46 protein-coding genes (1 of these 46 running past the window's edge) are annotated in these 57,671 nt (G+C 68.9%); 20 read left to right on the forward strand and 26 right to left on the reverse strand.

Annotation, left to right across the window (positions count from 1 at the left end):
- Nucleotides 1-168: 168 nt before the first annotated feature.
- The 4 genes from BSE24067_RS11185 (at nt 169) to BSE24067_RS11200 (ending at nt 2,198) form a co-directional block, all read left to right on the forward strand.
- Nucleotides 169-534: a DUF3022 domain-containing protein gene (locus BSE24067_RS11185; protein WP_151068723.1), complete on the forward strand. Its 366-nt coding sequence runs from the start codon at nt 169-171 to the stop codon at nt 532-534.
- Between the two features lie 277 nt (nt 535-811).
- Nucleotides 812-1,360: a type 1 glutamine amidotransferase domain-containing protein gene (locus BSE24067_RS11190; protein WP_151068724.1), complete on the forward strand. Its 549-nt coding sequence runs from the start codon at nt 812-814 to the stop codon at nt 1,358-1,360.
- 3 nt (nt 1,361-1,363) lie between these two features.
- Nucleotides 1,364-1,705, forward strand: coding sequence for a DUF1488 family protein (locus tag BSE24067_RS11195; RefSeq protein WP_151068725.1), 342 nt, complete (start codon nt 1,364-1,366; stop codon nt 1,703-1,705).
- A 268-nt stretch (nt 1,706-1,973) separates the two neighbouring features.
- Nucleotides 1,974-2,198 carry a hypothetical protein gene (locus tag BSE24067_RS11200; RefSeq protein WP_151068726.1) on the forward strand — a complete coding sequence of 75 codons (225 nt, stop codon included), beginning with the start codon at nt 1,974-1,976 and terminating at the stop codon, nt 2,196-2,198.
- Nucleotides 2,199-2,214: 16 nt separating this feature from the next.
- On the opposite strand, the gene BSE24067_RS11205 is transcribed toward BSE24067_RS11200, so the two are convergent.
- Nucleotides 2,215-3,465 (reverse strand): phosphatidylserine decarboxylase family protein, encoded by a 1,251-nt coding sequence (locus BSE24067_RS11205; protein ID WP_151068727.1) that lies wholly within the window; start codon nt 3,463-3,465, stop codon nt 2,215-2,217.
- A gap of 118 nt (nt 3,466-3,583) precedes the next feature.
- On the opposite strand from BSE24067_RS11205, the gene BSE24067_RS11210 reads away from it, so the two are divergent.
- The gene (locus BSE24067_RS11210) at nt 3,584-3,829 is read left to right on the forward strand and encodes a hypothetical protein (RefSeq protein WP_174904750.1); all 246 of its coding nucleotides are present in this window, start codon (nt 3,584-3,586) and stop codon (nt 3,827-3,829) included.
- Between the two features lie 218 nt (nt 3,830-4,047).
- Here BSE24067_RS11210 and BSE24067_RS11215 read toward each other — a convergent pair whose 3' ends face one another.
- Nucleotides 4,048-5,169, reverse strand: a complete 1,122-nt coding sequence (locus BSE24067_RS11215; protein ID WP_151068661.1) for a sensor histidine kinase — start codon at nt 5,167-5,169, stop codon at nt 4,048-4,050.
- A 162-nt stretch (nt 5,170-5,331) separates the two neighbouring features.
- On the opposite strand from BSE24067_RS11215, the gene BSE24067_RS11220 reads away from it, so the two are divergent.
- The 3 genes from BSE24067_RS11220 (at nt 5,332) to arsB (ending at nt 7,321) form a co-directional block, all read left to right on the forward strand.
- A complete protein-coding gene (locus BSE24067_RS11220) occupies nt 5,332-5,667 on the forward strand; it encodes an ArsR/SmtB family transcription factor (protein ID WP_151068660.1) in 336 nt (111 codons plus the stop codon).
- A 20-nt stretch (nt 5,668-5,687) separates the two neighbouring features.
- Nucleotides 5,688-6,182 carry an arsenate reductase ArsC gene (locus BSE24067_RS11225; protein ID WP_151068659.1) on the forward strand — a complete coding sequence of 165 codons (495 nt, stop codon included), beginning with the start codon at nt 5,688-5,690 and terminating at the stop codon, nt 6,180-6,182.
- 68 nt (nt 6,183-6,250) lie between these two features.
- Nucleotides 6,251-7,321, forward strand: a complete 1,071-nt coding sequence (gene arsB / locus BSE24067_RS11230; RefSeq protein WP_151068658.1) for an ACR3 family arsenite efflux transporter — start codon at nt 6,251-6,253, stop codon at nt 7,319-7,321.
- 163 nt (nt 7,322-7,484) lie between these two features.
- Here arsB and treY read toward each other — a convergent pair whose 3' ends face one another.
- From treY to BSE24067_RS11290, 12 genes are all read right to left on the reverse strand, one after another.
- Nucleotides 7,485-10,253 (reverse strand): malto-oligosyltrehalose synthase, encoded by a 2,769-nt coding sequence (gene treY / locus BSE24067_RS11235; RefSeq protein ID WP_174904751.1) that lies wholly within the window; start codon nt 10,251-10,253, stop codon nt 7,485-7,487.
- Nucleotides 10,250-12,538, reverse strand: coding sequence for a 4-alpha-glucanotransferase (gene malQ, locus BSE24067_RS11240; RefSeq protein WP_174904752.1), 2,289 nt, complete (start codon nt 12,536-12,538; stop codon nt 10,250-10,252). The genes treY and malQ overlap by 4 nt, the downstream gene beginning before the upstream one ends.
- Nucleotides 12,535-14,412, reverse strand: coding sequence for a malto-oligosyltrehalose trehalohydrolase (gene treZ / locus BSE24067_RS11245; protein ID WP_151065772.1), 1,878 nt, complete (start codon nt 14,410-14,412; stop codon nt 12,535-12,537). The genes malQ and treZ overlap by 4 nt, the downstream gene beginning before the upstream one ends.
- A 9-nt stretch (nt 14,413-14,421) precedes the next feature.
- A complete protein-coding gene (glgX, locus tag BSE24067_RS11250) occupies nt 14,422-16,536 on the reverse strand; it encodes a glycogen debranching protein GlgX (protein WP_151065773.1) in 2,115 nt (704 codons plus the stop codon).
- A gap of 32 nt (nt 16,537-16,568) precedes the next feature.
- A complete protein-coding gene (gene glgB, locus BSE24067_RS11255; protein ID WP_151065774.1) occupies nt 16,569-18,770 on the reverse strand; it encodes a 1,4-alpha-glucan branching protein GlgB in 2,202 nt (733 codons plus the stop codon).
- A complete protein-coding gene (gene treS, locus BSE24067_RS11260) occupies nt 18,767-22,186 on the reverse strand; it encodes a maltose alpha-D-glucosyltransferase (RefSeq protein ID WP_151065803.1) in 3,420 nt (1,139 codons plus the stop codon). The genes glgB and treS overlap by 4 nt, the downstream gene beginning before the upstream one ends.
- A complete protein-coding gene (locus tag BSE24067_RS11265) occupies nt 22,186-25,578 on the reverse strand; it encodes a maltotransferase domain-containing protein (RefSeq protein ID WP_151065775.1) in 3,393 nt (1,130 codons plus the stop codon). Before BSE24067_RS11265 ends, treS begins: the two co-directional genes overlap by 1 nt.
- A gap of 303 nt (nt 25,579-25,881) precedes the next feature.
- Nucleotides 25,882-26,370 (reverse strand): phage protein NinX family protein, encoded by a 489-nt coding sequence (locus tag BSE24067_RS11270; protein ID WP_151065776.1) that lies wholly within the window; start codon nt 26,368-26,370, stop codon nt 25,882-25,884.
- A 14-nt stretch (nt 26,371-26,384) separates the two neighbouring features.
- On the reverse strand, nt 26,385-27,200 hold the full coding sequence (locus BSE24067_RS11275) for an endonuclease/exonuclease/phosphatase family protein (RefSeq protein WP_151065777.1): 816 nt from the start codon (nt 27,198-27,200) through the stop codon (nt 26,385-26,387).
- The gene (locus BSE24067_RS11280) at nt 27,191-29,395 is read right to left on the reverse strand and encodes a VTT domain-containing protein (RefSeq protein WP_151065778.1); all 2,205 of its coding nucleotides are present in this window, start codon (nt 29,393-29,395) and stop codon (nt 27,191-27,193) included. Before BSE24067_RS11280 ends, BSE24067_RS11275 begins: the two co-directional genes overlap by 10 nt.
- Nucleotides 29,392-29,730, reverse strand: a complete 339-nt coding sequence (locus BSE24067_RS11285; RefSeq protein ID WP_151065779.1) for a hypothetical protein — start codon at nt 29,728-29,730, stop codon at nt 29,392-29,394. Before BSE24067_RS11285 ends, BSE24067_RS11280 begins: the two co-directional genes overlap by 4 nt.
- Entirely contained in the window at nt 29,727-30,422 is a 696-nt protein-coding gene (locus BSE24067_RS11290; protein WP_151065780.1) for an MgtC/SapB family protein, read from the reverse strand. The genes BSE24067_RS11285 and BSE24067_RS11290 overlap by 4 nt, the downstream gene beginning before the upstream one ends.
- 177 nt (nt 30,423-30,599) lie before the next feature.
- Between BSE24067_RS11290 and BSE24067_RS11295 the strand changes: the two genes are divergently transcribed.
- Both BSE24067_RS11295 and BSE24067_RS11300 read left to right on the forward strand, forming a co-directional pair.
- A complete protein-coding gene (locus BSE24067_RS11295) occupies nt 30,600-30,842 on the forward strand; it encodes a DUF6566 family protein (protein ID WP_151065781.1) in 243 nt (80 codons plus the stop codon).
- An 80-nt stretch (nt 30,843-30,922) separates the two neighbouring features.
- Nucleotides 30,923-31,630: a succinate dehydrogenase/fumarate reductase iron-sulfur subunit gene (locus tag BSE24067_RS11300; RefSeq protein ID WP_151065782.1), complete on the forward strand. Its 708-nt coding sequence runs from the start codon at nt 30,923-30,925 to the stop codon at nt 31,628-31,630.
- Between the two features lie 3 nt (nt 31,631-31,633).
- Here the strand turns inward: BSE24067_RS11300 and BSE24067_RS11305 are convergent, their stop codons facing one another.
- Complete coding sequence (locus BSE24067_RS11305; protein ID WP_151065783.1) at nt 31,634-32,308, reverse strand: HAD family hydrolase; 675 nt, start codon at nt 32,306-32,308, stop codon at nt 31,634-31,636.
- 211 nt (nt 32,309-32,519) lie between these two features.
- Here BSE24067_RS11305 and BSE24067_RS11310 point away from each other — a divergent pair, with 211 nt between their 5' ends.
- Entirely contained in the window at nt 32,520-33,704 is a 1,185-nt protein-coding gene (locus BSE24067_RS11310; protein WP_151065784.1) for a sugar transporter, read from the forward strand.
- An 18-nt stretch (nt 33,705-33,722) separates the two neighbouring features.
- Here the strand turns inward: BSE24067_RS11310 and BSE24067_RS11315 are convergent, their stop codons facing one another.
- The 5 genes from BSE24067_RS11315 to BSE24067_RS11335 all read right to left on the reverse strand — a co-directional run bounded on the left by BSE24067_RS11315 (nt 33,723) and on the right by BSE24067_RS11335 (nt 40,480).
- On the reverse strand, nt 33,723-34,913 hold the full coding sequence (locus tag BSE24067_RS11315) for a helix-turn-helix domain-containing protein (RefSeq protein ID WP_244130565.1): 1,191 nt from the start codon (nt 34,911-34,913) through the stop codon (nt 33,723-33,725).
- A gap of 174 nt (nt 34,914-35,087) precedes the next feature.
- Nucleotides 35,088-36,215 (reverse strand): NAD(P)-dependent alcohol dehydrogenase, encoded by a 1,128-nt coding sequence (locus BSE24067_RS11320; protein WP_151065786.1) that lies wholly within the window; start codon nt 36,213-36,215, stop codon nt 35,088-35,090.
- 19 nt (nt 36,216-36,234) lie between these two features.
- Nucleotides 36,235-37,713: a benzaldehyde dehydrogenase gene (locus BSE24067_RS11325; protein WP_151065787.1), complete on the reverse strand. Its 1,479-nt coding sequence runs from the start codon at nt 37,711-37,713 to the stop codon at nt 36,235-36,237.
- 694 nt (nt 37,714-38,407) lie between these two features.
- Nucleotides 38,408-39,268 (reverse strand): hypothetical protein, encoded by an 861-nt coding sequence (locus BSE24067_RS11330; RefSeq protein WP_151065788.1) that lies wholly within the window; start codon nt 39,266-39,268, stop codon nt 38,408-38,410.
- A gap of 426 nt (nt 39,269-39,694) precedes the next feature.
- Nucleotides 39,695-40,480 carry a hypothetical protein gene (locus BSE24067_RS11335; protein WP_151065789.1) on the reverse strand — a complete coding sequence of 262 codons (786 nt, stop codon included), beginning with the start codon at nt 40,478-40,480 and terminating at the stop codon, nt 39,695-39,697.
- A 932-nt stretch (nt 40,481-41,412) separates the two neighbouring features.
- Here BSE24067_RS11335 and BSE24067_RS11340 point away from each other — a divergent pair.
- The 8 genes from BSE24067_RS11340 to BSE24067_RS11375 all read left to right on the forward strand — a co-directional run bounded on the left by BSE24067_RS11340 (nt 41,413) and on the right by BSE24067_RS11375 (nt 48,212).
- Entirely contained in the window at nt 41,413-42,549 is a 1,137-nt protein-coding gene (locus BSE24067_RS11340) for a muconate/chloromuconate family cycloisomerase (RefSeq protein WP_151065790.1), read from the forward strand.
- Nucleotides 42,550-42,590: 41 nt separating this feature from the next.
- Nucleotides 42,591-42,881: a muconolactone Delta-isomerase gene (catC, locus tag BSE24067_RS11345; protein ID WP_151065791.1), complete on the forward strand. Its 291-nt coding sequence runs from the start codon at nt 42,591-42,593 to the stop codon at nt 42,879-42,881.
- Between the two features lie 75 nt (nt 42,882-42,956).
- The gene (gene catA, locus BSE24067_RS11350) at nt 42,957-43,916 is read left to right on the forward strand and encodes a catechol 1,2-dioxygenase (RefSeq protein WP_151065792.1); all 960 of its coding nucleotides are present in this window, start codon (nt 42,957-42,959) and stop codon (nt 43,914-43,916) included.
- Between the two features lie 116 nt (nt 43,917-44,032).
- Nucleotides 44,033-45,391, forward strand: a complete 1,359-nt coding sequence (locus BSE24067_RS11355; RefSeq protein ID WP_151065793.1) for a Rieske 2Fe-2S domain-containing protein — start codon at nt 44,033-44,035, stop codon at nt 45,389-45,391.
- A complete protein-coding gene (gene benB, locus BSE24067_RS11360) occupies nt 45,388-45,876 on the forward strand; it encodes a benzoate 1,2-dioxygenase small subunit (RefSeq protein ID WP_151065794.1) in 489 nt (162 codons plus the stop codon). The genes BSE24067_RS11355 and benB overlap by 4 nt, the downstream gene beginning before the upstream one ends.
- Nucleotides 45,877-45,915: 39 nt before the next feature.
- Entirely contained in the window at nt 45,916-46,938 is a 1,023-nt protein-coding gene (gene benC / locus BSE24067_RS11365; protein WP_151065795.1) for a benzoate 1,2-dioxygenase electron transfer component BenC, read from the forward strand.
- Nucleotides 46,935-47,711: a benzoate diol dehydrogenase BenD gene (benD, locus tag BSE24067_RS11370; RefSeq protein WP_151065796.1), complete on the forward strand. Its 777-nt coding sequence runs from the start codon at nt 46,935-46,937 to the stop codon at nt 47,709-47,711. Before benC ends, benD begins: the two co-directional genes overlap by 4 nt.
- A 108-nt stretch (nt 47,712-47,819) precedes the next feature.
- On the forward strand, nt 47,820-48,212 hold the full coding sequence (locus BSE24067_RS11375) for a RidA family protein (RefSeq protein ID WP_151065797.1): 393 nt from the start codon (nt 47,820-47,822) through the stop codon (nt 48,210-48,212).
- 82 nt (nt 48,213-48,294) lie between these two features.
- Here the strand turns inward: BSE24067_RS11375 and BSE24067_RS11380 are convergent, their stop codons facing one another.
- The 3 genes from BSE24067_RS11380 to BSE24067_RS11390 all read right to left on the reverse strand — a co-directional run bounded on the left by BSE24067_RS11380 (nt 48,295) and on the right by BSE24067_RS11390 (nt 53,262).
- Entirely contained in the window at nt 48,295-51,435 is a 3,141-nt protein-coding gene (locus BSE24067_RS11380; protein WP_151065798.1) for an efflux RND transporter permease subunit, read from the reverse strand.
- Nucleotides 51,432-52,562, reverse strand: a complete 1,131-nt coding sequence (locus BSE24067_RS11385) for an efflux RND transporter periplasmic adaptor subunit (RefSeq protein WP_151065799.1) — start codon at nt 52,560-52,562, stop codon at nt 51,432-51,434. Before BSE24067_RS11385 ends, BSE24067_RS11380 begins: the two co-directional genes overlap by 4 nt.
- A gap of 82 nt (nt 52,563-52,644) precedes the next feature.
- The gene (locus tag BSE24067_RS11390; protein WP_151065800.1) at nt 52,645-53,262 is read right to left on the reverse strand and encodes a TetR/AcrR family transcriptional regulator; all 618 of its coding nucleotides are present in this window, start codon (nt 53,260-53,262) and stop codon (nt 52,645-52,647) included.
- A gap of 78 nt (nt 53,263-53,340) precedes the next feature.
- Between BSE24067_RS11390 and BSE24067_RS11395 the strand changes: the two genes are divergently transcribed.
- The gene (locus BSE24067_RS11395; protein ID WP_151065801.1) at nt 53,341-54,801 is read left to right on the forward strand and encodes an efflux transporter outer membrane subunit; all 1,461 of its coding nucleotides are present in this window, start codon (nt 53,341-53,343) and stop codon (nt 54,799-54,801) included.
- 315 nt (nt 54,802-55,116) lie between these two features.
- On the opposite strand, the gene BSE24067_RS11400 is transcribed toward BSE24067_RS11395, so the two are convergent.
- The 3 genes in view from BSE24067_RS11400 to ctaD are tightly spaced (each overlapping or abutting the next) and all read right to left on the reverse strand, a layout consistent with a single transcriptional unit that may run on beyond the window.
- Entirely contained in the window at nt 55,117-56,679 is a 1,563-nt protein-coding gene (locus tag BSE24067_RS11400; RefSeq protein ID WP_174904753.1) for a c-type cytochrome, read from the reverse strand.
- Nucleotides 56,670-57,071 carry a cytochrome C oxidase subunit I gene (locus BSE24067_RS11405; protein ID WP_151068782.1) on the reverse strand — a complete coding sequence of 134 codons (402 nt, stop codon included), beginning with the start codon at nt 57,069-57,071 and terminating at the stop codon, nt 56,670-56,672. The genes BSE24067_RS11400 and BSE24067_RS11405 overlap by 10 nt, the downstream gene beginning before the upstream one ends.
- On the reverse strand, nt 57,068-57,671 hold the 3' portion of the coding sequence (gene ctaD / locus BSE24067_RS11410) for a cytochrome c oxidase subunit I (RefSeq protein ID WP_174904754.1). It continues 2,036 nt past the right edge of the window; only the last 604 of its 2,640 coding nucleotides appear in the window; its start codon lies off the right edge, out of view; the stop codon is at nt 57,068-57,070. The genes BSE24067_RS11405 and ctaD overlap by 4 nt, the downstream gene beginning before the upstream one ends.

The raw sequence follows: 57,671 nt of genomic DNA on the forward strand, positions 1-57,671 counted from the left end.
ACGGGCGTTCGTCGGGCGCGACGGGCTCCGGCGGCGGCGGTGCCGGCGGCACGGGCAGCGCAGGTTCCAGCGGGTACTGACGACCACGGTGTCGCGCCGGCCCGGCCGGCGCGGCGCGATGACGGACGCCGGCCGCGGCCGGCATCCGTCACCACGCAGGAGAACATCATGCAATCGAATTACCGCACCTTGCTCGACGACAGCGACTTCGACACCGATCCGGTCGATACCGACGAACTCGACACGACCGTCCATCTCGACATCGAGACCGGCCGGATCACGTTTCATGCGGCGTGGGCGGTCGCGCACGATGCGCCGCCGGGGGCGCCGCGCCACTCGGTCGTGCTCGCGCTCGACTGCGACACGATGGAGCGCTACGCGGCGCTCGACGACGCCGCGCGGCTGCGGGTGCACGCGATGCTGCACGACAGCGTGCAGGCGACGCTCGAAAGGCTGCCCGACATTACCGAGGACCTCACGCTGACGGTCGAGCTGACCGACGCGATGCTCGACGTCGCGCGCCATTTGCAGTGACCGCGTGACGCACGGAATCGTCTCGCGGCCCGTCGGCCCACGTGGCGGACGCGCCGTACGCGGTTGCATTACATACTCCGTTGAAATCTTTGCAGCGACCGTCCGGTGCGGCGGTGGCACAGGGGCAAGCCGGCTCGCCGCGAATTGCGGGTCGCGCCCCGGCGTCGCGCCGACTCCCGCGCACCCGGCCACGACCGGCACCCTGCACGGGCGGCACGGCGTTTGCTGCGCGACGGGCACGGCACGACCGGTGCCGCAACGAACCAGGGAGCGTTCCATGACCGGGAAGCTGGACAATTGCAAGGTAGCGATACTCGCGGTCGACGGCTTCGAGGAAGCCGAGCTCGTCGAGCCGCAGCGCGCGCTGAAGGCCGAGGGCGCGCAGGTCGACGTGATTTCGCAGAAGGGCGGCGAAATCCAGGGTCTGAGGCACGTCGACAAGGGTGAGCGCGTGAAAGTCGACCGCACGTTCGACGATGTGCGCGAAGGCGATTACGACGCGGTCGTGCTGCCCGGCGGCGTCGTCAATGGCGACGCGATCCGGATGGTGCCCGCCGCGCGCGAATTCGTGACGGCGGCCGTCGGTGCCGGCAAGCCCGTCGCCGCGATCTGTCACGGCGGCTGGCTGCTGGTGTCGTCCGGCCTCGTCGAAGGACGCACGATGACGAGCTGGCCGAGCCTGCAGGACGATATCCGCAACGCAGGCGGCAAGTGGGTCGATCAGGAAGTCGTGCGCGACGGCAATCTGATCACGAGCCGCAAGCCGGACGACCTGCCGGCGTTCAACGGCGCGATCGTGCAGTCCCTTGCGTCGCGGGGGGCCTGAACGATGCCGGCCGACCCCGTCCGCCGCGTGACGCTGACCGATCAGCCGCCGGAATTCGACGGCGCGGCGCTGCAGATGCGTTTCGTCGTCGATGTCGACGGGAAGCCGCTTACCTGCGCGATCACCGTCGAAGCGCTCGAGGACCATTTCGGTGCGCGTTCCGCGCTCGAAGCCGACCTGCGCGACGCATTCGAGCGCGGCCGCGACCGGATCGAGGCCGCGTGCGCGGAAGTGCTCGCGGACGGGAAGGGCGGTGTCGAACTGCACAGCGGCTATTTCCGCGTGCGCGACAAGGCGGCCGGCGACGCCGCACGCGCCGGGCTGTTCCGTTCGCGGAAGGCCTGACCAGGCGGCGCGGCGCCAGCCGGCCGCGTTCGTCGGCCGCGGCGCGGCGGTCCCGCGCCGCCCCGTTACACGTCATTGAAAACTTTGCAGCGGTGCCCGCCCGGCTCAAAGCGCCAGACCCCACCGCGCGCCGGCCGCATATGGACCGGCTTCGTCCCACATACTGGCACGCTCCCTGCATGTCTCCGTGATCGGCGCGCACGATTCGCGCCTGCGCCGACGCGATGCCAACGCCGCACCGCGTCGAGACGTCAATGGGGGAGACAACATGCTGACCGCACATGAATTTGCCACGCTGTTCCTGGTTTATCGCGCGCCGGAACAGATCCAGGCCGACCGAGAAGACATCGTGTCGCTGATGGAACAACACCTGATCGAGATGCGTTCGGACGAATCGGGCGCGAGCCGGCCCGCGCTGACGCCGAACGGCCTGTCGTTCGTGCAGTGCATGCAGCGGCACGCCGGACGCGGGTTCGGCAGCGCCGATGCGTGATGCGCGGGCGCTCGCGTCAACGCGCGATGGCCACCGACGCGTTGACCTGCACGACCGGCGCTTCGCCGTCGAACGGCGGCGCATGCAGGAAACGATCGATCACGCCGGGCTCGAACAGCAGGCAGTACGTCGAGCCGCCGTACTGGAAGTAGCCGATCTCGTCGCCCTTGTCGACGCGCTGCCCCGGCAGGACCTCGATCACGCACGACGACACGTCGCCCATCCCGACGAACACGGCCGCGACCGTGCCGATCCCCGGATCGTCGCTGTCGATCGCGATCACCGCGCGGGCCGCCACGGCCGTCATGTAGCCTTGCGAGTCGTTGAGTCCGGCCGGGTCCGGCCCTTCGGCCTCGGCAACCGAGTAGTAGGTGCCGTCGACGCGGTACGCATGCGTGACGGTGCCCCGCACCGGCGCGTGCCAGCGGTGATAGTTGTAGGCGCTCAGATACGCCTGGTAGAGATCGCCGCCGACGAAACGTTCGGCGAGCGGCAGCCGTGCGGGCGTGAAGATGTCGCGCAGCGAATACGGCTGGCCCTTGATCCAGAACGTGTCGCGGATCTTCAGGTTCGATTCCGTGTGATACGGCGCGGCCTCGCACGCGCTGATGATCACGTGCGGATCGTTCGGTGCCGCGACGGGCCGTGCGCCGGCGCGAAAGCGCCGCGTGAAGAAATCGTTCCACGAATCGAAACCCCAGTGCGGCTGATCTTCCCGGTACTGGAACTGCGACAGGCCGAGCCGCTTGCGCGCCTCGTCGCAGAACCAGCCATCGGGCGGCGACGTGTCGAGGTGCGTGCGCGAATGCGGGCCGCCGAGGAAGTCGCACCACACGTTCAGCACCTGTTTCAGATGCGCGTTGACCGCCGCGTCGCGAAACACCGCGTGGCCGGACGGCATGCACATCGGCCAGTCGAGGAACGCGTTCAGCGGGCACACGATCATGCTCGTTTCGCTGAACGGCGGCGTGTACGTCATCAGATGGTCGATCACCGTCATCAGCTCGCCGATCGACGTGTAGCCGAGCTGGCGGCCCGACTCGCGCGCCTCGTCGATCGCGCGCGTGAGGCCCATGCGCAGCACCGCGTTGTCGTCGAACAGCCGCGCAAGTTCCTGCACGGCCGGCGTGCGCAGCCGCTCGCCGGCCTGCGCTTGCGCTTCCTTCGCGATTTTCTGGCGATATGCGGCCATGTGCGCTTCGTTGCCGGTCATCCAGTCGCCGATGCGATGGCGCGTGTCGGGCGGCGTGCTGCGGTCTGTCGACATGGTCACCTCCGGGAAGGGTTGCGATACGAACGCATGTAGCAAGGCGCTTGCCCGGCATCCGGCACCGAAATTGCTGCGCTCGGGCGAGCGGTTTCTTCAACGATTCGGGAGAGCAGACATGAACGCAGCTTCGAATGCGCAACAGACGAACGATCCGGCGCCGGCCGACGAGCGCCGCGGCGGCGGACAACGCACCGTGGCGCCGACGCGCGCGCGGCCGCGCGTGCGTGCGGCGACGTCACGGGACGGCGCGCGGCGTGCCGAACGGGGCGGCGCGCACGGGCCGATCACGACGAGCGGCGGCCATGAGAGCGGCGAGCCGCTGTGGGAGGATGACAGCGGCGCGATGGCGCCGGAAGAGTGATCGTGACCGGATGCCGGCGGCGGCGGCGAAGACCGGTCGGCGCAACGCGCGGTAGTGCGCGGCCGGCAACTTGCCCGTTACGGCGCGGCGCGGGCCTGTCGTGACCGCGAACGTCGTCCACGTGCGTCGCGATCGCCGGCAAGCCCGCGCTGGGGGTGCGAACTCGCCGCGGCCGGGTGCCGGTCACATCGGCATCCCGCCCCGGCCCACCGCCTGCTTCACCCGCGTTTCGGCAGCCGCACCGCGAATACCGTTTCCGCCTGATCCGAGCGCGCGTCGATGCGCCCGTGGTGGCCTTTCGCGATTTCGCTGGCGATGTACAGGCCGAGGCCCAATCCGGCATCGGCCCCCGTTCTTTGCCGCTGGTCCGCGCCGCGTTGAAGCGGATCGAAGATGCGCTCGAGCGTGAGCGGATCCAGCGCGGGCCCACGGTTGCCGACCTCGATGAGCACTTCCGTCGCGCTCGACGTCGCGCTCACGCGTACCGGCGCATCCGGCGTTCCGTACTTGAGCGCGTTGCCCAGCAGGTTGCTCAGCAGTTGCTGCATGCGCCGGTCATCCCAGTTGCCGCGCAGGTCGCCGCTGATGTCGACGTTGATTTCGCGACCAGGATGCGCCGCCTGCAGTTCGTCGACCACATTCGCGACGACATCCTCGAGATCGATCTCGCGAGGATCGACCGGGATGCCGAGCCCGAGCTGGGTTCGGTTGAAGTCGCAGAGATCGTCGAGCAGCGCCTGCATGCGGCCGCCGCTCCTGATCAGCCGGCCGGCGGCCTCCGTTATTTCCTCGCCCGCATTGAGCGCCGCCAGATAGGAGGCGGTCAGCTGGATCGTTTGCAGCGGCGTGCGCATGTCGTGGCCGAGCATGCCGAGCAACAGGTTGCGAGCCTGTTCGACCTGTTCGGTAAAGAACGAGACGGACTCCGCGAGCGCCTGGTCGATCGCCTCGTTGAAGCGAATCATGTCGTCGAGATGCGGCGGGCTCGGCCGGCACGCGTCGAGCCACAACGACAGCACGCTCGCACGCAACGCGCGATATTCGGCCGCCAGCTGATTGATGTTGAAGCCGCGGCGCGCGCGCAGCACCGCATGCGTCTGCGCGGCGGTCTCGGTTGCATTCACCGGTTCGGGCGCGCGTCCCAGCGATTTCTCGCGTTGCGCTTCGCGGGTTTGCGGGCTCGCGATGTCCTTCGCGATGGCCTCCAGGATCTGGCGCGCGTGGTCGCGCAGCGCGAGCGAATCCATGCTCCTGGCGGCCGGCAGCAGCGTGGCCGCAAACGCTTCCCACTGCACGAGGATCGGCTCCATGTCCCGAACGATGAAATCAGCTAGACGCATGTCGCCCCTCAAGACGGAATTGAACGGTGAATGCTGCGGTGTCGGGCACGATATCACGTCATTGCCGGCGACCGGCGGCGTGACGCCACCGATCCATTGCCGATCGGCCACAGGAACAAGACGGCCATTCCATCTCTTCGATATTTCGAGTATTATCGAAATATGGAAACCACGCAGACCGTCTCCGCGCTCGCGGCCCTCGCGCACGAATCGCGCCTTGCCGTGTTCCGCACGCTCGTGCAGGCCGGCCCCGGCGGCTTGCCGGCCGGCCAGATCGCGACACGCCTCGACGTGCCGCCGTCGTCGCTATCGTTTCATCTGAAGGAACTCGCGCGAGCGCAACTCGTGACGAGCCGGCAGGAAGGCCGCTTCGTGATCTATTGCGCGAACTTCACGACGATGAACGCGCTCATCGGCTACCTCACCGAGAACTGCTGCGGCGGCAATCCGTGCTCGCCGGTGGCCGCCTGTCCGACCGCCTGCTCCGAGCCGGCTTGACCCCGCATTCGTTCCCGCCGATGACCACCAACGTCCTGATCCTTTGCACGCACAATTCCGCGCGCAGCGTGCTCGCCGAGGGAATGCTGAACCACTGGGCGCGCAAACTCGGCCGCGACGTGCGCGCGTTCAGCGCGGGGAGCGCGCCGAGCGGCAGGTTGAATCCGTTCGCGCTGGACGTGCTGACCGGCGCCGGCGTCGATATCGCCGGATACCGCAGCAAAAGCTGGGACGAATTCATCGGCGACGGTGCGCCGGAAATGCGCATCGTGATCACGGTGTGCGACAGCGCGGCCGCGCAGACGTGCCCATACTGGCCCGGCAGCCCGGTAACGGTGCATTGGGGTTACGCGGATCCGTCGAACGCATTGGGCGGCGATGCAGGCAAGCGGCTCGCGTTCGAGCTGACGCGCGAGGCGCTCGGCTACCGGATGCTGCAACTGCTGGCGCTGCCGCTCGCGCGTATGAGCAACGCCGAACTCGACGCGGCGCTGAACGACATCTCGAGAAACTGAGTGCGCCGCATCGCAGCGCGGCCGAACCGGCGCGCCGTGGGCGTTTGCCCCGTACCGGATCCTGTCCGATGAACACGTCCAACGTCATTCCGCCTCGCGATGCTGTCGCGAAGCCGGCGATCAATTTCTTCGAACGTTACCTGACGGTATGGGTCGCGCTGTGCATCGTCGCCGGCATCGCGCTGGGCCAAATGCTGCCCGGCGTATTCCAGCGGATCGGCCGCATCGAATACGCGCGGGTGAACCTGCCGGTCGGGCTGCTGATCTGGGTGATGATCGTCCCGATGCTCGTGAAGGTCGACTTCGGCGCGCTGCATGAGGTGCGGCGTCACGTGAAGGGAATCGGCGTCACGCTGGTCGTGAACTGGCTCGTCAAACCGTTCTCGATGGCGTTCCTCGGCTGGCTGTTCGTGCGGCACCTGTTCGCGCCGATGCTGCCCGCGGCGCAGCTCGACAGCTACATCGCCGGCCTGATCCTGCTGGCCGCCGCGCCGTGCACCGCGATGGTGTTCGTATGGAGCCGGCTGACGGGCGGCGATCCGCTGTTTACGCTGTCGCAGGTCGCGCTGAACGACAGCATCATGGTGATCGCGTTCGCGCCGCTCGTCGGGCTGCTGCTCGGGATGTCCGCGATTACCGTGCCGTGGGCGACGCTGCTCACGTCGGTGGTGCTCTACATCGTGATCCCGGTGCTGCTCGCGCAGCTGTGGCGCAGACGGCTGCTGGCGCACGGGCACGCAGCGTTCGACGCCGCGATCGCGCGGGTCGGCCCGTGGTCGATCGCCGCGCTGCTCGCGACGCTGGTGCTGCTGTTCGCGTTCCAGGGCGAAGCGATCCTGGCGCAACCGCTCGTCATCGCGTTGCTCGCGGTGCCGGTCCTGGTCCAGGTGTTCCTCAATGCGGCGCTTGCTTACGGGCTCAATCGCGCGATCGGCGAGCGGCACGACGTCGCGTGCCCGTCCGCGCTGATCGGCGCGTCCAACTTCTTCGAGCTTGCCGTCGCGGCCGCGATCAGCCTGTTCGGTTTTCATTCCGGCGCGGCGCTGGCGACCGTCGTCGGCGTGCTGATCGAGGTGCCGGCGATGCTGCTCGTGGTGCGCGTCGTGAACCGGTCGAAGGCCTGGTACGAGCGCGCTTGACGCGCCCGCGGAAGGTTTGGCGCGGCCCTCGCGACGTCCGTCGTGTGCCGGGCCTGCAGGTTGTGCCGCGCGCGACGCCGGCGCAGCAACGTGTGCCGCCGCGCGCGCCGCGATCGCAAGCGGCGGCGCGAGCGGGCGCGATCGTCGCGTATCGCGGACCGGTTCATTCCCTGTCGCCTGCCGCCACCAGCACCGCCACCGGCAACGCCGCCAGACACCGATCGAGCCGCAGCGTGCCGTCGTCCGACGCATCGATTTCGCCGCCGTCGCTCAACCAGTCGCGCCAGCGCTTCGCGGCACCGCGCGGCAACACGACCGCGGTTTCCCCCCATTTGCCCGGCTCGACGCGCGGCAATCCCGGCGTGTCGCCGAGCAGCCGGCACGCGAGCCGCGTCACGACCACGACGACCGTCACGCCTTCACCGCACCGCGCGAACGCCACCGCATGCCGGCCGAGCGTGCCGCGCACGCGCAGCGGCACGTACGCGCCGTCCGCGAACACTGCCGGCCAGCGCGCGCGCAGCGCAAGCATCCGCTCGACGAGCGCCCGCTTCACGCGCGCATCGGGCCACGTCGGCAGATACGCGGCGACCGGCTCGTCGACGCGCTCGGCCGCGAGTGCCGCGAACGGCACGTCGCGCCGGTTGTCCGGATCGACGAGCGAGTGATCCCATCGCTCGGTACCTTGGTACAGGTCGGGCACGCCCGGCGACGCCATCCGCAGCGCCGCCTGCGCGAGACTGTTGACGACGCCGGCCGGCGCGATCCGCGCGACGAACGCATGGAGCCGGTGCACGAAATCGCCTGCGCCGTGCGGCGTCAGGATCGCGCGGACGAACTGCTCGCACGCGCGCTCGTAGTCCGCGTCGGGCGCGAGCCAGTCCGTCTGCCGTTTCGCTTCGCGCAGCGCTTTCGTCTGCCAGCGCACCACGCGCTCCGCGAGCGCCGCAAGTCCGGCTGCATCGTCGGGCGCGAGCGCCGGCGGCCAGCAGCCGGCGAGCGTCTGGTACAGCATCGCTTCCGCGGCCGGCCCCGGCGTCCACGCGAGATCGCGATGTGCGCCGCCGCGTTGCCGCTGGTTCAGCGTCGACCAGTCGAGCGACACCGCGCGCCACAGGTCCGGCACTTCGCTCAGCACCGCGAGCCGCGCGCGCGCATCCTCGCCGCGCTTGTGATCGTGCGTCGCGGTCGCGACGAGCGTGTGCGGCACGGTGCGCGCGCGACGCCGGTTGCGCGCATGGAACGCGCCGCGCGACACGCTGAAGTCGCCAGCGTCGGCGCCAACTTCGTTGCGCGACAGCAGACGCCCATACCGATAGTTGGCCGTGTCCTCGACGCCTTTCGCGGCGAGCGGCGCGGTGAGCTGCGCGAACGCGACGCGCGCGGCGGCGAGCGCGGCGGCATCGGCGCGCGGTACGCGCGTGCCGCGGAGCCCGAGCCAGCCGGCGACGCGCTCCAGCGCATAGCGGTCCGACGGATCGATCGCGGCGCATGCGGCGTCGTACGCGCGTTCGAGCACGCGACGATCGGCAGCGCCCGGCTCGTCGCCGTGCGCCGGATACATCCGGTAGACGGGCAGATGCACGGCGAGCTCGCCCAGCATGCGATGAATCGCGATGCGGCTGACGTCGCGCGTCGCGGGCGCCGCGCGCGCAATGCGGTGCAATGCCCGCGCGACACGCTCGTGCTCGCCGGCGAGCTGCCGCTTCAGCACGCGCCGCTTGCCGGCGACCGCTTCGTCGGCGAACGAGCGCGCGGACCCCGACACGGCCGCCCAGTGCGCGCCGAGTGGCTCCGCGCCGGCCGGATCGTGCAGCAGCGCGGCGACGTCGTTCATGAAGTCGTAGCCCGTCGTGCCGTTGACGTGCCAGTCGTCGCGCAGCGTCTCGCCCGGCGCGAGAATCTTCTCGACGACGATGTACGGCCTCGCGTCGCGCTGTTCGGCGAGTCGCGCATGCAGGCGCCGGCAATACGCGCGCGGGTCGGCGAGGCCATCGACGTGATCGACGCGCAGGCCGTCGACGTCGCCGGCCGCGTGCAGCGCGAGCGGCAGCGCGTGCACCGCGTCGAACACCGCGTCGTCGTCGACGCGCACGGCCGCGAGCGTCGCGATGTCGAAGAAGCGCCGCCAGTTCAGTTCGTCGGCGGCCGTGCGCCACCACGCGAGCCGGTAGTGCTGGCGTTCGAGCAGGTGGTGCAGGCATGCGCGCGAGCGCGCGCGGCGCGGGTCGGCGCCGCGCAATACCGCGTCGAACGCATGCGGCCCGTGCGCGGCCGCGTAGTCGCGCAGCGCCGCGTGCGCGGCCGCGAGGCGCGCGCTGCCGCGCACCGGCGCCGCGGCGAAGCGTTCGGCGAGCGCGTTCAGGTCCGCGCGGTTCGCGATGCGCAGGATCTCCGCGTACGTCGACGCGGCCACCGGCAGCGTCCGGCCCGGACACGCGATGAAGAAGCGCCCGGCCGCCGCATCGGCGCCGAGCGTGATGTCGCCGGCGGCGAGCGCGTCGCCGTACGGCGCGCCGAGGCACGGCAGCAGCACCTTGCCGTCGAGCGCGGGATCGGGCGGATGCCAGTCGATGTCGAAGTAGTGCGCGTACGGGCTCGCGGGCCCCCATTCGAGCACGTCGTTCCACCAGCCGTTCGACGTGCCGCCGACGCCCATGTGGTTCGGCACGATGTCGATGATCACGCCGAGGCCGCGCGCGCGCAGCGCATCGACGAGACGCCGGAAGCCGGCTTCGCCGCCGAGTTCCGCGCTGATCGCGCGATGGTCGACGGTGTCGTAGCCGTGCAGCGAGCCGGGTTCGGCCGTCGTGATCGGCGACAGGTACAGGTGGCTCACGCCGAGCCGCGCGAAATAGTCCGCATGCGCGGCCGCGTCGTCGAACGTGAAGCCCGCATGCAGCTGCAGCCGCAACGTCGCGCGCGGCGTCATGCGTCGTCCTCCGGCGCCCGGCGCGCGTGCTCGATCGCGGCGATGCGCGTGCGCACGTCGGCGTCGAACAGCGCGCCAACGGCGCGCGGCAGCCGGCGCAGCCAGTTCGGATGGCCGCACGGCGGGCCGGGGAGGTTCGGCTGCGCGTCGAGCGCGAGCAAGTCCTCGAGCGGCACGATCGCGAGCGGCGCCGGGCTGCGCGCGACGTAGGAGAGCATCGCGTCGACGGGCGGCGCATCGGCTGCCGGGACCGGCGCGCCGGATGCCGCGCATCCGGCTTGTTGCAGCGCGCGCCATAGCGCGGCGCGATCGGTCGCGCGCTCGGCTTCGGCGGACGACGCAGATGCGCCCAATTCGGCGGCTGCCGCGAGGTCGGGGTCGGGCGGCGACGGGTCGTACGTGCCGGCGTCGGCGCGTTCGTCGCCGGCATCGTCACGCAGCAGCGGCGCGTTTCGCTCGTCGCCGTCCGAGTCGTGCGCGGCGGCAGCGAGCCCGACGTCGTCGCACGCACGTTGCGGGGTTTCGTCGTTCGTCGCCGCGCGCCGCCGCCATTCGAGATCGACGCCACGCCACCAGCCGGACACGGTCGGCAGATCGTGCGTCGACGTCATCGCGATCGTGTCGCGATCCCAAGCGGCGGGCCGCCGGAACGCACCGTCCGCTTCGCGCTCGAACCACAGCACGCGCATCCCCGCGATGCCCTGCGCGGCGAGCCGCTCGCGGAAACCCGCCGGCACCGTGCCGAGATCCTCGCCGATCGCGACCGCGCGATGCCGGGCCGCCTCCAGCGCGACGAGCCGCACGAGATCGTCGATCGGGTAACGCAGGTACGCGCCGTCGCGCGCCGACGCGCCGTCCGGCACGATCCACATCCGCGCGAAACCGAGCACGTGATCGATGCGGATCCCGCCCGCGTGCGCGAACGCGGAGCGCAGCAGCTCGACGAACGGAACGAATCCGTGCGTGCGCAGCGCCGCGGGCGTCCACGTCGTCACGCCCCACGCCTGGCCGTCCGCATTGAATAGGTCGGGCGGCGCGCCGACCGACACGCCGCGCAGCAGCGTCGTGCCGTGCGCCCACGCGTCGCTGCCCGAGCGATCGGAACCGACCGCGAGATCGGCGATCAGCCCGATCGCCATCCCGGCATCGCGCGCGGCATGCTGCGCGCGGCCGAGCGCGTCGGACGCACACCATTGCAGGAACGTGTGGAACGCGATCGTATCGGCGTGCGCGTGCGCGAACGCGTCGACTTCGGGCGACGCGGGCACGCGCCATTGCGCGGGCCATTGCCGCCAGTCCGCGCCGATCCCGTGTTCGATGCAGAACGCCTGCAGCGCGTCGAAGCGTGCATGCGCGTCGAGCGCCGCGCCGCCCGCCGCGCGGAACCGTTCGAACGCGTCGCGCGACGGCTCGCCGCTCGCGCGCCACGCGTCGAAGCACGCGCGCAGCTGGTGCAGCTTCCGCGGCAGCACGTGCGGCCAGTCGATCAGCGGTGTGTCGGGGGCCGCCGCGGCGCCGTCGGCAGCGCCGTTCATCCGCCGCACGATATCGGCGCCCGGCACCGCGTCGCTGTCGAGATACGCGACGTTGTGCCAGCGCCGCGACGACGGCGAATACGGGCTGTCGTGCTCGGGCAGCGCCGGATAGCCGGCGTGCGTGGGGCTGAGCGCGATCGCATGCGCGCCATGCCGCGCCGCGTGCGCGGCGAGATCGGCGAGTGCGGTGTAGTCGCCCGCGCCGTCGTCGTTCGCGCGGCGCAGGCTGTAGAGCTGCGCCGCGATGCCCCAGCGGCGCGGCGCGTGCGGGTCTGGGTTCGACGCAGGGTTCGCATGGTCCGCATCGAACGCCCGGTCGAACGGCCGCGCATGCGCCGGCGCGATCGCGAGCCCGATCCGTTGCTCGCCGATGTCGAGCGCGTGATAGCCGGGCAGCGTGAGCGCCGGCAGCATGCCATGCTCGCCCGCGCCGCCCACGCGCCCATCGACGTGCCCGCCCGATTCGAGCGCGATCCGGAAGCGCGCGCCGGGCGGCGCGACGCTGCGCGGCAACGGCAGCGGCACGCCGGCGTCGCCGGTGACGAGCCGCGGCGTCGCGCCGTTCGCGTCGGCGAGCGCGGCCGCGCTGTCGACACGTTCGATCGGCGTGCCGCATGGCCAGCCGAGCGCATCGACGAGCGCGACGAGCGCGTCGTCGTCCACGCGTCGCGCGACGCCGGCCGCGTCGATCCAGTCAGGCTCGAGCCCGGCCAGACGCGCGAGTTCGTCGATCGATACGTCGGTCGTCATGGGCGTCGGTGTCCGTTCGTGCGGTGATTCAGCGCATCGTGGTTCACCGCGCCGTCGCGCCATGCGATGCACGCGCGCGCGGCCAGCCGCTGGTCGGGAAGGCGGTCGCGTGCACGCGGCGGCGTCTCGAACACGATCTTGCCGACCGGCAGCACCGACAGCACCGCTTCGTACGACGCGGGATTGAACGCGATCGTCAGCGTGCTGCCGTCGCCGAGCCGCCAGCGCGCGACGAGCGCCGCCGCGTCGCCGTTGCTCGCGCCGTTGCCGGCCAGCAGCTCGACGCCGAGCGCGTGCGCGCCGGGCAGATGCGGCGTCACGAGCGCCGCTCGCACGGTCAGCGCGCTGCGGTAGAAGTGGCGCCACGCATCGCCGTCGGGCCACGCGTCGACGTCGGCGTGGCCGGGCGATGAGCGCACGAACGTGCCGATGTCGTTCGGATCGGGAATCGCGTCTCGATGTGCGGGATCCGCGAACGCGGAAAACGCCGCGAACTCGCGGCGGCGGCCTTCGCGCACCGCGTCCGCGAGCGCGCCGCGATAGTCGGTGAAGAACTGGAACGGCTGCGTGCTGCCGTCTTCCTCGCCCATGAACAGCAGCGGAATCTGCGGCGCGAGCAGCATCAGCGCGGTCGCCGCGCGCACCGCGTCGTCGTTCGCGAGCGCGCGCAGCCGCTCGCCGAACGCGCGGTTGCCGATCTGATCGTGGTTCTGCAGGAACGTGACGAACGCGGTCGGCGGCAGATGCGTGCTCGGCTCGCCGCGTGGCGCGCCGTCGTGCAGCGGCGACGGCTCGCCCTGGTACGCGAATCCTTCGCCGAGCGTGCGTGCGAGATGGCGCAGCGGCGCGTCGGCGTACGCGCGGTAGTAGCCTTCGCGCTCGCCGGTCAGCAGCACGTGCACGCTGTTGTGGAAATCGTCGTTCCACTGCGCGTCGAAGCCGTCGGGTCCGAGCAGGCTCGCCGTATTGCGTTCGTTCTCGAGCACCAGATGCACGTGCCGCGCGTCGCCCGCATACGCACGCACGAGGTGTCCGAGCTCGCGCAGCCAAGCATCGTCGTCGATCGCATGCGCGGCGTCGATGCGCAGCCCGTCGAAGCGGAATTCGTCGAGCCAGTACAGCGCGTTGTCGATGAAGAACGTGCTCGTCTGCGCGCACGAGAAGTCGATCGCCGGCCCCCACGCGGTCTGCCGGTCCGTGCGGAAGAATGCCGGCGCATAGCGCGGGAGAAGATTGCCTTCGGGGCCGAAGTGGTTGTACACGACGTCGAGAAACACCTGCAGCCGGAGCCCGTGCGCGGTATCGATCAGCGATTTCAACTCCTCCGGGCGTCCGTACGACGCATCGGGTGCGAACGGCAGCACGCCGTCGTAGCCCCAGTTGCGCGCGCCGGGGAATGCGTTGACGGGCATCAGCTCGATCGCGGTCACGCCGAGCGCGGCGATCGCCGGCAGCCAGCGCTCGACGTTCCCATAGCCGCCGCATGCGCCGACGTGCAGCTCGTACAGCACCGTCTCGTGCCACGGCCGGCCGGTCCACGCGTCGTTGCGCCAGCGGTACGCGGACGGATCGACGACCTGGCTCGGCCCGTGCACGTCGTACGGCTGAAAGCGCGACGCCGGATCGGGCACCGCGAGATCGTCGTCGAGCAGATAACGATAAAGCGTGCCGGGGCCGCACGGCGCGATCACCTCGAACCAGCCGTCGCCGGCGCCGTGCATCGCGACGCGCTGTTCGCCGTGCAGCTCGACCGTCGCGGTGCGGCTCGCGGGCGCCCACAACCGGAAGCGCGTGTGCTCGGCATCGATGCAGGTCGCGCCGAACGACGACGCGAACACATGCGTGCCGGACGAATGGGCGGAACGTGATGTCATGGCGGCTCCTTACGAGGGCAAGTCGGGTGGCACGGCCGCGACCGCGATCACGGCCGCGTGCGCGGCGACGTCGACGCCGGCGTCGGGCCACGAGCGCGGGCCGGCGTCGGGTGTCGCGGTATCGAGCAGCACGCGATAGTCGAGCAGCGGCGCGGGCGGCTTGAACGTGATCGTGTCGGCCGACGCGTTCAGCATCACGAGCAGCGCCTCGGTGCGCCCCGTGCGGCCGGTGCCGACGCGCCGCATCGTCAGCGCGCGGCGCTCGCCGTCCTCCCACGCGGGCACGCTCAGTTCCTCGCCGTGCTCGTCGAACCAGCCGATCTCGCGCATGCCGGGCGCGCCGTCGCGGTCGCCGTTCGGATAGCGCGGCACGGACATCACCGGGTACATGCGCCGCATCGCCGCGAGCCGCGACACGAAGCGCGTCATCTGCACGCCTTCGTCGCTGCGCGCGAGATCCCAGTCGAGCCACGACAGTTCGTTATCCTGGCAATACGCGTTGTTGTTGCCGTGCTGCGTGCGGCCGAACTCGTCGCCCGCGACGATCATCGGCGTGCCGAGCGCGGTAAACAGCGTCGCGAGCATCGAACGCGCGACGCGCGCGCGCAGATCGCGGATCTTCGGATCGTCGGTCGGCCCTTCGGCGCCCCAGTTCGCGCTGCAGTTGTCGTCGCGGCCGTCGCGGTTGTCCTCGCCGTTCGCTTCGTTGTGCTTGCCCGCGTACGACACGAGATCGGCGAGCGTGAACCCGTCGTGCGCGGTGATGAAATTGACCGACGCCCACGTGCGGCGCCGCTGGTGATTGAACAGGTCGGCCGAACCGGCCAGCCGTGCGGCGAGCTCCGGGCGCTGGCCCGCGTCGCCGCGCCAGAAGCGCCGCACCGTGTCGCGAAAACGGTCGTTCCATTCGGCGAAGCCGGGCGGATGGCGGCCGAGCTGATAGCCGCCGGGGCCGAGATCCCATGGTTCGGTGATGAGCTTGCGCTGCGCGAGCACCGGATCCTGCCGCAATGCGTCGAAAAATCCCGAGCCCGGCTCGAAACCGTGATCCTCGCGGCCGAGCGTCACGCCGAGATCGAAACGAAACCCGTCGATGTTGAACGCGGTCGCCCAGTAGCGCAGCGAATCCATCACCATCTGCACGACGCGCGGATGCGACATGTTCAGCGTGTTGCCGCAGCCGGTCTCGTCCACGTGATAGCGCGGGTCGTCGGGCCGCAGCCGGTAGTAGCTCGCGTTGTCGAGGCCGCGCCACGACAGCGTCGGCCCGAGCTCGTTGCCTTCGCACGTGTGGTTGTAGACGACGTCGAGCACGACTTCGATGCCCGCTGCGTGCAACTGGCGGATCGCGATGCGCATCTCGTCGAGCCGCCGCGTCGACAGATACGACGGCTCCGGCGCGAAGAACGCGGCCGTGTCGTAGCCCCAGTAATTGCGCAGCCCGCGGTGCACGAGTGCGCGTTGCTGCAGGAACGCATGCACCGGCAGCAGCTCGATCGTCGTCACGCCGATCGCCAGCAGGTGATCGATGAACGCCGGATGCGCGAGCGACGCGAACGTGCCGCGCTCCGGCGCGCGCAGCCCCGCGCGGCGCATCGACGCACCGCGCACGTGGGTCTCGTAGATCACGGTGCTGCGCCACGGCACGTCCGGGCGCCGGTCGTTGCTCCAGTCGAATGCCTCGTCGACGACCACGGCCTTCGGCATCGCGGGCGCGGAGTCGCGGCGGTCCATCGACAGATCCGCGCGGTTCGAGTGCACGCGATAGCCGAACAGCGCGTCGGACCAGCGGAAGTGGCCGACCAGCTTGCGCGCGTACGGGTCGAGCAGCAGCTTGGTCGGGTTGAAGCGATGGCCTTGCTGCGGCTGGTACGGGCCGTCCGCGCGGAAGCCGTACACGGTGCCCGGATGCGCGTTCGGCAGATAGCCGTGCCACACCTCGTCGGTGCATTCGGGCAGGTCGAGGCGCGCAAGCTCCTTGCGGCCGGTCGGGTCGAACACGCACAGCTGGATGCGGTGCGCGTGCGCGGAAAACACCGCGAAGTTGGTCCCGAGTCCGTCCCAGGTCGCGCCGAGCGGATAGCAGCGGCCGGGTTCGAGACGGTCGGGCAGGGCGGTCGGCATGGGGAGGGTCTCCGTGTCGAGGGCGCCGGGCATCATGCCGGGCTTAGCCATAGGGTCGCGAGCGGCGGCAGCCGCAATGCAGCCGACCACTGCTCGCCGTGCGCGGGCACGTTCTCCGCCCACACGGCGCCGTCGTTGCCGGCATTGGTGCCGCCGTATACGGCGGCATCGGTGTTCATCAGTTCGCGCCACTGTCCGGGCGCGGGCAATCCGACGCGATAGCCGGCGCGCGGCACCGGCGTGAAATTGCAGACCGCGACGACGAGGCGCCCGGTATCGTCGCGGCGCGCGAACGCGAACACGCTGTTGTCGCGATCGTCGCCGATCAGCCACGCGAAGCCGGCCGCGTCGCAATCGAGCGCGTGCAGCGCCGGCTCGGCCGCGTACGCGCGGTTCAGGTCGCGCACGAGCCGCTGCACGCCGCGATGCGCGGGCGCGTCGAGCAGGTCCCAGTGCGGCGTCCCGTCGTGCGCGAACTCGGCCCATTGCGCGAATTCGCTGCCCATGAACAGCAGCTTCTTGCCCGGATGCGCCCACATGAAGCCGAAGTACGCGCGCAGCGTCGCGAGCCGCTGCCACGCGTCGCCGGGCATCTTCACGGCGAGCGAGCCCTTGCCGTGCACGACCTCGTCGTGCGACAGCGGCAGCACGAAGCGCTCCGAGAACGCGTACACGAGCCCGAACGTCATCCGGTCGTGGTGATAGCGGCGGTGGATCGGATCCTCGCGCAGATACGACAGCGTGTCGTGCATCCAGCCCATGTTCCACTTGAAGTCGAAGCCGAGCCCGCCGCCGGCGGTCGATCCGGTGACGCCCGGCCACGCGGTCGATTCCTCGGCGAACGTGACGACACCGTTCGGCGCGAGCTCGCCGTGCAGCGTGTCGTTCAGCGCGCGCAGGAACGCGACCGATTCGAGGTTCTCGCGCCCGCCGTACACGTTCGGCACCCATTCGCCTTCCTTGCGCGAATAGTCGCGGTACAGCATCGACGCGACCGCGTCGACGCGGATGCCGTCGACGTGATAGCGGCGCGCCCACGCGAGCGCGGATGCGATCAGGAACGCGCCGACTTCGTTGCGCCCGAGATTGAACACGCAGGTGTTCCAGTCGGGATGCATGCCTTCGCGCGGATCCGCGTGCTCGTACAGCGCGCTGCCGTCGAACTGCGCGAGCCCGTGCGCATCGTTCGGAAAATGCGCGGGCACCCAGTCGACGATCACGCCGATGCCGGCCGCATGCGCGCGATCGACGAAGCGCGCGAAGCCGTCGACCGGCCCGAAGCGCGCGGACGGCGCGAACTGCGCGAGCGGCTGATAGCCCCACGAGCCGCCGAACGGGTATTCGGAGATCGGCATGAATTCGACGTGCGTGAAGCCCATTCCCTTCACGTACGGGATCAGCCGCTCGGCGAGTTCGTCCCACGTCGAGCTGCGGTCCATTTCCTCGGGCACGCGCTGCCACGACTCCGGATGCACTTCGTAGATCGACCACGGAATCCGGAACCGGCGATCCGCATGCGCTCGCGCGTGAATCCACGGTTCGTCGTGCCACGCGAAGCCGTCGAGCGCGGCCGTATCGGCGACGACCGACGCGGTGCGCGGCGGCGCCTCCGTCGCGCGCGCGCACGGATCGGCCTTGTGCGGCAGCACGCGGCCGTCGCTCGCGCACAGCTCGTACTTGTAGTGCTCGCCCGCGCCGATGTTCGGCACGAAGATCTCCCACACGCCCCACGGCCGCCGCAGCCGCATCGGATGGCGGCGGCCGTCCCACGCGTTGAAGTGGCCGACCACCGACACGCGCTGCGCGTTCGGCGCCCACACCGCGAAACGCACGCCGTCGACGCCGTCGACGCGCGTCGGCGTCGCGCCCAGGCACTCGAGCACCGCGGCCGGGTCGCCGGCCGCGAAACGCGAGAGCGCGGCATCGTCGAGCAGCGTGCCGAACGCGTACGCGTCGTCTGTCACCTGGCGCGCGTCGGGCCAGTCGATCGCCAGCCGGTAGCGGCCGCCCTCGGCGATCGTCCCGGCAAAACAGCCGGCGTCGTCGACGCATGCGAGCGTGCCGAGCTCGTCGCCGTCGGGCGTCACCGCGCGCACGCGCCGCGCGCCGGGCAGCAACGCGCGCACGACGATTCCGCCGGCGTGCCCGTGCGGGCCGAGGCACGCGAACGGGTCCGGGTGGCGGCCGGCGAGCAGCGCATCGATATCGCGGCGGTCGAACAGCGTGTCGGTCATCGGTTGCCTCCTTGGTCGGGTGAGCGTCCGGCGGCGAGCAGGCGCTCGACGAGCGCGGCGAGGCCGCTGACCGGCACGCCGAGCCAGTCGGGGCGGTTCGCGGCTTCGTAGCAGAGCTCGTATGACGCCTTGTCGATCAGGAACAGCGCAAGCAGGCGATCGGCGTAGTGCGGATCGACGAAGCGCTCGGGCGCGAGGTCGGCCGCCGCGCGATAGCACTCGACGAAACGGTCGGCCGCGGCCTGCCCGAAGCGGTCGAACAGCGCGCGCTTGCGGCCGGCCGTCTGCGGCGGCGCCTTCTCGATCGCGAATTGCGCGGTCGCGCTCACGTACGACAGCGAGCGCAGGAAGCCGGCCACGTCGCGCAGCGGATGCGACTTCGCGCGACGCCGCTCGAGCGCGCGCGCGGGCTCGCCTTCGAAATCGATCAGCAGCGCGTCGCCCTGTACGTCGAGCACCTGGCCGAGATGGAAATCGCCGTGAATGCGGATGCATTGTGCGTCGAGCGTGCGCGGCACCAGTTCGCCGAGCGCCTGCACGGCCGCGTCGCGCGATGCGAGCAGCGTGTCGGCCGCGGCGCGCGCGGCCGGGTCGAGTGCGCCGAGCGCGTCGAGCCGCGTGCCGAGCACGTCGAGCGCGTGCTCGAACGACGCGATCGCGTCGACGCACCAGCCGTCGACGTGTTCCGGCGTCGCGCGCTCCGGCGTGAACGCCGGATCGTCGGAGGCCTGCGCGAGCGCGACGTGCAACTGTCCGAGCCGCGTGCCGACGATGCCCGCGAACGCCGCGTAGCCGAGCAGCGCGTCCGGCTCGTCATCGGGTTCTGTCGCGTCGCCGTCGCCGGCTGCCGGCAGCGCGAGCTCGTCGACCGCCCGTTTCAGGAAGTCGAACGAACGCGTCCACGCGTCGCCCTGGTTGTCGACGTAGCGCTGCAGGATCGCGACCGTATGCGGCCTGCCGTCCGGATCGACGTGCACGACTTCGCCGGCGAGCGTCGCGGTGTTCGCGTAGCCGATGCGCGTCAGATAGCGGCTCATCTCCGCTTCCGGATGAATTCCGTGCGCGACCTTGCGCACCAGCTTCAGCACGATCGATTCGCCGATCACGAGCGAGCTGTTGCTCTGCTCGGCCGCGAGCCAGCGCACCTCGGCGTCGTCGCCGGGATCGAGCGACGCGAGCGCCTGTTCGGGCAGGAAGTCGAGGCGGCCGCCGTCGGACGTCGGCACGGTCGCGCCGTCGCGCAGCTTGCGCAATATCCCGCGCGCGAACGCGGGCAGCGCGAACGCATCGGTCAGGTAGCCGACGGTGTGGCCGCGCCGCACGCGTGCGAGCGCGAGTTGCGCGAACAGCGGATGCGACGTCTCGCCGCCCCATGCGGCGGCAAGCGGCACGACGTAGCGTTCGACGCCGCCGTCGCTCGCGGACACCCACGCTTCCGCGTACTGGAACGGCTCGTCGGCGATCGGCGTGACGACGTTCAGCCGCGCGCTGCCGATCTTGCGGTCCTTCGACGCGAACCAGCGCCGCCGCGCGAGCCACGACGCGAGCGCATCGTGCGCGAGCGTGTGCAGTTGCCCGACGTCGGGCCGCACGTCGCCGCGGCGCATCACGATCGTCACGTATTCCGGGAGCGGCTCCGCGTGCGGCTGCCGCCACGACGGCTCGCGTCCGTGCTCGGACAGCACGAACCACAGGAACCCGTACGGCGGAAACGTGAGCAGGTACGTGAGCTGCCCGATCGGCGGAAACGGCGAGTCCGACGTCATCTCGATCGGCACGCGGCCCGCGAACTCGGACAGGTCGAGCTCGACCGCCTGCGACGCGCGCGACAGGTTCGCGACGCACAGCACCGGCTCGTGGCCGTCCAGTTCGCGCAGGTAGGCGAGCACCTTGCGATTTTCCGGGCGCAGGAAGCGGATCGTGCCGCGCCCGAACACCTGCGTCGCGCGGCGCGTCGCGAGAATGCGGCGCGTCCAGTTCAGCAGCGAGTGCGGGTCGCGCGTCTGCGCCTCGACGTTGATCGCGTCATAGCCGTACAGCGAGCCCATCACCGGCGGCAGCACGAGCAGCTCCGGGTCCGCGCGCGAGAAGCCGCCGTTGCGGTCGGACGACCACTGCATCGGCGTACGCACGCCGTCGCGGTCGCCGAGGTGGATGTTGTCGCCCATCCCGAGTTCGTCGCCGTAGTAGATCACCGGCGTGCCCGGCATCGACAGCAGCAGCGAATTGATCAGCTCGATGCGGCGCCGGTCGCGCTCCATCAGCGGCGCGAGGCGGCGGCGGATCCCGAGATTCAGGCGCGCGCGCCGGTCGGACGCATAGGTCTGCCACAACAGGTCGCGCTCCGAGTCGGTCACCATCTCGAGCGTCAGCTCGTCGTGGTTGCGCAGGAACACTGCCCACTGGTTGCTCGGCGCGAGCGCCGGCGTCTGCCGCATGATGTCGACGATCGGGAAGCGGTCCTCGCTCGCGATCGACATGTAGATGCGCGGCATCAGCGGGAAGTGGAACGCCATGTGGCATTCGTCCTCGTTTCCGAAGTATTCCTGCACGTCCTCCGGCCACTGGTTCGCTTCGGCGAGCAGCATCCGGTTCGGATACTCGGCGTCGATCGTCGCGCGGATACGCTTCAGGATCGCATGCGTTTCCGGCAGGTTCTCGTTGTTGGTGCCTTCGCGCTCGACCAGGTACGGCACCGCGTCGAGCCGCAGCCCGTCGATGCCGAGATCGAGCCAGAAGCGCATCACCTGGATCACTTCGCGCACGACGGCCGGGTTGTCGAAGTTCAGATCCGGCTGGTGCGAGTAGAAGCGGTGCCAGTAGTACTGGCCGGCGATCGGATCGTGCGTCCAGTTCGACGTTTCGGTATCGAGGAAGATGATCCGCGTGCCCGCGTACTTCGTGTCGGTGTCGGACCACACGTAATAGTCGCGGTGCGCCGAGCCGGGCTTCGCGCGCCGTGCGCGCTGGAACCACGGATGCTGATCCGACGTGTGGTTGATCACGAGCTCGGTGATCACGCGAATGCCGCGAGCATGCGCTTCGCGGATGAAGCGCCGCACGTCGGCAAGCGTGCCGTAGTCGGGATGCACGTCGCGGTAGTCGGCGATGTCGTAGCCGTCGTCGCGGCGCGGCGACGGGTAGAACGGCAGCAGCCAGATCGTGTCGACGCCGAGCTCGACGATGTAGTCGAGCTTCATGATCAGGCCGGGGAAGTCGCCGATCCCGTCGTTGTTCGAGTCGTAGAACGACTTCACGTGCACCTGGTAGATGATCGCGTCCTTGTACCACAGCGGATCGTCCGCGCACAGCGCGGGCGCGCGGCGCCGCGAACGGCGCCGGCGCGGCGTGCCGGCCGGTGCGAGCGACGGAAACTGCGCGCGGCGCACGTCGTCGAGCGGGTCTTCGCGTTTCATCATGCGTGTGCTCCGTGAGGGCGGCTTGCCTCGCCCGGGTCGGGCGCCGCCGCCCGCGCGGCGCCGGGAGACGGCGCGAGCCGCCAGATCGCATACGGCCGCACGTGCGGGTCGAGCGATACGTATTGCCGATGCCCGCGCCAGGTTTCGGCGTGCGCGGCATCGTGTTCGAGCGCGTCCAGCGGCTCGCCGTCGGCGAGCCCGAAGCCGCGCCACAGCGACGCATCGAGCGTGAAGTTGGCCGCTTGCGGATGCCACGGATCGAGGCTGATCGCGACCGCGACGACGCTGTCGTGCGCGGGCGTCGCCTTCACGAACACGAGCACCTGCTCGTTGTCCGCATCGACGAACGTGAGGCCGAGATGCGTCTGCAGCGCCGGGTTGTCGCGCCGCGCGCGGTTCAGCCGCGCGATTTCGCCGCCGATGTGCGCGGCCTTGCTCCAGTCGCGCGCGCGCAGTTCGTATTTCTCCGCGTCCGCGTATTCCTCGCTGTCGGGCAGCGGCGCCGATTCGCCGATCTCGAAGCCCGAGTACATCCCCCACGAGCCGGCGAGCGTCGCCGCGAGCGCCGCGCGGATCACGAACTGCGAGCGCGGCGCGTTCTGCAGGTGACGCGGATTGATGTCGGGCGTATTGACGAAGAAGTTCGGCCGGAAGAACTCGCGCGGCGGGCCGGCCGTGAGCTCGGTCAGATAGTCGATGAACTCGCGCTTCGACTCGCGCCACGTGAAGTACGTGTACGACTGCGAGAAGCCGACCTTCGCGAGCCGGTACATCATCCCCGGCCGCGTGAACGCCTCGGACAGGAACACGACGTCCGGATGCTTGCCGCGCACGTCGGCGATCATCCACGCCCAGAACGGCAGCGGCTTCGTGTGCGGATTGTCGACGCGGAAGATCCGCACGCCCGTTTCGACCCAGAACAGCACCGCGTCGCGCAGCGCGAGCCACAGGCCGGGCAGCGCGTCCGGCGCGTAGAAGTCCGGGTTCACGATGTCCTGGTAGCGCTTCGGCGGATTCTCCGCATAGCGCAGCGAACCGTCGGGCCGCCACGCGAACCAGCCCGGATGCTCGGCGAGCCACGGGTGGTCCGGCGAGCACTGGATCGCGAAGTCGAGCGCGATCTCGAGCCCCTGCGCATGCGCGGCGTCGACGAGCGCGCGGAACGACGCGAGCGTGCCGAGTTGCGGATGCACCGCCGTGTGGCCGCCGTCGGGCGAGCCGATCGCGTACGGGCTGCCGACGTCGTCGGGGCCGGCCTTCAACGTGTTGTTGCGGCCCTTGCGCGCGGTCGTGCCGATCGGGTGGATCGGCGGGAAATACAGTACGTCGAAGCCCATGTCGCGGATTCGCGGCAGCTGCGCGATCACGTCGTCGAACGTGCCATGCCGGTGCGGATCGTTGCTGGCCGAGCGCGGGAACATCTCGTACCAGCTCGAGAAGCGTGCGGCGCGGCGTTCGACGTCGACCGGGTACACCGTTTCGTCGTGCGTGACGAACGGCCGGTAGCGTAGCGCCGCGTAGGCGTCGGCAAGCGCCGGTGAGCCGAGCAGCGCGAGGCGGTCGTCGGGCGACGCGTCGTTGAACTCCGCCGCCAGCCGTTCCATCTGCGCGGTCGCACGCGGATCGGCCGGCTTGGCGCGCTTCAGCGCGGCCGCGAGCAGCAATTGCGCTTCGCGCACCTCCAGCGTCACGTCCTGGCCGGCCGCACGCTTCTTCGCGACGTCGGTGACGAGCGACGTCCAGTCGTCGCGCCACGCGATCACGCGGAACGCGTGGCGGCCGAGCCGGTCGAGCGCGATGCGCGCGTGCCAGCGGTCGTTCGGTTCCGCGACGAACGGCACCTCGCGCCAGTCGTCCTCGTCGGCCGCGCGCCATTGCAGCGCGGCGGCGAGATGTGCATGACCGTCCGTGAAGATCGATGCGTGCACAACCAGTGTGTCGCCGATCACGCGCTTGATCGCGAAGCGGCCGCCGTCGACCGCCGGCTCGACGCGTTCGATCGCGATCCGGTCGGCCGCGAGCGCGGCGGACAGCGCGGTGCGTTCGGTCGCGGCGTCCGCGCGCGCGGTCGCCGGCGGTGCGCGCCATGCTTCGAGCAGCGCGTAGCCGCCGGGTTCGAGCGTGAACGCTTCCAGCGCGATGGGTGCGCGCTTGCGCGCGCCGTTGGGCGACGCGACGCGCGTGAAGCCGCCCGGCACGCCGGGCAGGATCGTCGCGGGATCGACGCGCGCTTGCGCATCGAGGTCGGGATTCAGCGCGATCAGCAGCGCCGTATCGTCGTGTTCGAGCGACGGCCCTTCGCCGCGCAACAGCGCGGTCGCGCTCGCGCCGGGCGCGCTCAGTTGCGCGATTTCGCCGCGCGCGGCCGCCAACGGTGTCGCGCGGCGCCACGCGTTCGCGTCGGCGATCGCGCCGGACAGGTCGAAGCGCGCGTCGTCGAACGCGGCGCGAAAGCGCGCGGCGTCCGCGTCGCGCGCCATCAGCGGCAGCGCGACGCCGCGCTCGAAGCCCATCGGCACGAGCCAGCCGGTGCCGACCGCGGCGGCCGTCCACAACGCGCGGTGATACGCGCGGACGATCGTCTCGTCCGGCGCGTCGCGCCAGTCGTCCGCGAGGCGCGGCCCGTCGAACGCGTCGGGAAAGGCGATCGGCGAGCCGATGCGGCGCAGCAGCCGGTGTTCGTCCGCGAACCACGGCGAGCGCAGATCCCACCAGCGCGCGGACGAGAACACGCCGTCGAAGCCGGCGGCCTCGAGTTGCGCGAGCGCGTCCCGCGCATGGCCCGGCACGCTGGCCAGCACCGCGACGTCCGGGCGCGCGCGGCGCAGCGCGGCGCGCCAGCCGGGCCACCACGCGGCCGGCAGATGATGCGGCGCATCGATCAGGAAACCGGCCGCGCCGGCGTCCGCGAACGTCGTCAGCAGCGCGCACCACCACGTGGCCAGCGCGTCGCGCGTCGCGTCGTCGCCGGTCTGTGCATGCGCGACGTCCTGCTCGTGCGCGGCGCTGCGCGGATCGATCAGCGCGTCGTCGTGCGCGCGCTCGACATACCACTCCGGATGTTCCGTTCGCAGCGGGTTGTCGCGCGCGATGCGGTCGGGGACCACTTCGAGCATCACGCGCAGCCCGTGGCCGCGCGCGAGCTGCGCGAGCCGCGAGAATGTTTCGAGCGCGCCGGCACGTGTCGCGAACGTCGCGGCCGGCCGGTGGAAGTCGGCAACATGACGCGGAAAGCCCGCGACGCTGGCGGTCCAGAAGCCGCCGATCAACACATGATCGAAGCCCATGCCGGCGATGTGCGCGAACGTGTCGGGCCATGCGTCGAGCGGGCCGACGAGGCGGGCGTCGCAGAAGTAGAGGTGCGGGGCGAAGGGCGGTGTGGCGTTCATGGGCTGGCGGTTGTGAGCGGCGGCGAACGGTGACGGCGCTTCGTCGCAACCGGCGTGCCCGCTGCGCGGCGCCGTGCGCAGCAATGCGCGTGCGGGATGCCGCGCGGGGCATGCTGTCCTTTTTTACATGGCCGCGGGCCGGTTCCTGCATCGCGGGCGGCGCGGCCGATGCCGCGCGTGCGGCCGGTGCGACTGCGGCGTCGCATCAGCGGTCCGGGCTCCGTATCGCGGGCGATGCAGGTGATGCAGCCGATACAGCCGATACAGCCGATACACCCCGCTGCGACCGAAGCGTGGCCCGCATCACATCCGCGGGATCGACCGTATGTCGGCGCTGTCGCCGACGGCCGAGTCGCCGTCCGCTTCCGGAAGCGGCACACCGGGGTCGTACCGCACCGGCACACCGCGTTCGATCCGGTGCGCGAACGAAGGCGGCGTATCCACTTCGTCGCCGAAACGCGCACGCACGAACGCGCGCAGCAGCGCGGTGCGCACGTGGGGCGCGCGCGCCGCACAGGCCGACGGGCCATCGACGAAGCACGCGTCGCATTCGACGCCGTCGCCGTGGCGCGCGATCCGCAGGTCGACGACGCGGTCCAGCACAGCACCCGCGTCGGCCCATGACGCCGACGGCGCGAAATGCGCGTCGAGCCGCCGCAGCGCGTCGCACGCGGCGGTCACGATCACGTTCGGCTCGACGGCCGTGAAGCTCAGCGTGTCGTCTTCGTCCGCGCACAACGCGCGTGCGCACCAGTAATCGAGGGCAGTTCCGGCGAGTTCGTCGGTTCGCATGGGCAAAGACTCCGTCAGGTTCCGTCAACGCGAAGCACTTCAGATGCAATCGACGTGCCCGACGCGGGAAGCGCACGCATGCGCGCGACCAGCGGATAGTGATCGGACGCGTGCCGGGCCAGCATGCTGCGGTGCACTTTCACGTCCACCAACAGTTCGCCCGGATGGATCCAGATCCGGTCGAGCGAGAACACCGGGCATACCGTCGGGAACGTGCGCGGCGCCGGCGCGCGGCGGAACCGCGTGACGAGCGCCTGCAGCGCGCGGCCGCGCACGAACCATTCGTTGATGTCGCCCATCAGGATCACCGGCATCGCGCCGGTGTCGAACGCCGCGAGCAGCCGCTGCACCTGCGCGCTGCGCTCGTTCGCGGACAGCCCGAGATGGGTCGCGACCACGCGCAGCATCCCGATGCTGCAGTCGATGTCCGCGTCGAGCGCGCCGCGCGGCTCGCGCTGATGGAACGACAGGTCGAGCGTGCGTGCCGCGCGGATCGGGCAGCGCGACAGCACCGCGTTGCCGTAGCGGCGCTCCGGCGTGTCGATCGTCGGGCCGGCCGCCGCGTGCATCCCGGTCGCGTCGCGCAGGTGCGCGAGCACGTCCGGCGCGCGCGTGCCGCCGAGCGGCACCTCCTGCAGCGCGATCACGTCCGCGTCGAGTTCGTCGATCACCGCGACGATCCGGTCGACCGCGCGAGCCGGCCACGCGCCGTAGCCGCCGTGGATGTTGTACGTCGCGATCCGCAGGTCGCGGCCGCCCGGCGCGGCGGCGGGCGGGCCGTCCGACGTCACGATGGCCGGCGGCGGGGCCGGCTGCCGGCTCAGCGCCATCGTCGCAGCACCCGTACGAGCAGCACCGACACGCCGACCAGCACGACGCCGATCGCCGCCAGCCACGCGAACGCGCCGGGGCCCGGATGGCTGAACGCGGCGGTCAGCTGGTGCGCGAACGTGACCGTCAGCACGATGCCGGGCAGCATTCCGAGCGCGGTGCCGATCAGGTAGTCGCGCAGCCCGATGTGCGACGCGCCGGCGACCAGGTTCACGATCGTGAACGGCGCGATCGGCAGCAGCCGCAGCACGGCCATCGCGACCACGCCGCGCCGGCCGATGTGTTCGCTGAGCCGGTTCGCGCGCGCGCCGGCGAGCCGGCGCACCGCGTCGCGGCCGAGCCAGCGGCCGATCCAGTAGGTGGCGGCGGCCGCCACCATCGTGCCGACGGCCGCGTACGCGAGGCCCGGCCACGCGCCGAACACGAGCCCCGTCACGGTGATCAGCAGCGTGATCGGCACCGACAGCGTCGCCGCGACCACGTAGCCGGCGAGCAGCAGCGCGGGCGCGCCCGGCAGTTGCGCGGCGTGCGCGGCCGCGCGCGCGAGCGACGCGACGTTCAGCTCCTTGCCGAGCGGCGAGAAGCGCCACGCGAGCGCGAGCGCGGCCACGAGCAGCACGGCCGTGCCGAGCACGAAGAAGCGCGCGGTCAGCGAGCGATGCTGCTCCTGCGGCACGAATTCGCGCACGAAACGGTCGGGCTCGATCGGCTGCTCCGGGTCGAGCCGTGCGCTGACCGGCACCAGCGCGTCCATCTGCGGCGTCACCACCGGGTCGAGCGTGCGCAACGTGCGGCCCGGCTTCGCGCGCAGCCGGTCGAGCGCGGCGTTCGCCCGGTCCGCGTGCTCGAATGCTGCGGCCACGATGTCCGGCGTCGTATCGAGATGCTCGGCCAGCAAGCGGTCGCGCATCCCGGCGATCGCCGCGCGGATGCGCGCGTCGCCGGCCGCGACGAGCGCGATGCAGCATTCGGTGTCGAGCACCATCGACCGGTTGTTGAGGTTCGCGCTGCCGATCACGATGCATTCGTCGTCGACGATCGCGATCTTGCTGTGCACGTTCACGCACGCGTCGCCGAGGCCGTCGACGTGCGGATACAGCAGCCGGTAACGATCGAAGCCGTCCGCGGACTTCAACGTGTCGTGCAGTCGCGCGCGCAGCACGCCCATCGTCGCTTCCTGTAGCCAGCCGCTCTGCACGCGCGGTGCGACGACCGTCACGTCGGGCCCCCGCGTATCGGCGAGCCGCGCGGACAGCGCGTCGCGCACCACCGCCGCGGTGAAGTACTGGTTCTCGATGTAAAGATGACGCCGCGCGGCGCGGATCGTGTCCTCGACCAGCGCGCGCACCTGCCGCACCGGCTCGCGGCCGCGGTGGTGCGGCGCGGTGTATGCGATGCCGAGCCGCACGTCGCGCACGTCGACGGGCGTGCCGGGCGGCCACGGGTCGACGTCTTCCTCGCGATCGAGATGCCGCTGCGCGCGGATCGCGATCCGGCGGCCGCATGCGTTGAACCAGCGCACGCGCGCCTGCTCGCCGATCGCGGCGGCCGCGTCGCCGTCGAACATCGCCTGCACGTCGTGAAACGGCCCGTACGGCATTCCATTGCCGTCGCGGCGGCGCGGATCGTCGGCCGCGTGCGCGGGCGTGTCCCAACGTGCACGCGTCAGGTCGAGCCCGCCGACGAACGCGAGGCGGTCGTCGATCACGACGAGCTTCTGATGATGCGATGCGCCGCGCGGATGCGTGTCGTCGAGCCGGAAGCGGATGCCGCGATGTGCACGCCACGCGGCGCGATAGACCGGCGGCCAGTCGCGCTCGAGCGCGTAGATCATCGCGAAGTCCCACGCGAGCACGTAGATGCGCAGGTTGTGCCGTGCGGCCGCGAGCGCGTGCAGGAACGCGGCGAGCGTGTCGGGGAGGCCGTCGTCTGACCCGCCGGGCGACAGCCGCATCCGGCTGTCGACGTCCCAGCCGACGATGAACACCGTATGGCGCGCGCGCAGCAGCGCCGCGCGCAGCGTCGAGAAATACGCGTCGCCGTCGACCAGCATCGTGAAGCGTTCCGCGTGGCGGATCGTGTCGCAATTGCGGCCGCGTTCCAGCAGCCCGTGGCGCAGCGGCGCGTCCGCCGCGGCGTCGGCGGGGCCCGCCGCCGCGAACGCGGCGGATGTCGTGCGGTCCGGCACGCTCATCGCGCGTCGACGTCCCGGTCGCCGTCGATGCGTTGCAGCAGCACGTCGCAGCGTGCGCGCAGTGCCTGCAGTTCCGGCGCATCCAGATCGATCCGGATGCGCTCGCCGCTGTGCGGATCGCCGTATGCGGACGCGATCTCGTAGATGCCTTCCGCGATCAGCGCCGACGCGTGCGCGATCCTGATCCGGTCGAGCCAGTCGCATTCGGCGTGATGGCACGCGAGCCACGCGCGCAGCGCGCCGACAAGCTGGCTGGTGGTGAGCCATGCGCCGCCGCGCATGCGCGCGGCGAGCTGGCTCGTCACGAGATACGAGAGCAGGTCCGTCTGGGTCACGCGAAACTCCTTGACGAGGTGTCGGGGGAACAGGTGCGCACGCCGGCCATGCCTTGCAGCGTCCGGCAAATCGCCGCAAATTCCGCTCCACTCGTGCGCGAGAACGAAACCGAAATGTCGTCGGTGTCCGGATCGTCGTCCGACTGCTGGACGATGAAGCGCTTCACGCGCACGCGGCCGGTGCCGAGCGCGTCGTGCAGCGTGCCGAGCGTGAGGCCGCCGCGCTCGACGACGAGCCGCAACGTGCGCTGCTGCCGTTGCGCGATGAAGCGTCGTTCGAGCGGCTTCACGCCAGCGAGGATCGCGAGCACGATCACCGTCGCGCCGATCGACGCGACGTACATGCCGCCGCCCGCCGCAAGGCCGATGCCGGCCACCGCCCACAGGCTCGCGGCCGTCGTCAGCCCGCGCACGACTTCGCCGCGCAGCAGGATCGAGCCCGCGCCGAGAAAGCCGATGCCCGACACGACCTGCGCGGCCACCCGCGACGGGTCCAGCATCACGCCGCTCTGGCCGTGCACGTCCTCGAAACCGAAGATCGACACGAGCATCACGAGTGCCGAGCCGACGCACACGAGCATGTGCGTGCGCAGTCCGGCGGCCCAGTTGAGCCGTTCGCGTTCGAGCCCGACCACGCTGCCTAGCAGCGCGGCGAGCAGCAGGCGTCCGAGTAGTTCGATATGGGCGATCATCGTGCCCTCCCTTTTATTTGGCGGACCGGAGCGGTTCGATGCGCAATGGGGACGCAAGGGGCGTGCCGGGGCGGGCTCCAGCGGGCACGGGTCGTGCGCGCGGGGCGGGCGGCGTGCGCGCCGATCATGCGGCGCGCATTTTTTTCATGTCATCGCAGATAAGCACAGGGGGCCAGCATGCAGCATCAACCGGACGCACAGGTCCGCGACCCGTATCGCGGCCACGAGATTCGCGTATGGGCGCGGCGTAACGAACGCGGCGCATGGGCCGATGAGGTGCAGGTGTACGTCGATGGCGCGCGCATCGAGTTGTTCGTGCCGGAATCGACGAATCCCGAATGGCTGACCGAGGACGAGGCGCTGCGCGCGGGCGTCGAGCGCGGCCGGTATCTCGTGGACAAGCGCGTCGACGACGACTGACGCAGCGCGGACCGGCACGGCGCTTGCGCGCGGGTCGCCATTTTCGCGACCCCATGCCGGCGCCGCGCCGGGAGGACAAGATGAACGATCCCCGCACGATCCAGATCTACCGCTACGACCCCGATCGCGACGCCGAACCGCACATGCAGCGCTACGACGTCGACGTCGGTCCCGACGACCGGATGCTGCTCGACGTGCTCGGCCGCCTGAAGCGCGAGGACGAGACGCTGTCGTACCGGCGCTCGTGCCGCGAGGGGATCTGCGGCTCGGACGCGATGAACATCAACGGCAAGAACGGGCTCGCGTGTCTCACCAACATGAAGACGCTGCCGCGCGAGATCGTGCTGCGGCCGTTGCCGGGGTTGCCGGTCGTGCGCGACCTGATCGTCGACATGACCGATTTCTTCAACCAGTACCATTCGATCCGTCCGTACCTGATCAACGACTCGACACCGCCCGAGCGTGAACGGCTGCAGTCGCCGGAAGAGCGCGACCAGCTCGACGGGCTGTACGAATGCATCCTGTGCGCGTGCTGCTCGACGCAGTGCCCGAGCTACTGGTGGAACCCGGACAAGTTCGTCGGGCCGGCCGGGTTGTTGCAGGCGTACCGGTTCATCGCGGATTCGCGCGATCAGGCGACGGCCGAGCGGCTCGATAACCTCGAGGATCCGTATCGGCTGTTCCGCTGCCGGACGATCATGAACTGCGTCGACGTGTGCCCGAAAGGGCTGAATCCAGCGAAGGCGATTTCGGAGATCCGGGCGATGCTGGTCAGGCGGACGGTTTAGGCGCTACGGCCGCGCCGCAACCTCGTCCAGATGCCACAGCAGATCCGCCGGATCGTCATACACGCGCAGCGCGCCCGCGCGTTCGAGCTCGTCGCTGCCGTAACCGCCCGACAGCAAGCCGACGCCGAGCGCACGGCACCGGCTCGCGGCGAGCATGTCCCAGATGCTGTCGCCGACCACGACCGTATGCTCGATCGGCACGTTCAGCTTCGCGGCGGCGGTCAGGAACAGATCGGGGTCCGGCTTCGCATACTTGACCTGGTCGCGCGTGACGACGACGTTCTTCGCCGGATCGACGCCGAGCGCGTCGAGATTGATCGCCGCCGTTTCCATCCGGCCGCTGGTCGCGATCGCCCAGCGAATACCGGCATTCGACAACGCGGCCAGCAACTCGCGCGCACCGGGCAGCGGCCGGACCTGCGCGCGTAGCCGCTGATATGCGTCCGCATGCAGCCGCGCGAGCCGCTCGACGCGCTCGGCGTCTATGTCGCCGGCCGTCTCGCGCAGCAGCTGGTTCAGGAACAGGCCGCCGCTCATCCCGATCTTGCGGTGGATGCGCCATACGGACAACTCGATGCCTTCCGCATCGAGCGCTTCCTTCCACGCGAGCACGTGCTGATAGACGCTGTCGACGAGCGTGCCGTCGAGATCGAACAGAAATGACGTTTCAATGCGCATGTAAATCTCCCGGCCCGATCACGTTCGGGCAAAATCGTCGGCAAAACCAGGTCGTCACATTATCGGCGCGCGGCCGTGTCACCGCCATGTCCCGCGCCCCACGCGTGGCGCCCCGTCTCCGACGCGGCGGCGTGTCGAACACCGCTGGTACAATCGCGCCGATGCGCCGGGCGGGCCGCCAGCGCGCGCCCAACCTTCGTCGAATCCCCGTATGGCAACCCCCGACGCCGTCAGTTCCGAACAATCGTGGTGGGGCGTTCTGGCCCTGGCACTCACCGCCTTCATCTTCAATACCACCGAATTCGTGCCCGTCGCGCTGCTGAGCGCGATCGGCGGCAGCCTGCAGATGCAGCCGACCGCCGTCGGCCTGATGCTGACGATCTACGCGTGGGCCGTCGCCGTCGTGTCGCTGCCGCTGACGTTCTTCACGCGCCACGTCGAGCGCCGCAAGCTGCTGAGCGTCGCGCTGCTGGTGTTCATCGGCAGCCATGTCGTGACCGGCGTCGCATGGAATTTCACGGTGCTGATGATCGGCCGGCTCGGCATCGCATGCGCGCATGCGGTGTTCTGGTCGATCTCCGTGCCGCTGGCCGTGCGGCTCGCGCCGAGCGACCGCAAGAGCCGCGCGCTCAGCCTGCTCGCGATGGGCACGGCGATCGCGATGGTCGCCGGCATTCCGCTCGGCCGCGTGATCGGCGAGGCGCTCGGCTGGCGCACCACGTTCCTCGTGATCGGCGCCGCGGCAGCCGTCGCACTGCTGATGCTGCGCGCGACGTTGCCGCAGCTGCCGAGCCAGGGCGCCGGATCGCTCGCCAGTATCGGCTCGTTCCTGCGCAAGCCGGCTTTGGTCGCGCTGTACGCGATCACGGTGTTGGTGGTATCCGCGCACTTCACGTCGTACACGTACATCGAACCGTTCGTGCAGAGCGTCAATCATGCGAGCAACAGCCGGATCACCTATGTGCTGATCCTGTTCGGCGTTGCCGGCATGCCGGCCGCGATGTGCTTCAACCGCATGTTTCCGCAGCGGCCGGCCGATTTCCTGCTCGCGTCGATCGTCGCGTTGTCGGCGTGCCTGCTGATCCTGTTTCCGTGCGCGCTGAACATCGTCACGCTGTCGGTGCATACGCTCGTGTGGGGCGGCGCGATCGTCTGTTTCGGCCTCGCGATGCAGGCGTGGGTGCTGAAGCTCGCGCCGGACGCGACCGATCTCGCGGTGTCGATCTTCTCCGGGCTGTACAACGTCGGGATCGGCGCGGGTGCGCTGCTCGGCAACCATATCGCCAGCGACTTCGGTCTGTCGTGGATCGGCACGTTCGGCGGCGTGGTCGGCATCCTGTCGGCGGCAATCGCGTGGGCCGCGCTGCGGCTGCACGAGCGAAGGGCGGTCGCGTAAACGCGCTCGGCGTATGCGTTACACCGCTTTAACGCGGCTCGCCGCGCCTGCTTCGCGCCCGATTCCCGCCGCGTCGAGCTGCCTGAGCTTCGCATACAGCGTCGTGCGCGAAATGCCGAGCTGCCGTGCGGCCGCGGACACGTTGCCGTCATGTTCCGCGAGCGCGCGGCGGATCGCGTCCAGCGACTGTTCGTGCAGGCTGGCTTGCTGACTGGCGGCCGGTGTCGCGTGGCATACGTCGGCCGCGTCTTCGAGCACGTCGGCGTCGCGCGCCATCGTCGTCCGGTCCAGCGGCGCACGCACGGTGCGCACCCATACATGGCTACCATCGTCGCGCGCGATCCGCTGCGGCGTGCGCGCCGGTGTCAGCAGGCGGCGTTGCTGCGCGGGCGTCGCGCCGGGAAACAGTTGACGCACATCGTACGGCGCGACCGGCCCGTCGGGCGCGAGATCGAGCATCTGCCGCGCGAGCCGGCTCACCGCGCGCACGCGGCCCGCTTCGTCGAGCGCCACGACACCGGCGAGCGGCGTGCCGAGCCAGCGCGGATCGTGCTGGATATGCAGCAGATGGCAATCGCGCAGCATCGCGTACAGCCGCTGCTCGGCGGCCAGCGTCGCGTACCGGAACTGCTCGCGCAACTGCACGACGTTGCGCCGGCCGATGCCGGTGATGTCCAGTGCGCCGATCACTTCACCGTCGAAGCCGACGAGCGGCACCGCGAGACAGAATACCCGTGCGAATTCGTCCAGATAGTGCTGCGCGCCCGCGACGACCGCTTCCGTGCCGTCGTGAATCACGCAACTCGGCGCGGTCGTGCCGATGTTCGGTTCGACGATGCGGCGGCCTGCGACGATCGGCGTCAGCAGCGCGTCGTCGCATTGCGGGCTGCGTCGCGCGTGGATGATCGTGCCATGCGGGTTGACGCACATGATCGTCCATTCGCGGCCGCCGAACGCGGCCCACAGCTGCTCGATTTCCTGAGCGACGCAGCGGCGGAGCCGCCGGTCCGCGCGTGACTCGGCGAGATCGCGCTGCATTTCGTAGCGGGCGGTTTCCCACGGCCGCAGGCCCGCATCGCGCGAGCGCAGCCACGAGCGCGCGACGCTGGCCGGTAACGCCGCGTCGGGCAGCGGCTCGCCCGCCGCGAAGCGGGCGCGGAGCCGGTCGAGGTCGATCGGCCGAGCAGGGAAATCGGGAATCGTATTCACGCTGCGTTCCATTTGGGGCAATGTCCGGGGCCGGGCGTGGCGGCCCGGCATGTCGCGCGAATGCGTAATATAGCCCGGCGCCCGAAGCGCGGTATTTTCATTCCCGACCGCGCTGCCGCGGTGCGCAGCCGAGCGGCATCGCGCTCGGCGGCCGGCTGGCGGCGCCCGCAACGTTCAATGCGGCAATCGCAGGATCGGCTTGAGCGTGATTCCGTTGCTGCTGTCTTCCGCCGCCTGATTGATCTGGTCGAGCGGATAGAACTTCACCAGCCGGTCGAACGGAAACCGCCCTTGCAGGTACAGCTGCACGAGCTGCGGAATGAACGTCTGCGGCACGCTGTCGCCTTCGACGATTCCGCGAATCGTGTGACCGCCGAGCAGCAGGCTGTTCACGTCGAATTCCGCTTTGGTGCCGAGCTTCGGCGCGCCGACCACGCCCATCGTGCCGCGCGACCCCAGCGCGTCGATCCCTTGCGACAGCACGGCCGGCAGCCCGGTCGATTCGAGCGCGTAGTCGACGCCGCCGCCGGTGATGTCGCGGATCGCGGCGGTCACGTCGACTTCGTTGCTGTTGACCGCGTGCGTCGCGCCGAGTTCGAGCGCCAGCGCGAGCCGCGACGGCACGATGTCGACCGCGATGATCGTCGTCGCGCCGGCGACGCGCGCGGCCATCACGGCGCTCATCCCGACCGCGCCCGCGCCGAAGCTCGCGAAGCTGCTGCCCGTGCGTACCGCGAGCGAATGGATCACCGCGCCCGCGCCGGTCTGGATCCCGCAGCCGAGCGGGCCGAGCAGTTCGAGCGGCGCTTCGGCCGGCACCTTGATCGCGTTGTTCTCGCGAGCGAGCGCGTAGCTCGCGAACGACGACTGCGCGAAGAAATGATCGTGCAGCGGTTGCCCGGCGGTATCGCGGAGCGCGGTTTGCCCGTCTTCATCGGCGCCGCCGAAGTTCAGCGAGAAGAACTGCCGGCAATACGCGCCGTGGCCGCCGACACACGACGCGCAGTGGCCGCACGCGCCGTAGGTCAGCACGACGTGATCGCCGGCGGCGAGCGTCTTCACGTTCGGGCCGACGGCCTCTACCACGCCGGCGCCTTCGTGGCCGAGCACGGCCGGCAGCGGCACCGGGTAGTACTGGTCGCGCACGATCAGGTCGGTGTGACAGAGGCCTGTCGCGACGACGCGCACCAGCACCTCGTCGCCGCGCGGCGCGCGGATTCGCGCCGGTTCGATCGAGAAGGGCGCGCCGGCGGCGCGGGCGACCGCCGCGGTGACGGCGCGCGTATCGTTTTCGGTGTACATGGTTGGTCTCGCCTCCTCGTCAAAGCCGGTACAGCGGCGCGTCGCCCTTGATCGTCAGCCATTGCCACTGCGTGAATTCTTCCCAGTTTGCCGCACCGCCGATGCTCGCGCCATTGCCCGACGCGCCGACGCCGCCGAACGGGTTGATCACTTCGTCGTTGACCGTCTGGTCGTTGATGTGCAGCAGCCCCGTGTTCAGCCGCTCGCCGATCCGGAGCGCGCGGCCGACGTCGGCGGACAGGATCGCCATCGACAACCCGTATTCGGTGCGGTTCGCGAGCGCGATCGCGTCTTCGTCGGTATCGAACGGCACGACGATCGCGACCGGCCCGAAGATCTCCTCGTCGAATGCGGGATTGCCGGGCGCGACGCCGCTCAACACGGTGGGTTCGAAGAACAGGCCGCGATGATGGCCGCCCGTCTCGACACGTGCGCCCGCGCGGCGGGCTGCGTCGACCACGCTGGCCGCATGATCGCGTTGCGCGGCGTTGATCAGCGGGCCGAGGCCGACGTCGGCGGTCGCGGGATCGCCGACGCGCAGGCTTTGCGCCTTCTCGACCAGCTTCGCGACGAAGCGGTCGTGAATCGCGCGCTGCACGAGCACGCGGCCGGTCGCCATGCAGATCTGGCCTTGATGCAGATACGCGCCCCACGCGGTGTTCGCGACGGCGCGGTCGAGATCGGCGTCGTCGAGCACGATCAGCGCGTTCTTGCCGCCGAGTTCGAGCGATACCTTCTTCAGGTGACGGCCCGCGGCTTCGCCAACCTTGCGCCCGGCCGCGGTCGAGCCGGTGAATTGGATCATCGCGACGTGCGGATCGGCGACGAGCGCCGCGCCCGCAGCACCGTCGCCGGGCAGCATGTGCAGCACGCCGTCGGGCAAGCCGGCGAGTTCGAATATGCGGGCGATCGCGACGCCGCCGCACACGGCGGTGCGCGGATCGGGTTTCAGCACGACCGCGTTGCCGAGCGCGAGCGCCGGCGCGACCGCGCGCATCGCGAGGTACAGCGGGAAATTGAACGGCGAGATCACGCCGACGACGCCGCGCGGACGGCGGCGCGCGAGCGACAGACGGCCGGCTGGCGACGGTAGTACTTCGCCGGCCGCGCGCGACGGCAGCCCGGCTGCTTCGTGCAACGCCTTGATGGTGACGGAGGTTTCGAACGATGCCTTTGCTCGGGTTGAGCCGCTTTCGCGTACGAGCCAGTCGATGATTAATGCGGAATGCGCTTCGGCGATGGCCGCCGCACGGCGTAGTACTGCTGCGCGCTCGTCGTACGGCAGGGCGAACCATGCGGGCTGCGCGCGGTGTGCGGCGGTCGACGCTTCGGCGATGGTGGCGCTGTCGGCGAGGCCGACGCGGCCGAGTGTGTTCCCGGTGGCTGGCTCGATTACGTCGGCCGCGTGCGGGCTTGCGTGCCAGCGGCCGGTGAAGATCTTGCCGCGCCAGATGTCGGCGTCGAGCAGGGTCGGCGTGCCGCTATTGCTGCTGTTCATGTGCGCTCCTGGGAAATTCGGATCGACCGGGAGGGCGGCGCGCCGCCCGACCGGCATGCGCGCGAGGGTAGGTGCGGGCGGGGCAGCGGGGGTATCCGGGTTTTTTCCCACCCTTGGAAGGTGCATGGAGGCAGGGGCCTTCGCGGTTCAGTGTGCGGAAACTGAACAGTTGTTGCGCGGATCTTGGTGCACGGCGCTGGTGACGCTCGACGCGTTATTGATTCCGTGGCGTCTGCGACTTATCTGACGCGGCGACGTACGCAAGGCTGCGCCGAGATATGCGTCGGCTTACCGGGGCATTTTCCCCAGCATGGATGACTGAGCTTGATGCAGAGAGCGTCCCCTTTTGAACTCAGCGCTTCGACCGGCCTGGCGGTACGTCGGAAATCGGTCTAGAAATCAGGACGTTACCGCTGGAACGCTTGGTCCACTACGCGAGTTGACAAATTGAGTGCGGACGCAGGCCAATTGACGACGTTGTTTTGATGGAACCGTCAATAAAGTCGTCGATTCGTGGGCCGGAGGCCTGGATCCAAGAGGATTCTGGCGTGACGGAATTATTTTGCTCTACGCGCTGCGAGCAGTCGACACGCCAGGGCTCAGGCACGGCTCGACCCGTTCTCGCCGTGCCGCTTCGTCAAAGTCGCGTCGGCCCTGTTGGTTCCGGCCAGCTACCAGTCTGGCCGCATACGTTTCAGCAAGGCACCCGGCCACCGCCCATCATGCACCATCGCTGCGTCTCCTGTTGCGGAGGCGCATACGGTAGTCCGGTCCTCGGATCGATGTGGTCATACTGCCCTGTGGGGTGCCGAGCCCTCCACGCGGCTTGGTCGGCATATTGTTGCTCGATCGCGGCTTGCTCTCGTGCCAGATCGGCCTTCTGCGCATCGTCTAGTTTCTTTGCCATGGTCACGAGCCGCGCGAACTTTGGATCGCGAACATCCTGCAGAGGCGGTAACGGTGGCGCAGGCGGCATGATGAGCACAGGGCCGGTGTATTTCGGTATCGGCAACTTGGATGGCCGGCCAAACTTTGCCGCCATATTCATCTCCCACAAAGCAGCGTCCATTCCGAGCACATGTTCGTAGTCGCGATTGACGACCGCCAGCGTGACCGGCCCCGACGGCGTCGGCAATGGCTGCAGGGAAGGTGGAAGCGTCTGTCGAGCCTCGGGATAAATGGTGCGGGCATAAGCGATTGCCGCGACGGAGTACTGCTGCAGCACTGCCTCGTACGCTTCCAGTATCTGCGCTCGACCATAGCCGCCGGGATTCTCGAACATCGGCTTATATGCCAACACTTTCCGGCTATACAACGCATTCGCATTCTGCAGCTCCGCGGCAAACCGTTGTTGAGGATCCGTCGGCGCAGACGCCGTTAGGGGCGCACACCCTGAAAACACGCTGGCGACAAGCAATATCCCCGCTATCGCGCGCACAAGCGACGGGCGTTGACGCGACATATCCGCGATCAGCTGGTTGCCCAAGGCGGACGAAACAATGGTCTTCTCGATTGCTCTAGCCTGCTTGGCAGGACGTCTGGAAGGCATGATCATTTTTTTAGCCAGGTTCTGATCGCGACAGTGAATGCGATGCGTCGCAGTAGAAAGGAAATCGGCACAAAGCCCTCATGGAGCCTGAACGTCAATCCCGCGTATGTCGCACGGAGGATGCCACGACCGGCGAACGACGTCAGCAAACCCCGCATATGTCGCACATGCCGCGAACCGCATCGGCGATTTCGGCCCGTTCTTTTTCGCGCACGCACTCATACTGCCGCATCCTGGATGGAATCGGCAATGCGAACGTCCGAACAATGCACGAACGCAACGACTTCCTCAACCATTGCCGATGGCTGCTTTCCGCCGCATCGGCATCGGTCACTCGGCATCTGCAGGGGCGATCGGAAATCTGCAAATACCGCCCCGCTGATGCAAACCTCCGGCCTGCGGAGCCGACACAGTACGATCATGCGTTTACGTTCAGCAGGGCACGCGGGCGTTCACTCCTGGGGTGGACCACGTGCACCAGCGCTGAACCTCTTGTGGCTGTGGCTGCTGCTGCGTCGCATACGGCCGGCCAGTCATCGGGTTAAAAGCGTCACCCTCTGAGGGGCGTGCGGCTCCCATTGCTCGAGACGCACTCAGTGCTTGGCCGACCTCGATTTTCTGCGTGATGAGATCCTTTTTCTGGGCATCCTCAACCTTTTTGGTCATGGCAACCAGCCGCGCAAACTTCGGATCGCTCGCTTCCTGGAGGGGCGGCAGCGGCGGCGCAACGGGCATGAACACCAGCGGGCCGGTGTATTTCGGTATGCCTTCTTTCGATGGTTTGCCCCAATTTGCCGCCTTACCGATTTCCCACACGGCGACGTTGATTTCGAGCGCGTGCTCATAGTTCCGATTCACATCCGCCAGCGTGGGAGTCCCTGTACGTGCAGGAAATGGCCGTAACGCTGGCGGCAAGGTCTGCGGCCCTGTCGGATAGACGACCCGAACCCAGCTTGTCGTAGCGACGGAGTATTGAAACAGCAGGTCTTGATAGGCTTCCAGTATCTGGGCACGGCTGTGGGCCCTGGATTCGCGAACCATGGCTTGATATGCATTTAACGCCTTGGTGTAGCGCACGTTGTCGTCCCGCGTGGTGGTGACGAGCTGCAGCTGCGGATCAGTTGGGGCTGGCGGTGTGGCAGCGCAGCCCGACAGCGCAATGACAGCAACCGTGAAAATGGCAGCTGCGCGAAACTTCACCTGCGCATGATGCGACATATGATGCTCCGACTGGAGGGTATGAGATTAGGCCAATATATATCGACCTATCCCATTCCAACTGCGGGTAGGCGATTTTTATACAGAAGTTTCGCTAAAAATTGTTAGGAAATCAACGATCTATAAAATTCTCGATTTTGTGGGTCGAGGCAAACGCTTGAGATAACCGACGAGTATCCGTCACTTCAATGATGCAGCAGTGCCTGTGCGTTATTTGTTAAGGCCTTGCGCACAGACCTACGCTGGCTCTTTTGTTGAATCCTTTGCACGACGATTTTGCTGCGAGCGTGAAGGTGACCGGCAAGGAGCCGTTCACCCTTGATCCGCGACTTTTTGGATAATCGCGCGGCGTACCGGTCGCCGATCAAACGCGGTGCGCAGACACGCTCGAAATTCGGCCTGGCCGCGACGTGGTTATGGTCAGCACGTATATGTCGACACAACCCGAACTGCCGCGTATCGGCCGCGATTCGCGACGCACTTTCGCAAGCGGATGCAGTGCGGTTGGGGCGAACCGCTCTTGGCAGATGCCGCTAACGGACCTCAAACGTTCATACCCGCGTCCCGGCGGCGTCGCGATCATTCACAGGGACTGGAACAGAAAGCCGAGCCAGCGCCCACCATCGTTTTCCCGTCAGGAAAACCCTGATTCCTGCCGCTAGACCAGCGGTTCCGAGCCGATTTCCCGTCGCCACGGAGCGGGGGTATCGCGCTTGCATCCAGCCGCACCCCGAACCCCCACGACCTCGCTCCATCAAGCTCCCCAGTCCGCATGCCTGCCAAAAAAGGTATGGCGCACCGCAATATTTCGCCCGTCGGCCCGTATCTCAATACCCTCAAGGTATCAAAAAGCGAGACCGAAAGTATTGGACGCCCCATTTCCCCGCCGCGTATAAATCCGTTCCATGAACTCCCGACCCGCAGCGTGCCCCATGTCCCCGATCACCATCGAACGCATTGAAACCCGCCTCGTCGACCTGCCGACGATCCGTCCGCACAAGCTGTCGGTCGCCACGATGCACGGCCAGACGCTGATGCTGGTGAAGGTGACGTGCAGCGACGGCGTGACGGGTATCGGCGAAGGCACGACGATCGCGGGGATGGCCTACGGCCCGGAAAGCCCCGAAGCGATGAAGCTCGCGATCGACGCATACCTCGCACCGGCGATCATCGGCCACGACGCAACGCGCATCCAGGCGCTGATGGCATTCCTCGGCAAGCTCGCGAAGGTCAATCACTTCGCGAAGAGCGCGCTCGAAACCGCGCTCCTCGATGCGCACGGCAAGCGTCTCGGCGTGCCGGTCAGCGAACTGCTCGGCGGGCGCCGTCGCGATCGTCTGCCGGTCGCATGGACGCTCGCATCGGGCGACACGGCAACCGATATCGCCGAAGCCGAACGGATGCTCGACCTGCGCCGCCACAACGTGTTCAAGCTGAAGATCGGCGCGCAGGCGCTCGACGCGGATATCCGGCACGTGGCCGAGATCAAGCGGGCAGTGGGCGAGCGTGCGTCGGTGCGCGTCGACGTGAACATGGCATGGAGCGAAACGCAGGCCGCGCGCGCGATTCCGGCGCTCGCCGATGCCGGTTGCGAACTGGTCGAGCAACCGGTGGCTTCCGCGGCCGCGCTCGCGCGGCTGATGCGCCGCTTCCCGGTCGCATTGATGGCCGATGAAATCCTGCAGGGCCCCGACAGCGCGTTCGAGATCGCGAAGCACCATGGCGCCGACGTGTTCGCGATCAAGATCGAGCAGAGCGGCGGCCTGTTCGCCGCGCAGCGCGTCGCGGCGGTTGCGGATGCGGCCGGCATCGAGCTGTACGGCGGCACAATGCTCGAAGGCGCATTCAGCACGGTCGCCTCCGCGCACCTGTTCGCGAGCTTCGCGAACCTGCAGTGGGGCACCGAACTGTTCGGACCGCTACTGATCACCGAAGAGATTCTCACGACGCCGCTCGACTACAGCGATTTCGAACTGACCGTGCCGAGCGGCCCGGGCCTCGGCATCGAACTCGACGAAGCGAAGGTCGCGCGCTTCACCCGAGACGGGCTGGCGAAGGTGTCCCGCTGACGCCACACCACCTTGACCGAATCACGTATCAGGACTTCACGATGCTTTTCCACGTACGCATGGACGTCAACATCCCGGCCGACCTGCCGGCCACGGTCGCCGACGAGATCAAGGCCCGCGAGAAGGCGTATTCGCAGGACCTGCAGCGCAGCGGCAAGTGGCGCCACCTCTGGCGGATCGCCGGCGAATACGCGAACTACAGCGTGTTCGACGTGTCGGGCAACGCCGAGCTGCACGAAATCCTGACCGGCCTGCCGCTGTTCCCGTACATGAAGATTTCGGTGACGCCGTTGTGTCGCCACCCGTCGTCGATACACGACGGCGACGTTTGAGCCACGGCGGCGCCGCTGCGCCGGCAGCGGGCACGTCGGGTCGCCATTCCCCCAAATACACATGGAGACACCATCATGAGCGTCAAAGTTTTCGAAACGAAAGAAGTGCAGGATCTGCTGAAGGCAGCGTCGAACGCGGATGCCGACGGCGCGAAAGGCGCGAACGGCACGCGCGGCGATGCACGTACGCAGCAGATCGTGCTGCGGCTGCTCGGCGACCTGTTCAAAGCGATCGACGATCTCGACATCACGCCCGACGAAGTGTGGGCCGGCGTGAACTATCTGAACAAGCTTGGTCAGGATGGCGAAGCAGCGCTGCTCGCGGCCGGCCTCGGTCTCGAGAAGTATCTCGACATCCGGATGGACGCGGAGGACGAGGCGCTCGGCCTCGACGGCGGCACGCCGCGCACGATCGAAGGCCCGCTGTATGTCGCGGGTGCGCCGGTGCGCGACGGCGTCGCGAAGATCGACGTCGACGCGGACGAAGGTGCGGGCCCGCTGGTGATCCACGGCACGGTGAAGGATCTCGACGGCAAGCCGGTGGCCGGCGCGCTGGTCGAATGCTGGCATGCGAATTCGCACGGCTTCTATTCGCACTTCGATCCGACCGGCAAGCAGAGCGAGTTCAACCTGCGTGGCGCGGTGCGGACGGGCGCGGACGGCAAATACGAATTTCGCACGCTGATGCCGGTCGGCTACGGTTGCCCGCCGCAGGGCGCGACGCAGCAACTGCTCGATCGCCTCGGCCGCCACGGCAACCGCCCGGCGCACGTGCACTTCTTCGTGACGAGCGACGACCACCGCAAGCTGACGACGCAGTTCAACATCGACGGCGACCCGCTGATCTGGGATGACTTCGCGTATGCGACGCGCGAGGAGCTGATTCCGCCCGTGACCGAAAAGGCCGGCGGCATCGCGCTCGGGATGAAGGCCGACTCGTATCAGGACATCGAGTTCGACTTCGTGCTGACGCCGCGCGTCGGCGGCAAGGACAACCAGATCGTCGAACGCCTGCGCGCTTCCGCCGCGGCATAACCCGCCCGGCGACACGGCGGCGCGCGTGCGCCGCCGCTGCCGGCCGGTCCCCGAGATTCATCGATACCGATGCGAGCGTGCTTGCAGGACCCGTCACGCGCGCACGAGGAACCATCATGTCCACCACGATCGACCCCATCACCGAACTGGATCAGCTGCTCGCGACCGCCGTGCAGGACGACAAGGAGGCCGGCATCTTCCGCTGCCGCCGCGACATCTTCACGAACGACGCGCTTTACGAACTGGAGATGAAACACATCTTCGAGCGCAACTGGGTGTACCTCGCGCACGAAAGCCAGATCCCGAACAACAACGATTACTACACGACGTGGATCGGCCGCCAGCCGATCGTCATCACGCGCGACAAGGCCGGCGAGCTGCACGCGGTGATCAATGCGTGCGCGCACAAGGGCGCGATGCTGTGCCGCCGCAAGCATGGCAACAAGGGGAGCTTCACGTGCCCGTTCCACGGCTGGACCTTCTCGAACACCGGCAAGCTGCTGAAGGTGAAGGACGAGAAGACGACCGAGTATCCGATTCAGTTCAACACGCACGGCTCGCACGACCTGAAGAAGGTCGCGCGCTTTCAGAGCTATCGCGGCTTCCTGTTCGGCAGCCTCCACGACGACGTGTTGCCGCTCGAGGACTATCTCGGCGAGGCGCGCGTGATCATCGACCAGATCGTCGACCAGGCGCCGAACGGCCTCGAAGTGCTGCGCGGCAACTCGTCCTACATCTACGAAGGCAACTGGAAGATGCAGATGGAGAACGGCTGCGACGGCTATCACGTGAGCACCGTGCACTGGAACTACGCGGCGACGATGGGCCGCCGCAAGGAAGACGGCACGAAGGCCGTCGACGCGAACAGCTGGAGCAAGTCGGTCGCGGGCGTGTACGGCTTCGACAACGGGCACATCCTGCTGTGGACGAAGACGATGAACCCGGAAGTGCGGCCCGTGTACCGGCATCGCGACGAGATCAAGGCGCGCGTGGGCGAAGTGCAGGCCGACTTCATCGTGAACCAGACCCGCAACCTGTGCGTGTACCCGAACGTGTTCCTGATGGACCAGTTCAGCACGCAGATTCGCGTGGTGCGTCCGCTCGCAGTCGACAAGACCGAAGTCAGCATCTTCTGCTTCGCGCCGAAGGGCGAGAGCGAAGCCGATCGCACGACGCGCATTCGCCAGTACGAGGATTTCTTCAACGTGACGGGGATGGGCACGGCCGACGACCTCGAGGAATTCCGCGCGTGCCAGGCCGGCTACGCGGGCATCACGGCGATGTGGAACGACCTGTCGCGCGGCGCGCCGCTGTGGATTCACGGGCCGGACGAGAACGCGAAGAAGATGGGGCTGAACCCGCGGATATCGGGCGAGCGCAGCGAGGACGAAGGGCTGTTCGTGTGTCAGCACGAACACTGGGTGCACGTGATGCGCGATGCACTGAAGAAGGAACGCGGGGAGGTGGCGGCATGAACATCGATTACCGGACGATTTGCGCGACGCTGTATCGCGAAGCGCGCCTGCTCGACGATCGCGAGTGGGACGAATGGCTGACCTGCTACACGGAGGACGTCACGTACTGGATGCCCGCGTGGGACGACGACGACCGGCCGACCGACGATCCGCGCAGCCAGATCTCGCTGATGTATTACGCGGATCGCGGCGGGCTCGAGGATCGCGTGTTCCGGATCAAGACGGAGCGCAGCGGCGCGTCGACGCCCGAGCCGCGCACGAGCCACAACGTGACGAACGTCGAGGTGCTGGCGGAGCGCGACGGCGAGGTGGACGTGCGCTACAACTTCCACACGCTGAACCACCGCTATCGCGTGACCGACCACTTCTTCGGCACGATGTTCGTCACGCTGCGCCAGGTGGGCGGCGCGCTGCTGATCTCCAACAAGAAGATCGTGCTGAAGAACGACTACATCCGGCAGGTGCTCGACGTGTACCACGTCTGACGCCGATCGTTTCGACACGTAATACAGGGAGACGAGGTCATGTCCACCTACAAGATTGCACTGAACTTCGAGGACGGGGTCACCCGTTTCATCGATTGCAACGCCGGCGAGAAAGTGCTGGATGCCGCGTTCCGCGCGAAGATCAACCTGCCGATGGACTGCTCCGACGGCGTGTGCGGCACCTGCAAGTGCCGCGCGGAAAGCGGCAGCTACGATCTCGGCGACGACTACATCGACGATGCGCTCACCGAGGACGAGAAGGACGGCGGCCTCGTGCTGACGTGCCAGATGGTGCCGCAAAGCGACTGCGTGATCGCGGTGCCGACGACGTCGATCGCATGCAAGACCGGACACAGCGGATTCGTCGCGACGGTGACGAAGGTCGAGCCGCACAACGATGCGGCGATCGTGCTCGAGCTCGACGCCGACGAGCACGCACCGGCGTTCCTGCCCGGCCAGTACGTGAACATCGGCGTGCCGGGCAGCGGCCAGCACCGGTCGTATTCGTTTTCGTCCGCGCCGGGCGACGCGAAGATCGGATTCCTGATCAAGAAGATTCCCGGCGGCGTGATGAGCACCTGGCTCGAATCCGCGAAGCCCGGCGACACGCTCGAACTGAACGGGCCGCTCGGCAGCTTCTACCTGCGCGACGTCGAGCGGCCGCTGCTGTTCCTCGCGGGCGGCACCGGGCTCGCGCCGTTCCTGTCGATGCTCGAAGTGCTCGCGCGCAGCGGTTCGCGGCAGAAGGTCCACCTGATCTACGGCGTGACGCGCGATCTCGATCTCGTGCTGGTCGACGCGATCGAAGCGTATGCGGCGAAGCTGCCGAACTTCAGTTTTGCGACGGTCGTCGCCGATCCGGCGTCGCGCCACGCACGCAAGGGCTGGGTCACGCAGCACATTCCGGCCGATGCGCTGAACGACGGCGACGTGGACGTCTATCTGTGCGGGCCGCCGCCGATGGTCGATGCGGTGCGCCAGTATTTTGACGACCAGGGCGTGAAGCCGCACAGCTTCCACTACGAGAAATTCACGCCGAACGTGACGGCAAAGGCGGCATGACCATGCAACGATTCTCAGGAAAGGTCGTCGTCGTCACCGGCGCGGCGCAGGGCATCGGCCGCGGCGTCGCGCTGCGCGCGGCGGCCGAGGGCGGCAACGTGCTGTTCGTCGATCGCGCGGATTTCGTCGCCGACGTAGCTGCGGAAGCGCCGGGCGGCAACACGGCCGCCTTCGTCGCCGATCTCGAGACCTACGACGGCGCGCATGCGGCGATGGCGTGCGCGGTCGCGACGTTCGGCCGGATCGACGTGCTGATCAACGGCGTCGGCGGCGCGATCCGGATGCGGCCGTTCGCCGAGTTCGAGCCCGCGCAGATCGACGCGGAAATTCGCCGTTCGCTGATGCCGACGCTCTACGGCTGTCACGCGGTGCTGCCGCACCTGCTCGCCGCAGGCGGCGGCACGATCGTCAACGTGTCGTCGAACGCGACGCGCGGGATTCGCCGCGTGCCGTACTCGGCGGCGAAAGGCGGCGTCAATGCGCTGACGGCCGCGCTCGCGATGGAATACGCGGCGCACAACATCCGCGTGGTCGCGACCGCGCCCGGCGGCACGACGGCGCCGCCGCGCCGCGTGCCGCGCAATGCGGCCGGCGACACCGCGCAGGAACAGGCGTGGATGGCCGAAGCGGTGCGGCAAGTCACCGATTCGACGTTCTTCAAGCGCTACGGCACGCTCGACGAACAGATCGCGCCGATCCTGTTTCTTGCATCGGATGAAGCGAGCTACATCACCGGCACGGTGCTGCCGGTCGCGGGCGGCGATACGGGTTGAGCGGCACGCGTGCTTCTTCAGACATACGCACGCCGCGAGTGGGCGGCGCGCATAGCGATCATCGAACGACAACCGGCTGGTGCGACGAGCCCGGCCACGGAGACACTCATGCGCAAACGCGAAGCGATCATTCCGCCTGGAATGGAAGCCGTGTACGAAAAAATCGGCTACGCGCCGGCGATCAAGGTCGGCGATACCGTGTACGTGTCCGGCCAGATCGGCCGCGACGCCGCGATGAAACTGGTCGAGGACCGGGAAGCGCAGATCGTGCAGGCATTCGAAAACCTGAAGCGCGTGCTCGAAGCGGGCGGCGCGTCGCTCGACGACGTCGTCGACCTGACGACGTTCCATACCGACATGCGCGACCTGCCGCTGTTCATGCAGGTGCGCGATCGCTATTTCCGTGCGCATCCGCGGCCGGCATGGACCGCCGTCGGCGCGCACATGCTCGGCGGCTCGCCGGGTTACATCGTCGAGATCAAGGCGGTGGCGGTGCTGTAACGGCGAACCGTTTCGAGGCGGTTGCGCCGCATCATGCGAGCCGGAATTTCTTGCGCAGGCTTCGACACGGTGAACGGGGATATCAATCGCGCGCATCCAGCGCGGGCTGCAGTGCCGGCTCGGCCGGCGATGCCGGTTCATGCCGGCCGTGGCGTGCAGCGGCGGAATGGCCGGGCCGGATCCTGTACCAGATCGCGTACATCGCCGGCAGGAACACGAGCGTGAGGATCGTTCCCGCGAACGTGCCGCCGATCAGCGTGTACGCGAGCGTGCCCCAGAACACCGAATGCGTGAGCGGAATGAACGCGAGTACGGCCGCCATCGCGGTCAGGATCACCGGGCGCGCCCGCTGAACGGTCGCTTCGACCACTGCATGGAACGGATCGAGTCCCGCCTGTTCGTTCTGGTGAATCTGCCCGATCAGGATCAGCGTGTTGCGCATCAGGATCCCCGATAGCGCAATGAGGCCGACCAGCGCATTGATGCCGAACGGCTGCCCGAACAGGATCAGCGTCGGCACCACGCCGATCAGCCCGAGCGGGCTCGTCATGAACACCATCACCATCGCGGAGATCGATCGCACCTGGAAGATGATGATCACGAGCGTGATCGCCAGCATGATCGGGAACAGCGGCAGCATCGCCTTCGTCGCCTTGCCCGATTCCTCGATGGAGCCCGCTTCCTCGATCCGATAGCCGCTCGGCAGCCGCGCGATGATCGGTTGCAGCTGCTTCGTGATCGCGGTCGAGACGTCCGGTGGCTGCAAGCCGTCGGCGATGTCGCCGCGCACGGTGATCGTCGGCACGCGATCGCGCCAGCGCATGATCGGTTCCTCCATCCGAACGTCGGCCTTGCCGACCTGCGACAGCGGAATGCGCTCCCCGTTCGTGCCGGCGAGCGTGAAGTCGTCGAGCCGCGCCGGGTCGAGCCGCGCATCGCCGCCCGAACGGGCGATCACCTGCACGGTCCGGATGTCCTCGCGCACCGCGGTGACGGGCACCCCGGTCAACAGGAACTGCAATTGCCGAGAAACCGCGCTGGAGGTCAGCCCGACGGCCTGCAGGCGATCCTGCTGCAGCGTGAAATGCAGCGTCGGCGCGCGCGTGCCCCAATCGGCATTGACGGTGCGCATCATCGGGCTGCCGTTCATCACGTGCTGCACGTCGGCCGCAATGGCGCGCAACGTGTCGGGATCGGGGCCGGTGACGCGATACGCGACCGGGAACGGCGAATACGGGCCGAACACGAGTTGCGTCACGCGTACGCGCGCTTCGGGCGCGAGCCCGTCGGCGATGGCGCGCCGCAGCCGCGCCTTCAGCGCTTCACGCTCCTCCTGACTGTCCGTGCGGATCACGATCTTCGCGAACGACGGATCGGGCAGCTCCGGCCCCATCGCCAGATAGAAGCGCGGCGCGCCCTGGCCGACGTACGCGGTGACGATGCGCGCTTCCTTCTGCTTCGCGAGCCACGCCTCGACCTTCGACGTCGCGGCGCTCGTTTGAGAAATCGACGTGCCGTACGGCATCTGCACCTCGATCAGCACCTCGGGGCGATCGGAGACCGGAAAGAACTGCTTCTTGACGATCGCCATCCCGAGTATCGCGAGCACGAACAGGCCGACGACCGAGCCGGCGACGAGCCATTTGCGTGCGATGACACGCGCGAGTACCTGACGGAAGCGGTTGTAGCGCGGCGTATCGTAGATCGCATCGTGGCCGCCTTCGATCTTCCTGAACTCGGGCAGCATCTTCACGCCGAGGTAGGGCGTGAACACCACCGCGACGACCCACGATGCGATCAGCGCGATCCCGACGATCCAGAACATGTTGCTGGTGTATTCACCGGCGGTCGAGCGCGCGAAGCCGTTCGGCATGAAACCGACCGCGGTGACGAGCGTGCCGGCCAGCATCGGCGCGGCCGTATGGCTCCACGCGTACGCGGACGCGGCCACGCGACCGTAGCCTTCCTCCATCTTCACGACCATCATTTCGATCGCGATGATCGCGTCGTCGACGAGCAGCCCGAGCGCGAGAATCAGCGAGCCGAGCGTGATGCGGTCGAAGTTCTTGCCGGTGGCGGCCATCACGACGAACACCACGGCGAGCGTCAACGGCACGGCCGCGGCGACGACGAGGCCCACGCGCCAGCCCATGCTGACGAAGCTCACCAGCATGACGACGAGCAGCGCGGCGAAGAACTTGACCATGAACTCGTCGACGGCCGAGCTGATGTTCACCGACTGGTCGGTGACCTTGGTCAGGCTCATGCCGAGCGGCAGCCCCGCATTGATCGCGCCGACTTCGCGGTCCAGCGCGCGGCCGAGGTCGAGGCCGTTCCAGCCGTCGCGCATCACGATGCCGAGCAGCAGCGCGGGCTCGCCGTTGTTGCGGATCAGGAACGTCGACGGATCCTCGTAGCCGCGCTCGACGGTGGCGAGGTCGGACAGTTTCAGCGTGCGGCCCTGCGACACGATAGGCGTGTCGCGGATCTTCTGGAGCTTGTCGAATGCGCCGTCCACGCGGATGAAGATCTCGGGCCCGCGCGTCTCCACGGAGCCGGCCGCCGTCAGCAGGTTCTGGCCGTTGAGCGCGGCGAACACGTCCTGCGGGCTGACGCCGAGCGTCGCGAGCCGCTCGTGCGACAACTGCACGTAGATGCGCTCGGCCTGCTCGCCGATGATGTCGACCTTCTTCACGCCGGCCACATGCAGCAGCCGCTGGCGCAACGCCTCGGCGTCGCGCACCAGCAGCCGCTGCGGTTCGCCCTTGGCCTTCAGCGCGAACAGCGCGAACGTGACGTCCGCGTATTCGTCGTTGACGAGCGGCCCGATCACGCCGGCCGGCAGATCGTTCGCCGTATCGCCGATCTTCTTGCGCGCCTGATAGAACTGCTCCTGCACCTCGGACGGCGGTGTGCTGTCGAGCAGCGTCAGCGTCGTGATCGCGAGGCCGGGGCGCGTATACGTTTCGGTGCGGTCGTACCAGCGCAGCTCCTGCATGCGCTTCTCGATCTTCTCCGCGACCTGATCGTGCATTTCCTGCGCGGTCGCGCCCGGCCATGCGCTGACGATCGTCATCACCTTGATCGTGAACGCCGGGTCTTCCGCGCGGCCCAGCTTGAAGAACGACACGAGGCCCGCGAGCGAAATCAGGCAGATCAGGAACAGCGTGATCGCGCGCTCGCGCACGGCGAGTGCCGACAGGTTGAAACGGCGTTCGCTCACGGCCGTGCTCCTTCGTTCGTGGCCGCCGCCACCGCGGCGACCGGCGCGGACACGCGCACCGCTTCGCCGTCGCGCAGCATCTGCGCGCCGAGCGCGACGACCCGTTCGCTCTGCTTCAGTGCGCCCGACACGAGTGCGCTGTCGTCGTCCACACGCTCGACGGTGACGGACCGCCATCCCACCTTCGGAGGCTCTCCGGCGACCACCCACACGCCGGGCCCCTTGCCGGCGTCCAGCAGCGCGCCGATCGGCACCTGCATGCCGCGTTGCGGTGTCGCCCGCGCGTCGTCCGGAATGCGGATCGTGACGGTCGCGCCGAGCGGTGCGTCGGCCAGCGCGCCTTGAAGCACGTAGCGCGCTTCGAACGTGCGCGTTCTGGCATCGGCGGTATCGGAAAGCTGGCGCAGCGTCGCGGGCACGCTGACGTCCGGCTTGCCGAACAGCCCGGCCTGCGCGACCGACCCGAGCGCCGGGCGCAAGGTTTCCGGCAGCTGGATCGTCGCCTCGCGGCTGCCGGCGTGCGCGAGCCGAACCACCGGCTGCCCGGCGCTGACGACCTGGCCGGGTTCCGCGAGCGTTTCCATCACGACGCCGTCGCCGTCCGCGACGAGTTCCGCATAGCCGGTCGCATTGCGCGCGACGTCGGCGTCGGCCTCGGCGGCGCTCAACTGCGCTTTGGCCGCATCGGCCGCGGCCTTGGCCTGGTCATAGGCCGACGCCGATATCGCGCCGGTGCCGCGCAGGTCGCGGTAGCGCGCTTCGTCCTCGGCGGTCTGTCGCGCGCGGGCCCGTGCGGCGGCCACGGCCTCGTCGCGTGCGCGCGCCGCGAGTTTCAGGTCGACGGGATCGATCCGCATCAGCGGCTGGCCGCGCCGGACGGTCTGCCCGGTGTCGACGAGGCGCGCCAGCACCTTGCCGGACACGCGAAACCCGAGGTCGCTCTGCACGCGGGCGGCGACGGTGCCGGTAAAGGCGCGCGACGCGGGTGCCGACACCTGCACGATGGCGGTACGCACGAGCGGCGCTTCCGTGCGCGGATCGGACGGCGCTTTGCCGCTGCACGCGGCTAGCGCGACGGGCAGTGCGGACGCAGCTGCGAGGAGAAGAATGGGGCGACGCCGGACCATGAAAGACCCACTGACGAAGTGATCGGGGCTTTCATTGTGGGTCTAGTGACCAAATTAGTCAATGGTCACAAATGGGGCTGGTTCACGGCGCGAGGCTGCGCAGCACGAGGCTCGACAATTGGGCGGGCGCGGCGTCGGTCGTGTCGAGGTTGTACTGCAGCAGCAGCGGGTTCAGGTACGGCCGCATCACGAGGTAGATCGCCGTCGCGGCTTCGTCCAGCGGCGTCTTGCGCTCGAACTCGCCGCTTTGCCGGCCTTCCTGCAGCACGTCCTGCAGCAGCTGCTGCACGCGCGCCTCGTAGGCCTGCACCGACTGCCAGTTTTCAGTGGCGGCCGACGCGGCGATGTCGTACAGCTTGCGGTCGCGGAAGAACAGCCGCAGGCTTGCCTCCGTGGAGACCTTGAACATCCGCCGCAGCTTTTCGGTGGGCCGCTCGGCCTCGGCGACGGCCGCGCGCACGTCCGTCTCGATCTCGCGCAGGCAGTTCCCGCAGATCATCTCGCCGATCGCCTGTTTCGACTCGAAGAACTTGTAGATATAGGCCTTCGAGAAGCCGATCGCCTTCGCCAGGTCGGACACGGTCGTCTTTTCATAGCCGTACCGGCTGAAGTGCTCGGTGGCCGCGGCGACGATCTGATCCCGCACGTCGTGGTCGGCCGGGCCGCGCGCGGGGGCGTCGGAAGGAATGGTTTTTTTCATGAGCTGCAGCTAACAGGAATGGACAACGAGTGACCATTTGGTATTATAGTCACTACCGTGTTCTTGCTAAAAACCGTCATGCTACCCAAACCCATCGTTGCCGCGGTGCTTGCCGCGATCCTGTCGGCCGGGTGCGCCGTCGGCCCCGATTACGCGCGGCCGGACGTCGCGATGCCGCAGCGGTTCCAGGGCCAGAGCGCGGTCGATCAACGCCATGCGGCTGCGGAAGCCGACCTCGCGACATGGTGGGCCGGCTTCGGCGATCCGCAGATGACGCGCTTCATCACGCTGGCGCTCGCGCAAAACCTCGATCTCGCGCAGGCCGCGGCGCGGGTCCAGCAAGCGCGGGCAGGGCTCGGCGCGGCGAATGCAGCGCTGCTGCCGTCGGGCAGCGTGAGCGGGCAGGCGGCGCGGGCGTACCAGTCGGTCGAAACGCCGTTGGGGCGTGTGTTGAACGCGACGCCTGGCTTCGATCGCCACGGCAACGACTACGAGGCCGACTTCAATGCGAGCTGGGAGCTGGACCTGTTCGGCGGATTGCGCCGCGGCCGCGAAGCAGCACTTGCCGACTATCAGGCATCCGAAGCGGCGGCGGTCGCGACGCGGCTCGCCGTCGCCGCGCAGACCGCGGACACCTACATCACGATCCGCGGGCTGCAGGGCCGGTTGAAGGTCGCGCGGCATCAGGTGCAGACCGAGCAGGATCTGCTCTCGACCATCAATCTGCTGTATGGAAAGGGGCTCGCGGCGGAGCTGCAGGTCAGGCAGGCCGAAGGCGCGCTCGCGCAGGTGCGCGCGACGGTGCCGGTGCTCGAAGCGGCGCTCGACGCGGCGATGAACGCGCTCGACGTGATGCTCGGGGTGCAGCCCGGCACGCATCGTGCCGAACTGCTCGCCGACGGCGACGTGCCGGCGGCACCGCGGATCGCGGCGACGGGCACGCCCGGCGAACTGCTCGCGCGCAGGCCCGACCTGATCGTCGCCGAGCGGCGCGTGGCGGCGTCGAATGCGCGCATCGGCGTGGCGATTGCCGAGTATTACCCGAAGCTCTCGCTGAGCGGATTGCTCGGTAGCGCGACGACGATGGGCGCGGGCAATCTGTTCTCCGGAGGCGCGAACCAGGCTGCGGGCGTGCTCGGCCTGCGCTGGCGCCTGTTCGATTTCGGCCGGATCAACGCGCAGATCGCACAGGCGAAAGGGCAGGATGCCGAGATGCTCGCCGCGTACCGGCTCGCGGCACTGCACGCGACCGAGGACGTCGAAAATGCGTTCTCCGCGCTCGTCAAACGCGACGAACAGGCCGCCGTGCTCGCCGAAGGCGTCGCTTCGCTCGGCCGCGCGCGGGCCGCGTCGTTCGCGGCGTACCAGAAAGGCGTCGTCAGCCTGATCGAAGTGTTGCAGGCCGACGAAAGCCTGCTGCGCGCTTCCGACCAGCGCGTGCAGGCGCAAACCGAATCCGCGCGCGCGGCGGTGGCCGCGTTCAAGGCGCTTGGGGGCGGATGGCAGCCGCCGGCAACCGAGGCCGTTGCGAGCCGGTAACGGGCGCGCGGAATGACGTCGGCGCGCAGGCGGGCGAAACGGCCAGATGGAGAGATGCGGCGTCGATTTCGTCGAGTGTGCCGCGGGGGCCGAGCATTAGGCGCGGTGCAGACGTTCGTCGTCCGCGCACCCTCCGCGGGTCGCGATGTCGCGCTCGCGGGCCGGTACGAGGGTCTGCCGGTCGTTCGGCTCGTGGATTGCGGTCGAGCCGCGACGGTGTTGCCGATTCGAGCGTGCCGCGGACGGCACCGGGCATGCTCCATCGACGGCGCGCAGGGTATGCGCAGTTGATCCGGCAGTGCGCAGGCTACGCCGCTATCGATGAATCGCCGCGCGCAACCGGCGCACGTCCTGCTCCGACACCGGCGCGGCGCGATTGCCCCACGCGCCGCGCACATAGTTGACGACCGCGGCGATCTCGCTGCTCGTCAGTGCGCTACGCATCGCCGGCATGCGCTGCACTGGTCCCTGTGAACCCGGCGCGGGCCGCGCGCCTTCCACCACGATCCGGATCACGCTAGTCGGATCGGTTGACAGCACGGCTGAATTGCCGGCGAGCGGCGGCCCGTGATCGCGCACGCCGGTACCGTCCGCGCCGTGGCACCGTGCACAGAACCCTGCATACACGCCGGCCCCCGGCGCCTGCTGGCCGCCTTCCGGCCGCGGCCCGGCCGGCGTCAGACGCGCGACGCCGATGCCGAGCGGATTGGTCGCGGCAGTCGGTTGCGCGGGCAACGATTTCACGTAGACGGCGATTGCACGGCGGTCGGCCTCGGTCAGCAACGCAGTACTCTCGCCGACGACGGGCCCCATTGCGCCGAATACGGAGCCGCGCGCCGCATGGCCGCTGCGCAGGAAAGTGGCGACGTCGTCGACGCTCCAGCGGCCGAGGCCGTCCTGGTCCGCGCCGGTCAGGTTCGGCGCGAACCAGTGATCGTTGACCCCGCCGGTCAGGAACGCCGCGCCGTGCTCGTCGTAGCCGCGCTCGTTGTAGGCCGGCCCGCGCGGCGTATGGCACGCGCCGCAGTGGCCGAGCCCCTGCACCAGATACGCGCCGCGATTCCATTCCGCCGATCGCGACGGCTGCGGCACGAAGCGGTCGCGGTTCGCGAACGCGAGGTTCCACAGCCCGAGCGCCCAGCGCTGGTTGAACGGAAACGGCAGTTGCGTGAGCCGTGCCGCGTTCGCGGACGGCGCGACGCCGCGCATGAAGTACGCATAGAGCGCGCGCACGTCGTCGTCGGTCATGCGCGCGAACGACGGGTACGGCATCGCCGGATACAGGCGGCTGCCGTCCGCGCGCACGCCGCGCCGCACCGCGTCGTCGAATTCGCGCAGCGTGTAGTTGCCGATTCCGTGCGTGCGATCCGGCGTGATGTTCGGCGCGTAGATCGGCCCGAACGGCGAATTCACCGGCTGGCCTCCAGCGTACGGCGTATGATCGGCCGCGTCGTGACACGCCGAGCAATCGCCGGCGAGCGCGAGGTAGCGGCCGCGCGCGATGGTCGCGGCGTCGGCGCTTGCGGCGGCCGCGGCCACGATGGGCCGCCGCGCGGCCGCGGCGGACGACGCGCTCGGCGGCGCAGCCGCCGCCGACGCCGGCACTGCGGCACGCGATGCGGCGAGCCGCGGATCGCTGTTTATGCGGGCCGACATCGATGCACCGGCGTCGGCCGCCGACGCGCGAATCCGCACGAAGCGCCAGCCCGACGCGGGCTCAGGCGCTTCCGCCTGCGACGCGGCGTCCGGCGTATCGTCGGCCGACATCGCGCGATCGTCCTCATGCACGTCGCAGGCCGCAAGCGCGACGCACAGCGCGAGCGCGATGCCCGCGCGGCGACGCGTGATGGAAACCGCACCGGACCTGATCATCGCCATGGACTGCACGGCCCCACGAAAGCGGTGACGATCCCCGTGAACACGAGGCCGATCACGAAACCGAGCGCGGCGAGCATCCCGCAGCGCGCGAGGAACCGCGTGCTGTCGTCGCGCGTCGCGGCCTGCGCGTTCGCGCCATGCGAGCGTTGCCACGTGCGCACGAGCCATGCGGCGAACACGGCCGCCAGCGCGAACGTGGACGCGGCAATCAGCGCCAGCCATACGCCGACGTGCGCCCAGCGCGGCGCGGCCTGCGCGACGCCAAGCGGATAGCACGCGGTCGATGCGAGCGTCTCGGACGCGAGCATCTGCGCGAACCACAGCGCCGGCGCGCCGACCAGGCCGGCCGCGATCGCGAGCAACGGCGTCCACGCGCGTCGTGTGCCGCTCATCCCGCTCTCCTGAGCCAGTACGGCGACACGTACAGCGCGGTGAAGATGAACAGCCACACGATGTCGACGAAATGCCAGTAGAGCGCGCCGACGGTGAGCGCGACGCGCCGCTCGCGGCCGAAAAAACCGGCGGCGGTCCACCCGGCGAGCAACGCGAGGATCACGAGGCCGGCCGCCACGTGCGCGAGGTGAAAGCCGGTGATCGTGAAGTACAGGCTGCCGTACAGATGCGCGGTGGGCCGGTACGGATGGTCGCGCCACTCGTGCAGCTGCACGAGCGCGAACGCGGTGCCGAGCAGCAACGCGACGGCGAGCGCAGCCACCGCGTGCGGCCGCTTGCCGGCCCGCACCGCGCGCTCGGCGAGCCACACGAACACGCTGCTCGACAGCAGCACGACAGTGTTGCCCGCCGCGAGGCCGATCTTCGGCATTCCTTCGGGCGGCCACGGCGCGGCGGATTGCGACTGCAGGTAGAAGTAGCAGAACAGCAGGTAGCCGAACAGCCCGGCCTCGGTGACGATCAGCGTCAGCACGCCCCACCAGCCGCCCGCACGCTCGCCGCAACTGCCGACCGGCAGCGGCTCGATGCACGCGGCGGGC

Origin of the sequence: Burkholderia latens, from assembly GCF_902499045.1 — a bacterium.
Classification (GTDB): domain Bacteria; phylum Pseudomonadota; class Gammaproteobacteria; order Burkholderiales; family Burkholderiaceae; genus Burkholderia; species Burkholderia latens.

Bases quoted from the DNA above. Each gene is read 5' to 3' on its own strand.
- BSE24067_RS11185 (WP_151068723.1), top strand. From the start codon at position 169: ATGCAATCGAATTACCGCACCTTGCTCGACGACAGCGACTTCGACACC.
- BSE24067_RS11190 (WP_151068724.1), top strand. From the start codon at position 812: ATGACCGGGAAGCTGGACAATTGCAAGGTAGCGATACTCGCGGTCGAC.
- BSE24067_RS11195 (WP_151068725.1), top strand. From the start codon at position 1,364: ATGCCGGCCGACCCCGTCCGCCGCGTGACGCTGACCGATCAGCCGCCG.
- BSE24067_RS11200 (WP_151068726.1), top strand. From the start codon at position 1,974: ATGCTGACCGCACATGAATTTGCCACGCTGTTCCTGGTTTATCGCGCG.
- BSE24067_RS11205 (WP_151068727.1), bottom strand. From the start codon at position 3,465: ATGTCGACAGACCGCAGCACGCCGCCCGACACGCGCCATCGCATCGGC.
- BSE24067_RS11210 (WP_174904750.1), top strand. From the start codon at position 3,584: ATGAACGCAGCTTCGAATGCGCAACAGACGAACGATCCGGCGCCGGCC.
- BSE24067_RS11215 (WP_151068661.1), bottom strand. From the start codon at position 5,169: ATGCGTCTAGCTGATTTCATCGTTCGGGACATGGAGCCGATCCTCGTG.
- BSE24067_RS11220 (WP_151068660.1), top strand. From the start codon at position 5,332: ATGGAAACCACGCAGACCGTCTCCGCGCTCGCGGCCCTCGCGCACGAA.
- BSE24067_RS11225 (WP_151068659.1), top strand. From the start codon at position 5,688: ATGACCACCAACGTCCTGATCCTTTGCACGCACAATTCCGCGCGCAGC.
- arsB (WP_151068658.1), top strand. From the start codon at position 6,251: ATGAACACGTCCAACGTCATTCCGCCTCGCGATGCTGTCGCGAAGCCG.
- treY (WP_174904751.1), bottom strand. From the start codon at position 10,253: ATGACGCCGCGCGCGACGTTGCGGCTGCAGCTGCATGCGGGCTTCACG.
- malQ (WP_174904752.1), bottom strand. From the start codon at position 12,538: ATGACGACCGACGTATCGATCGACGAACTCGCGCGTCTGGCCGGGCTC.
- treZ (WP_151065772.1), bottom strand. From the start codon at position 14,412: ATGACATCACGTTCCGCCCATTCGTCCGGCACGCATGTGTTCGCGTCG.
- glgX (WP_151065773.1), bottom strand. From the start codon at position 16,536: ATGCCGACCGCCCTGCCCGACCGTCTCGAACCCGGCCGCTGCTATCCG.
- glgB (WP_151065774.1), bottom strand. From the start codon at position 18,770: ATGACCGACACGCTGTTCGACCGCCGCGATATCGATGCGCTGCTCGCC.
- treS (WP_151065803.1), bottom strand. From the start codon at position 22,186: ATGAAACGCGAAGACCCGCTCGACGACGTGCGCCGCGCGCAGTTTCCG.
- BSE24067_RS11265 (WP_151065775.1), bottom strand. From the start codon at position 25,578: ATGAACGCCACACCGCCCTTCGCCCCGCACCTCTACTTCTGCGACGCC.
- BSE24067_RS11270 (WP_151065776.1), bottom strand. From the start codon at position 26,370: ATGCGAACCGACGAACTCGCCGGAACTGCCCTCGATTACTGGTGCGCA.
- BSE24067_RS11275 (WP_151065777.1), bottom strand. From the start codon at position 27,200: ATGGCGCTGAGCCGGCAGCCGGCCCCGCCGCCGGCCATCGTGACGTCG.
- BSE24067_RS11280 (WP_151065778.1), bottom strand. From the start codon at position 29,395: ATGAGCGTGCCGGACCGCACGACATCCGCCGCGTTCGCGGCGGCGGGC.
- BSE24067_RS11290 (WP_151065780.1), bottom strand. From the start codon at position 30,422: ATGATCGCCCATATCGAACTACTCGGACGCCTGCTGCTCGCCGCGCTG.
- BSE24067_RS11295 (WP_151065781.1), top strand. From the start codon at position 30,600: ATGCAGCATCAACCGGACGCACAGGTCCGCGACCCGTATCGCGGCCAC.
- BSE24067_RS11300 (WP_151065782.1), top strand. From the start codon at position 30,923: ATGAACGATCCCCGCACGATCCAGATCTACCGCTACGACCCCGATCGC.
- BSE24067_RS11305 (WP_151065783.1), bottom strand. From the start codon at position 32,308: ATGCGCATTGAAACGTCATTTCTGTTCGATCTCGACGGCACGCTCGTC.
- BSE24067_RS11310 (WP_151065784.1), top strand. From the start codon at position 32,520: ATGGCAACCCCCGACGCCGTCAGTTCCGAACAATCGTGGTGGGGCGTT.
- BSE24067_RS11320 (WP_151065786.1), bottom strand. From the start codon at position 36,215: ATGTACACCGAAAACGATACGCGCGCCGTCACCGCGGCGGTCGCCCGC.
- BSE24067_RS11325 (WP_151065787.1), bottom strand. From the start codon at position 37,713: ATGAACAGCAGCAATAGCGGCACGCCGACCCTGCTCGACGCCGACATC.
- BSE24067_RS11330 (WP_151065788.1), bottom strand. From the start codon at position 39,268: ATGATCATGCCTTCCAGACGTCCTGCCAAGCAGGCTAGAGCAATCGAG.
- BSE24067_RS11335 (WP_151065789.1), bottom strand. From the start codon at position 40,480: ATGTCGCATCATGCGCAGGTGAAGTTTCGCGCAGCTGCCATTTTCACG.
- BSE24067_RS11340 (WP_151065790.1), top strand. From the start codon at position 41,413: ATGTCCCCGATCACCATCGAACGCATTGAAACCCGCCTCGTCGACCTG.
- catC (WP_151065791.1), top strand. From the start codon at position 42,591: ATGCTTTTCCACGTACGCATGGACGTCAACATCCCGGCCGACCTGCCG.
- catA (WP_151065792.1), top strand. From the start codon at position 42,957: ATGAGCGTCAAAGTTTTCGAAACGAAAGAAGTGCAGGATCTGCTGAAG.
- BSE24067_RS11355 (WP_151065793.1), top strand. From the start codon at position 44,033: ATGTCCACCACGATCGACCCCATCACCGAACTGGATCAGCTGCTCGCG.
- benB (WP_151065794.1), top strand. From the start codon at position 45,388: ATGAACATCGATTACCGGACGATTTGCGCGACGCTGTATCGCGAAGCG.
- benC (WP_151065795.1), top strand. From the start codon at position 45,916: ATGTCCACCTACAAGATTGCACTGAACTTCGAGGACGGGGTCACCCGT.
- benD (WP_151065796.1), top strand. From the start codon at position 46,935: ATGACCATGCAACGATTCTCAGGAAAGGTCGTCGTCGTCACCGGCGCG.
- BSE24067_RS11375 (WP_151065797.1), top strand. From the start codon at position 47,820: ATGCGCAAACGCGAAGCGATCATTCCGCCTGGAATGGAAGCCGTGTAC.
- BSE24067_RS11385 (WP_151065799.1), bottom strand. From the start codon at position 52,562: ATGGTCCGGCGTCGCCCCATTCTTCTCCTCGCAGCTGCGTCCGCACTG.
- BSE24067_RS11390 (WP_151065800.1), bottom strand. From the start codon at position 53,262: ATGAAAAAAACCATTCCTTCCGACGCCCCCGCGCGCGGCCCGGCCGAC.
- BSE24067_RS11395 (WP_151065801.1), top strand. From the start codon at position 53,341: ATGCTACCCAAACCCATCGTTGCCGCGGTGCTTGCCGCGATCCTGTCG.
- BSE24067_RS11400 (WP_174904753.1), bottom strand. From the start codon at position 56,679: ATGGCGATGATCAGGTCCGGTGCGGTTTCCATCACGCGTCGCCGCGCG.
- BSE24067_RS11405 (WP_151068782.1), bottom strand. From the start codon at position 57,071: ATGAGCGGCACACGACGCGCGTGGACGCCGTTGCTCGCGATCGCGGCC.